The 57,121-nt window shown below is 72.9% G+C and carries 47 protein-coding genes and 1 pseudogene (1 of these 48 running past the window's edge); 16 read left to right on the top strand and 32 right to left on the bottom strand.

Features of this window, described 5'->3' with window-relative positions; all coding sequences use genetic code 11:
* Positions 1-213: 213 nt before the first annotated feature.
* The 6 genes from ABZ693_RS03385 to ABZ693_RS03360 form a co-directional block, all read right to left on the bottom strand.
* A complete protein-coding gene (locus tag ABZ693_RS03385) occupies positions 214-2,121 on the bottom strand; it encodes a GMC oxidoreductase (protein ID WP_359872805.1) in 1,908 nt (635 codons plus the stop codon).
* 113 nt (positions 2,122-2,234) lie between these two features.
* Positions 2,235-3,896 carry a succinic semialdehyde dehydrogenase gene (locus ABZ693_RS03380; protein ID WP_359872803.1) on the bottom strand — a complete coding sequence of 554 codons (1,662 nt, stop codon included), beginning with the start codon at positions 3,894-3,896 and terminating at the stop codon, positions 2,235-2,237.
* A 103-nt stretch (positions 3,897-3,999) separates the two neighbouring features.
* Positions 4,000-5,778 (bottom strand): serine/threonine-protein kinase, encoded by a 1,779-nt coding sequence (locus ABZ693_RS03375; protein ID WP_359872801.1) that lies wholly within the window; start codon positions 5,776-5,778, stop codon positions 4,000-4,002.
* A 110-nt stretch (positions 5,779-5,888) separates the two neighbouring features.
* Complete coding sequence (locus tag ABZ693_RS03370; protein WP_359872800.1) at positions 5,889-9,161, bottom strand: serine/threonine kinase C-terminal domain-containing protein; 3,273 nt, start codon at positions 9,159-9,161, stop codon at positions 5,889-5,891.
* 83 nt (positions 9,162-9,244) lie between these two features.
* Complete coding sequence (locus tag ABZ693_RS03365) at positions 9,245-11,137, bottom strand: serine/threonine-protein kinase (protein WP_435842333.1); 1,893 nt, start codon at positions 11,135-11,137, stop codon at positions 9,245-9,247.
* 806 nt (positions 11,138-11,943) lie between these two features.
* On the bottom strand, positions 11,944-13,650 hold the full coding sequence (locus ABZ693_RS03360) for a glycerol-3-phosphate dehydrogenase/oxidase (protein WP_359872796.1): 1,707 nt from the start codon (positions 13,648-13,650) through the stop codon (positions 11,944-11,946).
* Between the two features lie 363 nt (positions 13,651-14,013).
* On the opposite strand from ABZ693_RS03360, the gene ABZ693_RS03355 reads away from it, so the two are divergent.
* The gene (locus ABZ693_RS03355) at positions 14,014-15,267 is read left to right on the top strand and encodes a nucleotide sugar dehydrogenase (protein ID WP_359872794.1); all 1,254 of its coding nucleotides are present in this window, start codon (positions 14,014-14,016) and stop codon (positions 15,265-15,267) included.
* Positions 15,268-15,381: 114 nt separating this feature from the next.
* On the top strand, positions 15,382-15,876 hold the full coding sequence (locus ABZ693_RS03350) for a hypothetical protein (protein WP_359872792.1): 495 nt from the start codon (positions 15,382-15,384) through the stop codon (positions 15,874-15,876).
* 743 nt (positions 15,877-16,619) lie between these two features.
* Here the strand turns inward: ABZ693_RS03350 and ABZ693_RS03345 are convergent.
* From ABZ693_RS03345 to ABZ693_RS03330, 4 genes are all read right to left on the bottom strand, one after another.
* Entirely contained in the window at positions 16,620-17,744 is a 1,125-nt protein-coding gene (locus ABZ693_RS03345) for a GuaB3 family IMP dehydrogenase-related protein (protein ID WP_359872790.1), read from the bottom strand.
* 108 nt (positions 17,745-17,852) lie between these two features.
* Positions 17,853-19,355 (bottom strand): IMP dehydrogenase, encoded by a 1,503-nt coding sequence (gene guaB, locus ABZ693_RS03340; protein WP_359872788.1) that lies wholly within the window; start codon positions 19,353-19,355, stop codon positions 17,853-17,855.
* Positions 19,356-19,537: 182 nt separating this feature from the next.
* The gene (locus ABZ693_RS03335; RefSeq protein ID WP_359872786.1) at positions 19,538-20,149 is read right to left on the bottom strand and encodes a sigma-70 family RNA polymerase sigma factor; all 612 of its coding nucleotides are present in this window, start codon (positions 20,147-20,149) and stop codon (positions 19,538-19,540) included.
* Between the two features lie 255 nt (positions 20,150-20,404).
* Complete coding sequence (locus tag ABZ693_RS03330) at positions 20,405-21,016, bottom strand: response regulator transcription factor (protein WP_003948568.1); 612 nt, start codon at positions 21,014-21,016, stop codon at positions 20,405-20,407.
* Positions 21,017-21,499: 483 nt separating this feature from the next.
* Between ABZ693_RS03330 and ABZ693_RS03325 the strand changes: the two genes are divergently transcribed.
* Complete coding sequence (locus tag ABZ693_RS03325) at positions 21,500-21,868, top strand: WhiB family transcriptional regulator (protein ID WP_359872784.1); 369 nt, start codon at positions 21,500-21,502, stop codon at positions 21,866-21,868.
* A gap of 510 nt (positions 21,869-22,378) precedes the next feature.
* Here ABZ693_RS03325 and ABZ693_RS03320 read toward each other — a convergent pair.
* Complete coding sequence (locus tag ABZ693_RS03320; RefSeq protein WP_359872782.1) at positions 22,379-23,302, bottom strand: LysR family transcriptional regulator; 924 nt, start codon at positions 23,300-23,302, stop codon at positions 22,379-22,381.
* Between the two features lie 90 nt (positions 23,303-23,392).
* Here ABZ693_RS03320 and ABZ693_RS03315 point away from each other — a divergent pair, with 90 nt between their 5' ends.
* Both ABZ693_RS03315 and ABZ693_RS03310 read left to right on the top strand, forming a co-directional pair.
* Entirely contained in the window at positions 23,393-24,118 is a 726-nt protein-coding gene (locus ABZ693_RS03315; protein WP_359872780.1) for an MOSC domain-containing protein, read from the top strand.
* A 130-nt stretch (positions 24,119-24,248) separates the two neighbouring features.
* Positions 24,249-25,022 (top strand): SDR family NAD(P)-dependent oxidoreductase, encoded by a 774-nt coding sequence (locus ABZ693_RS03310; protein WP_359872778.1) that lies wholly within the window; start codon positions 24,249-24,251, stop codon positions 25,020-25,022.
* 73 nt (positions 25,023-25,095) lie between these two features.
* On the opposite strand, the gene ABZ693_RS03305 is transcribed toward ABZ693_RS03310, so the two are convergent.
* Positions 25,096-26,643, bottom strand: a complete 1,548-nt coding sequence (locus ABZ693_RS03305) for a right-handed parallel beta-helix repeat-containing protein (RefSeq protein ID WP_359872776.1) — start codon at positions 26,641-26,643, stop codon at positions 25,096-25,098.
* Positions 26,640-28,454, bottom strand: a complete 1,815-nt coding sequence (locus ABZ693_RS03300; RefSeq protein WP_359872774.1) for a DUF2264 domain-containing protein — start codon at positions 28,452-28,454, stop codon at positions 26,640-26,642. Before ABZ693_RS03300 ends, ABZ693_RS03305 begins: the two co-directional genes overlap by 4 nt.
* Before the next feature lie 352 nt (positions 28,455-28,806).
* Here ABZ693_RS03300 and ABZ693_RS03295 point away from each other — a divergent pair, with 352 nt between their 5' ends.
* The 6 genes from ABZ693_RS03295 to ABZ693_RS03270 all read left to right on the top strand — a co-directional run bounded on the left by ABZ693_RS03295 (position 28,807) and on the right by ABZ693_RS03270 (position 34,933).
* Positions 28,807-29,925, top strand: a complete 1,119-nt coding sequence (locus ABZ693_RS03295) for a substrate-binding domain-containing protein (RefSeq protein ID WP_359872772.1) — start codon at positions 28,807-28,809, stop codon at positions 29,923-29,925.
* Between the two features lie 73 nt (positions 29,926-29,998).
* Positions 29,999-31,342 carry an ABC transporter substrate-binding protein gene (locus tag ABZ693_RS03290; protein WP_435842328.1) on the top strand — a complete coding sequence of 448 codons (1,344 nt, stop codon included), beginning with the start codon at positions 29,999-30,001 and terminating at the stop codon, positions 31,340-31,342.
* Between the two features lie 4 nt (positions 31,343-31,346).
* Positions 31,347-32,237: a carbohydrate ABC transporter permease gene (locus ABZ693_RS03285; protein WP_359872768.1), complete on the top strand. Its 891-nt coding sequence runs from the start codon at positions 31,347-31,349 to the stop codon at positions 32,235-32,237.
* Complete coding sequence (locus ABZ693_RS03280; protein ID WP_359872766.1) at positions 32,234-33,115, top strand: carbohydrate ABC transporter permease; 882 nt, start codon at positions 32,234-32,236, stop codon at positions 33,113-33,115. Before ABZ693_RS03285 ends, ABZ693_RS03280 begins: the two co-directional genes overlap by 4 nt.
* Before the next feature lie 17 nt (positions 33,116-33,132).
* Complete coding sequence (locus ABZ693_RS03275; protein WP_359872764.1) at positions 33,133-34,152, top strand: hydroxyacid dehydrogenase; 1,020 nt, start codon at positions 33,133-33,135, stop codon at positions 34,150-34,152.
* A gap of 82 nt (positions 34,153-34,234) precedes the next feature.
* Positions 34,235-34,933 (top strand): ester cyclase, encoded by a 699-nt coding sequence (locus ABZ693_RS03270; RefSeq protein ID WP_359872762.1) that lies wholly within the window; start codon positions 34,235-34,237, stop codon positions 34,931-34,933.
* 156 nt (positions 34,934-35,089) lie between these two features.
* Here ABZ693_RS03270 and groL read toward each other — a convergent pair whose 3' ends face one another.
* The 4 genes from groL to ABZ693_RS03250 all read right to left on the bottom strand — a co-directional run bounded on the left by groL (position 35,090) and on the right by ABZ693_RS03250 (position 38,706).
* Complete coding sequence (gene groL, locus ABZ693_RS03265) at positions 35,090-36,718, bottom strand: chaperonin GroEL (protein ID WP_359872760.1); 1,629 nt, start codon at positions 36,716-36,718, stop codon at positions 35,090-35,092.
* Positions 36,719-36,835: 117 nt separating this feature from the next.
* Positions 36,836-37,144 (bottom strand): co-chaperone GroES, encoded by a 309-nt coding sequence (gene groES, locus ABZ693_RS03260; protein ID WP_066995800.1) that lies wholly within the window; start codon positions 37,142-37,144, stop codon positions 36,836-36,838.
* 174 nt (positions 37,145-37,318) lie between these two features.
* Positions 37,319-37,732 (bottom strand): hypothetical protein, encoded by a 414-nt coding sequence (locus ABZ693_RS03255; protein WP_359872757.1) that lies wholly within the window; start codon positions 37,730-37,732, stop codon positions 37,319-37,321.
* Positions 37,729-38,706: a polysaccharide deacetylase family protein gene (locus ABZ693_RS03250; RefSeq protein WP_359872755.1), complete on the bottom strand. Its 978-nt coding sequence runs from the start codon at positions 38,704-38,706 to the stop codon at positions 37,729-37,731. Before ABZ693_RS03250 ends, ABZ693_RS03255 begins: the two co-directional genes overlap by 4 nt.
* A 101-nt stretch (positions 38,707-38,807) precedes the next feature.
* Between ABZ693_RS03250 and ABZ693_RS03245 the strand changes: the two genes are divergently transcribed.
* From ABZ693_RS03245 to ABZ693_RS03235, 3 genes are read left to right on the top strand one after another with little or no spacing between them, the layout of a single operon-like run.
* On the top strand, positions 38,808-39,992 hold the full coding sequence (locus ABZ693_RS03245) for a class I SAM-dependent methyltransferase (protein WP_359872753.1): 1,185 nt from the start codon (positions 38,808-38,810) through the stop codon (positions 39,990-39,992).
* Between the two features lie 39 nt (positions 39,993-40,031).
* The gene (locus ABZ693_RS03240; protein WP_359872751.1) at positions 40,032-40,679 is read left to right on the top strand and encodes a hypothetical protein; all 648 of its coding nucleotides are present in this window, start codon (positions 40,032-40,034) and stop codon (positions 40,677-40,679) included.
* The gene (locus ABZ693_RS03235) at positions 40,672-42,195 is read left to right on the top strand and encodes a PQQ-binding-like beta-propeller repeat protein (protein ID WP_359872749.1); all 1,524 of its coding nucleotides are present in this window, start codon (positions 40,672-40,674) and stop codon (positions 42,193-42,195) included. Before ABZ693_RS03240 ends, ABZ693_RS03235 begins: the two co-directional genes overlap by 8 nt.
* On the opposite strand, the pseudogene ABZ693_RS03230 reads toward ABZ693_RS03235, so the two are convergent.
* The 7 genes and pseudogenes from ABZ693_RS03230 to tsaB all read right to left on the bottom strand — a co-directional run bounded on the left by ABZ693_RS03230 (position 42,189) and on the right by tsaB (position 47,502).
* Positions 42,189-43,462: pseudogene (locus ABZ693_RS03230) on the bottom strand (RNA polymerase sigma factor). The gene ABZ693_RS03235 and the pseudogene ABZ693_RS03230 sit on opposite strands and share 7 nt — an antisense overlap.
* Positions 43,463-43,566: 104 nt before the next feature.
* Positions 43,567-43,938: a YciI family protein gene (locus tag ABZ693_RS03225; RefSeq protein WP_359872747.1), complete on the bottom strand. Its 372-nt coding sequence runs from the start codon at positions 43,936-43,938 to the stop codon at positions 43,567-43,569.
* Between the two features lie 116 nt (positions 43,939-44,054).
* The gene (locus tag ABZ693_RS03220; protein WP_359872745.1) at positions 44,055-44,903 is read right to left on the bottom strand and encodes a polysaccharide deacetylase family protein; all 849 of its coding nucleotides are present in this window, start codon (positions 44,901-44,903) and stop codon (positions 44,055-44,057) included.
* 40 nt (positions 44,904-44,943) lie between these two features.
* The gene (locus ABZ693_RS03215; protein ID WP_359872915.1) at positions 44,944-45,216 is read right to left on the bottom strand and encodes a hypothetical protein; all 273 of its coding nucleotides are present in this window, start codon (positions 45,214-45,216) and stop codon (positions 44,944-44,946) included.
* A 5-nt stretch (positions 45,217-45,221) separates the two neighbouring features.
* Positions 45,222-46,331 carry a tRNA (adenosine(37)-N6)-threonylcarbamoyltransferase complex transferase subunit TsaD gene (gene tsaD, locus ABZ693_RS03210; protein WP_359872743.1) on the bottom strand — a complete coding sequence of 370 codons (1,110 nt, stop codon included), beginning with the start codon at positions 46,329-46,331 and terminating at the stop codon, positions 45,222-45,224.
* Entirely contained in the window at positions 46,331-46,795 is a 465-nt protein-coding gene (gene rimI / locus ABZ693_RS03205) for a ribosomal protein S18-alanine N-acetyltransferase (RefSeq protein ID WP_359872913.1), read from the bottom strand. Before rimI ends, tsaD begins: the two co-directional genes overlap by 1 nt.
* A 50-nt stretch (positions 46,796-46,845) precedes the next feature.
* Entirely contained in the window at positions 46,846-47,502 is a 657-nt protein-coding gene (gene tsaB, locus ABZ693_RS03200) for a tRNA (adenosine(37)-N6)-threonylcarbamoyltransferase complex dimerization subunit type 1 TsaB (RefSeq protein WP_359872741.1), read from the bottom strand.
* A 140-nt stretch (positions 47,503-47,642) separates the two neighbouring features.
* Between tsaB and ABZ693_RS03195 the strand changes: the two genes are divergently transcribed.
* Entirely contained in the window at positions 47,643-48,188 is a 546-nt protein-coding gene (locus ABZ693_RS03195) for a L,D-transpeptidase (RefSeq protein WP_359872911.1), read from the top strand.
* A 30-nt stretch (positions 48,189-48,218) separates the two neighbouring features.
* On the opposite strand, the gene ABZ693_RS03190 is transcribed toward ABZ693_RS03195, so the two are convergent.
* Positions 48,219-49,151, bottom strand: coding sequence for an alpha/beta fold hydrolase (locus ABZ693_RS03190; RefSeq protein WP_359872739.1), 933 nt, complete (start codon positions 49,149-49,151; stop codon positions 48,219-48,221).
* Between the two features lie 148 nt (positions 49,152-49,299).
* Here ABZ693_RS03190 and ABZ693_RS03185 point away from each other — a divergent pair, with 148 nt between their 5' ends.
* Positions 49,300-49,935 carry a TetR/AcrR family transcriptional regulator gene (locus ABZ693_RS03185; protein ID WP_359872737.1) on the top strand — a complete coding sequence of 212 codons (636 nt, stop codon included), beginning with the start codon at positions 49,300-49,302 and terminating at the stop codon, positions 49,933-49,935.
* A 102-nt stretch (positions 49,936-50,037) separates the two neighbouring features.
* On the opposite strand, the gene ABZ693_RS03180 is transcribed toward ABZ693_RS03185, so the two are convergent.
* The 7 genes from ABZ693_RS03180 to glmS all read right to left on the bottom strand — a co-directional run.
* Positions 50,038-50,289 (bottom strand): hypothetical protein, encoded by a 252-nt coding sequence (locus ABZ693_RS03180; RefSeq protein ID WP_359872735.1) that lies wholly within the window; start codon positions 50,287-50,289, stop codon positions 50,038-50,040.
* Between the two features lie 150 nt (positions 50,290-50,439).
* Entirely contained in the window at positions 50,440-50,958 is a 519-nt protein-coding gene (tsaE, locus tag ABZ693_RS03175) for a tRNA (adenosine(37)-N6)-threonylcarbamoyltransferase complex ATPase subunit type 1 TsaE (protein WP_359872733.1), read from the bottom strand.
* 10 nt (positions 50,959-50,968) lie between these two features.
* Positions 50,969-52,099, bottom strand: a complete 1,131-nt coding sequence (locus ABZ693_RS03170; RefSeq protein WP_359872731.1) for an alpha/beta fold hydrolase — start codon at positions 52,097-52,099, stop codon at positions 50,969-50,971.
* A gap of 15 nt (positions 52,100-52,114) precedes the next feature.
* On the bottom strand, positions 52,115-53,263 hold the full coding sequence (alr, locus tag ABZ693_RS03165) for an alanine racemase (RefSeq protein ID WP_359872729.1): 1,149 nt from the start codon (positions 53,261-53,263) through the stop codon (positions 52,115-52,117).
* Positions 53,264-53,595: 332 nt separating this feature from the next.
* Positions 53,596-55,056: an NAD(P)H-hydrate dehydratase gene (locus tag ABZ693_RS03160; protein ID WP_359872727.1), complete on the bottom strand. Its 1,461-nt coding sequence runs from the start codon at positions 55,054-55,056 to the stop codon at positions 53,596-53,598.
* A gap of 3 nt (positions 55,057-55,059) precedes the next feature.
* Positions 55,060-55,428, bottom strand: a complete 369-nt coding sequence (locus ABZ693_RS03155) for a holo-ACP synthase (RefSeq protein ID WP_359872725.1) — start codon at positions 55,426-55,428, stop codon at positions 55,060-55,062.
* Positions 55,429-55,436: 8 nt separating this feature from the next.
* A protein-coding gene (glmS, locus tag ABZ693_RS03150) for a glutamine--fructose-6-phosphate transaminase (isomerizing) (protein ID WP_359872723.1) crosses the window boundary here: on the bottom strand, positions 55,437-57,121 show its 3' portion. Its footprint extends 163 nt past the window's final position; 1,685 of the gene's 1,848 nt are visible here — the last part of the coding sequence; its start codon lies beyond the right edge, outside the window; it ends in the stop codon at positions 55,437-55,439.

Below are 57,121 nucleotides of genomic sequence, written 5' to 3'. Positions count from 1 at the left end.
CCGCGTACCCGCGCGCCCCACTCTCCCGCCTACGTGACGCGCGTCACATAAGGATTCCGTGAGTGCGCTACAACCAATCCCCCAGGTCACCGGTCATCTATGCAGCACCACCCGGAAACCGGAGAGGCGCTGCACTCGGAGGGGGGTGCAGCGCCTCTTCTCTGTTTCCGGAATCCGTCCTGGTCGGGCCGGGTGCCGGCGTCGGCCGCGAGCTCAGTCCGCGGCCTTCGGGGTCTTCTTCACGGCCTTCGGCTTCTTCGGCGGTACGGACGGGATGCCCAGGAACGGCAGCCGCAGCGCGCCGAAGGCGTCGGCCGGCACCGCGGCGGACGCCGGCTCGACCGGGGCGAGCCGCACGTACGCCTCGCCCTGCCGGGGGCGCGGGTCCTTCTCGCCCTTGTTGGGCCAGAACGACATCGCCCGCTCCGCCTGCGCCGTGATCGTCAGCGACGGGTTGACGCCCAGGTTGGCGGAGACCGCGGCGCCGTCCACGACGGAGATGCCCGGGTGGCCGTAGAGCCGGTGGTACGGGTCGATGACGCCGGACTCCGCGTCCGCGCCGATCGGGCAGCCGCCCAGGAAGTGGGCGGTGAGCGGGGTGCCCATGAGTTCGCCGATGTTGGAGCCGGGGAAGCCGTTGATCTCCTCGGCGATCAGGGTGGCGGCCTGAGTGGCCTCACGGATCTGCGTCGGGTTGGGCGCGCCGTGCCCCTGCCGGGCGGTGAGCAGGCCCTTTCCGAGCCCGCCGGCCTTGCGGTAGGTGGTCAGCGAGTTGTCCAGGGACTGCATGACCAGGCCGATGATGGTGCGCTCCGACCACTTCCGGTTGGAGAGCGAGCGGATCGCGAGCGAGGGGTGACGGGCCAGGCTGAGCAGCCAGTTGCGGACCCGGTGGGCGCCGTAGGGCACCTGGAGGACGGTGAGGCCGCCCATCGAGTTGGAGCCCTTGCCGTACCGCACCGGCTCGATGTGGGTGGTCTCGTTCGGGTGAACCGACGAGGTGATGGCGACGCCGCGGGTGAAGTCGGCCCGCTGTCCGCCGTGCCGCGCGCGGTAGCGCCGGTCGGTGGTCTGGGCGCCGACCAGGCCCTCGGAGTTGGTCCGGGTCAGCTCGCCGAGGCGGTGCGAGATCCGGGGCAGCAGGCCGGTGTCCTTCATCCGGTGCAGCAGGGTCTGGGTGCCGTACGTGCCGGCGGCGATCACCACCCGGCGGGTGGTGAAGGTGCGGCCGGCGCCCTTCTTCCGGTTGTCGGTGGGCAGGGTCTTGACCGCGTAGCCGCCGCGCGAGTCCTCGGTGACGGCGACGACGGTGGTCATCGGATGGACCACCGCGCCCGCCTTCTCGGCGAGGTGGAGGTAGTTCTCGTTGAGGGTGTTCTTGGCGCCGTGGCGGCAGCCGGTCATGCACTCGCCGCACTCGATGCAGGCCCGGCGGGAGGGGCCGGCGCCGCCGAAGAACGGGTCGGCCACCTCGGCGCCCGGCTTCGCCTTCGCCGTACCGGAGCCGGACCCCGTACCGGAGCCGGAACCCGTACCCGTGCCCTCGGCTCCGTCCTCGGCGTCGTCCGCGACCGCGTCCTTGCCGTCGCCGAAGAAGACGCCGACCGGCGCCATGTGGAAGGTGTCGCCGATGCCCATCGCCTGGGCGGCCGCCTTGAGGTGGACGTCCGAGGGGGTCATCGTCGGGTTGAGCCGGACACCCAGCATCCGCTTGGCCTGGTCGTAGTACGGCGCGAGTTCGGCGCGCCAGTCGGTGATGTCCTTCCACTGCGGGTCGTCGAAGAACGGGGCGAGCGGCTCGTAGAGGGTGTTGGCGTAGTTGAGCGAACCGCCGCCCACGCCCGCGCCGGCCAGCACCATCACGTTGCCGAGCAGGTGGATGCGCTGGATGCCGTACAGACCGAGGGCGGGGGCCCACAGGAAGTTCTTCAGGTCCCACGAGTTCTTCGGCAGCTCGGACCGCGCGAAGCGGCGGCCGGCCTCCAGGACGCCGACCCGGTATCCCTTCTCGGTCAGCCGCAGGGCCGTGACCGAGCCGCCGAAGCCGGAGCCGACCACGACGACGTCGTAGTCGTACGAACCGTCCTCGTCCTGATTTCGGGCAGGGGGTACCGCGGTCATGGCTCTCCTCGTGCGAAAAGGGGCGGAACGGGCGGAACGGGCCGGTCCGGCCGGGCGGCCCGGCGAGCGGACCGCGGGCCGGCGGTCAGCGGCGGGCGGCCGGCGGTCAGCGGTCAGCGCAGGCGGAACGCCTTCATCACCTTCAGGGACGTACTCATGAACGCGGCGTACTTCTCGTCGTCCATCCCGAAGGACGGGCCGAGCGGCAGCAGCCGCTGCTGGGCGACGGTCTGCGCCTCGGTGTACTTGAGGATGCCCTCGGAGCCGTGGCGCCGGCCGAGGCCGGATTCCTTCATGCCTCCCATGGGCGACTGCACGCTGCCGTACGCGGGCGCGTACCCCTCGTTGATGTTGACGGTGCCGGTGCGCAGGCGGGCGGCGAGGGCGTGGCCGCGGCGTGAGTCGGTGGTCCAGACGGAGGAGTTCAGGCCGTACGGGGTGCCGTTGGCCAGCTCGACGACCGCGTCCTCGTCCGTGAACCGGTAGATCGAGACGACCGGGCCGAAGGTCTCCTCGGCGCAGACGGCCATCGGGGCCTCGACGCCGTCGAGGATGGTCGGCTCGAAGAAGTACGGGCCGATGTCGGGCCGGGCGACGCCGCCCGCGACCAGGGTGGCGCCCTTGGCGACGGCCTCCTCGACGTGCCGGGTGACGGTCTCCAGCTGCCGGTCGCCGACCAGGCAGCCCATGTCGGCGCCGTACGCGAGGGAGTTGCCGAGCCGCATGGCCTTCGTGCGGGCGGCGAAGCGGGCGACGAACGCGTCCGCGACCGACTCGTGCACGTACAGCCGCTCGATGGAGATGCACAGCTGGCCGGCGGAGGAGAAGCAGGCGCGGACGGCGCCGGCGGCGGCCTTCTCGATGTCGGCGTCGCGCAGCACGATCATGGCGTTCTTGCCACCGAGTTCGAGGCTGACGCCGACGAGCCGGTCCGCGGCGCCCCGGGCGACCTCGCGGCCGGTGCGGGTGGAGCCGGTGAAGGAGACGTAATCGGCGTGGCGGACGACCTCGGGGCCGACGACCGGGCCCTCGCCGAGCACGACCTGGAAGACCTCGGCGGGAAGACCGGCCTCGATCAGCAGGTCACGGGCCCACAGGGCGGTCAGGGCGGTCTCGGTGTCCGGCTTCATGACGACGGCGTTGCCGGCGACGAAGGCGGGCAGGGCGTCGCCGACCGACAGCTCCAGGGGGTAGTTCCACGGCGCGATCTGGCCGACGACACCGCGCGGCTGGCGCAGCTCGGTGACCTTGGTGAGGGTCGGGACGACGCCGGTGTGGCGCTTGGGGCGCAGGTACGCGGGGGCCTTGCGGCCGTAGTGGCGGGCGGCGACGGTGACCGCCTGGATCTCCTCGTGGGCGTGCAGGCGGGCCTTGCCCGTCTCCAGCTGGATGAGGTCGAGGATCTCGGCCTGGCGGCTGAGGATCAGGTCGTGGAAGCGCAGCAGCACCCCCGCGCGCGTACGGACGGGGGTGGCGGCCCAGGCGACCTGGGCGGCACGGGCTCGGGCATATGCCTCGGCGACGTCCTCGGGCGTGGACTCGGGCAGGTCCGCCAGCTTGTCCCCGGTGAAGGGGGTGTGGTTGGCGGTACGGCCGGAGCCGACGACCCCGCGGGTGAGCCGGGCGACCAGCTCGGGGGTCACCACGTCGGCGGCCTCGCGGGCACCGGCGGGCGCGGGCGCGACAGGGTTGGTGCCCGCGGCGCGATCGGCGCCCGAGGGGGTGGTGGCTGCCGTGGAGGTGCCGGGAAGTGCCTGAGCCTGCGAGTCCGTCATGGGGCCGAGCGTAAGCCGCGTTCGCGGCTTTGGGTACCCGTGAGTAACGCGTTTTCACCGGGTGCCCACATCGCGCCAGCGATCACTGGCATATCGGCCCTGATCAGGGGCTTACGGCAGCCCCCGGGGCCCTCCAGGACTTCTTCACGATCTCGAACCGCTCCCGCATCCGATCCCGGTCCGCTTCCGGCGCGGACAGGTAGATCGCGTACTCGCTCCCGTCGTTCCCGAGGAACACCTGGTCGATCGCACGGCGCGGACCGGGGTGGTTGGTCCGCTCCGTCCAGGTGAACTCCCACAGGCAGGAGTCGTCCTTGTCGCGGAAGATGTTCCGGTCCAGTCGCACCCGCGTGTAGTCGGGCAGCCGGCCGCTCAGGGTGGTCTCGACGTCCTGCATGTGCAGATACGGGTTCTCGAAGTCGGGCGACGGGTCGATGCTGACGCGGATGTGGTGGCGGCCGTTGTCGGGCGTGTAGTCGACCTGGCCGCCCTTGACCTGCCGGGTCCAGCCGTCGGGGACCAGGATGCTGAAGCCGAGGGGGTCCTTGACCCGGCGCCAGCCGACCGGGACGCCGCCGGAGGTCTTGCCGTCGTCCGTGCTCGGATCGGCGCTCGGATCACCGGTCGGATCACCGCTCGGGCCGGTGCTCGGGCCGGTGCCGGGGTTCGCGGCGCCGGTCGCGCTGGAGGTGGCGCCGCCGCCCTGGTCGTCCTGGCCATCCGTGCCGAGGAGACCACCCAGGTGCGTCATGGTCGCGAAGACCGCGCCGCCCGCGAGCAGGCCCGCGGCCAGGGCCGCGAGGACGGCGGGGCGCCAGCGGCCGCGGTGCGGGGCGGAGGCGGGCGCCGGGGCAGGCACGGGGGCGCTCGGTGACGGCATGGCAGGGGCGGGAGCCGGGGCCGGGACCGGAGAGGGTACGGAGACGGGGGCGGGCCGCGGCTCGGCGTACGGCTCCGGCAGCGGCGTCGTCGCGGCCGGCGCGGCGGCGGCCCGCTCCTCCGCCGTCATCCGGCGCGTCGGCACGTACGCCTGCGCGGCGAGCGGAGGCCGCCCCTCCATGGCGTCGAGCAGCATCCGCTCGATCTCGTCGGCACGCGGCCTCTGCTCCGGGTCCTTGCGCAGCAGCGCGATGACGACCGGGGCGAGCGCGCCCGCCTTCCCGGGGTACGGCGGCTCGTCGGTCACCACGGCCTGCATGGTGCTGATCGGCGAACTCCGGCGGAACGGCGACGTGCCCTCCACCGCCGTGTACAGCGTCGCACCGAGCGACCACAGGTCGGACGCGGGACCGGGATCGGCGCCCTGTACCCGTTCCGGCGCCAGATAGTCGATGGATCCGACGAGTTCACCGGTCCGGGTGATCGAGGTGTCGCCCTCGACCTGGGCGATGCCGAAGTCGGTGATCAGGACCCGTCCGTCGTGCGCGAGCAGCACGTTGCCGGGCTTCACGTCCCGGTGCAGCACTCCGGCGGCGTGCGCCGCGCGCAGGGCGCCGACGACGTGCAGGCCGATCCGGGCGGCCTCGCGCGCGTCGACGGTGCCGCGTTCCTTGACGGCGTCGGCGAGCGAGGGCCCGTCCACGTACTGCATGACGATCCACGGGCGGTCGTCGTGCTGGAGCACGTCGTGCACGGTGACCACGCCCGGGTGGCTGATCCGGGCCGCCGCCCGCGCCTCGGTCTGGGTGCGGGTGTGCAGCACCTGCCGGTCGCTCTCGGTCACGTACCGACCGGCCGTCAGTTCCTTGACGGCCACGACCCGGTGCAGGACCTCGTCGTGCGCCCGCCAGACCCGGCCCATGCCGCCCCGGCCGATGGCCTCGCCCAAGCGGTAGCGCCCGGCGAGCAGAAGTCCGGCTCCGGTGCTCTCAGAGTGTTCCACTTGCCCCCGCCCGTTCGGTTCCGAGGCAAGCGTACGGATCAGTGCGCCGGGCACGGAACCTCGGGGCCGCATCAGCGACAACTCTGTGACCGGCGCGCGGATTTCGCGGGTCAGCGGGTGACGCGGTAGCTCTTGACCGCCTGGTCGTGGACGGCGGCGATCCGGTCCCGTTCGTTCGACGGTCCGATCACCTGGACGACGTGATAGCGGCCGCCCTCGATCAGCGCCAGGTTCCGTCCGACCACCTCGTGTCCGGTGCTGTCGATCCAGCTGAACGTGCCCTCCGCCATGACCTTCTGGCCGATGTCGACGCGCCGCAGACCGTACTGGTCGGACCAGGACGACTCGCGCCAGCGGGTCAGTTCGCGTTCCGTGTCGCGCTGGTAGCGCAGGGGGTCGTCGCCGTTGGCGCTGACGGTGTCGCGGCCGGGGACCACGATCATCGTGAAGGCGCCGTCGGTGAAGCGCACTTGCCCGGCGTCGTTGATCGGGCTGCGCCGCCAGCCGCTCGGGACGCCGACCTGGAAGCCCTCGGGGTCCTTGCGCAGGACGTACCCGGAGGCGAGCGCCGGGTCGGAGGTACCGGGAGCGGGCGGGGTGGTGGCCGGCGGCTTGGACGCGGGCGCGGAGGACGGCGGGGCCGGGTTCTTCGCCGGGGGCGCGGAGGCGGGGGCGCTGCCGCGCGCGGCCTGGTCGCCCTGGCCCGGGTCGCCCGCCTTGGGCAGGAACAGCACCGCGTACGCGACCGCCCCGCCGAGCAGCAGCACGAGCAGGACCAGCAGCACCCGGCCGAGCGAACGCGGGGATCCCTCCGTACGCCCGGGCGTACGGGGCGGGCGCGGGGTGCGTGGGGCGCGCTGCGGTATCTCCTCGTACGACTCTTCGGGCATCGCGTCATATGCCGCTCCGTACGACGGTGGTGCGTCGTGTGGCGGTCTGTCATATGCCCTGTCGTCGTGGAGCAGATCGTCCAGCGAGCCGACCGGTGCCGGATCGGCGTACGGGTCGGCATACGCGTCGGAGTACGGCTCGGGCGACGGCTCACGGACCGGTTCACGGTACGCGTCGGGGTACCCGACGGGCTCGTGGACGGCGGTGTCGTACCCGTCCCGCTCAAAGCGAGCGGCGTCGGTCGGAGCGGAGACGTACCCGGCGGACTCGTGGACGTCCGTCTCGTGGACGTCGGCCTGGCGGAAGTCGGCGTCGAGCAGGGCGGTCTCGTCCGGGACGTCGTTCTTCGCGTGCCGGTGCCGCCCGTTCTTCGCGCTCTTTGCGCTCTTCGCGTTCTTCGTGTCGCCGCCCCGGCCCGACCACCAACGCCGGCGCCGCACCAGTTCGCCGCGCTTGCGGACGAGGGGCAGCCGGGCCGCGTCGGCCGGTCCCTGCGGGACGGCACCGGTCGCGGCGTCCGGCTCGGGCGCCGACCGGACGAGGGACCGCAGCCAGCCGCTCAGTTCCTCGACATCGGGCCGCTCGGTGGGGTCCTGGCGCAGCAGCGACTCCACGACGGGGCGCAGCGGACCGCACTCCTCGGCGAAGGCGGGCGGCTCCGCGCAGACCAGCTGGACCAGGTCGGCGGCGTTGTCCTCGGGGTACGGGGCGTGCCCCTGGACGGCCCGGTAGAGCAGCGCGCCCAGCGCCCACAGGTCGGTGGCGGGACCGATGGGCGGGGCGAGCCGCCAGTGCTCGTGCACGGGGCCGGCCTGCTCGGGCGCCCAGCGCTCGGTGACGGGGCCGACGACGGCCATCCGGGTCTGCCGGGCCCGCTCGGCGGCGAGCCGGGTCACCGGGCCCCGGTAGGCGTCGGCGGCGGGCAGGCTCTCGATGCCGGGCGCGGGCCGCGGCTGCGGGGCCGCGGCCGTGTACCCGGCCGGAAGCGCGGGCGGCAGCGGGCCCGGGCCGCCGCCTGCCGGCACGGCACGCCCGCCGTCGCGGGAGGCGTGCGGCCCGTCGCTCCAGTTTCCGATGAGGTACGCGCGCGGGGGCGGAGGCGGCGTCCGGTCCCCGCCGAGGCCGCCCGCGTCGTCGCCGTCGTCGTCGCCGTCCTCGTCCATCTGCGACCACCATTGAGGCCCGGACGGCCCCGGGGCCGACGGCATCGACGGGGGCGGGGACGGAGGTGCCGGGGTGCCGGGACGCTGGACCGGGAGGGAGCCGGTCTCGCCGATCCGGACCGCGGCACGGGCCCCCGCCCGGTACGCGGCGATGGCCCCGGCCCGGGCCGCCCGCACCTCGGCGGTGGCCGGCACCCCGGTCGGGGGCACGACCCGCGCGGGCGGCAGCTCCTGCCGTGCCCCGGCGCGCCCCGCCCCGTACGGCGTACCTCCGTGCGGCCCGTACCCGGTCCCGCTCGCGGCCCCGGGCGCCTCCGGCTCCCCCGGCTCGTCCGTCGGCGCGTGCGGCTCCTGCGGCCGGTCCGGTCCAAAGTCCTCGGGCTCGTACGGCTCCAGCGCGTACGGGCCGGCCGTGGCGGGCTCGCCGTCCTCGACGTGCTCGGCGTACACGCCGTACGTGTCCTGCGTGTCATATGCGTTGTCGTACGCGGTCGGCTCGACGTGCTCCGCGTACGCGGAGTGCTCATCCCGCCCGACCTGCTCGACCTGCTCGACCTGCTCGGTCCGCTCGTCCCGCTCGGCGTACGGGTCGACCTCGTCCGGCAGCGCGTACGCGTCGTCCCCGTCGCCCTCCACGTACACGACGTCCTCGGGCGGCCCCGCGTACGGGAACTCGTCCGGCGGCGGCACCGACGCGTACCCGCACAGGGCCTCCTCGGCGGCGCCCGCGGCGAGGCCGGTCAGGACGACCCGGCCGTCCTCGCAGACGAGGACGGTGCGGGAGGTGACGTTCCGGTGGGTCCAGCCGAACGCGTGGAGCGCGCGTAAAGCGGTGAGGAGATCGGCCCCGATCTCGGCCGCGCGATAGGGGCTGAGCGGACCCATGGCGAGGAGTTCGGCGAGCGGGGTGGCGGCGACGAACTCGCTGACGATCCACAGCGATCCCGCCTCGGCGAACACGTCGAAGACCTGCTCGAGGCGCGGATGGTCGGGTATGCGCGCGGCGGCCTGGGCCGCCTCGACGGCGCGGCGCACGGCCGGATCGGCAGGTCTGCGGGACGCCCGCCGGGCACCGGACCCGGCGTACGGCCCTCCGTCCGCGCCCGATTCGGAGTCGCCGGACTCCGCCTGCTCGACGACCTCGGCGTCGACGACCTCCGGCAGCGGCACCTGACGGACGCGCACTTCCTGGCCGCTGTAGGTGTCGAAGGCACGCGTCTCGACGAGGTCGAAGGCATACGCGTACGGATCGGTGTGCCCGTCCGGATCGGGCGGCGGCAACGGCAGGCGGTAACGGTCCGCGAGCACTCTTCCCGCGTAGTCGTCCACGACGCCTCCCCACGCGCCCGCCGGCCCCCGTGCCCCGCCGCACGGGTCGGACGGGGCTGTTCACGACACGATACGTCCGCGCGTCAGTCCTTGGGGCTGAACGTCGCGAACGCGGTCTCCCGCAGCGTCTTGCATTCCGGCTCGTCCCACGCGTCGGCGGGGCAGCTGACCATGATCGAGTAGCCGTGGCCGGCGTCGACCTTGAAGCCCCGGTTGAGCACCCGGACGCGCTGGCCGCCCTGGACGCGCTCGAACTCCCAGTCGGCGACGGTCGGGTACCCCTTGTACGAGACGGGGCGGATGCCCAGGTGCTTGTAGCCGTTGCTGGTGGCGGCGACCGCGGCGCGGGCGGCGTTCCAGGCGGCGGCCGCGTCGTCCCTCGGGCTGTCGTTGAAGTCGACCTGCACGCGCGGGAAGGACCCGGAGGAGGCGTTGAAGATGCCGCCCGAGTTCCGGCCTGCGATCGCGGTGAGCCGGAAGGACTTCGGCATCGCCATCGTGAAGTGGAACCGGCTGTTGGTGACCTGCTGATACCCGTCGGGCAGGGCGGCGGAGTCGTCGCCGCCCTTGCCGCCGGAGTCCTTCCCGCCGCCGTCGTCCTTGCCCCCGCCGTCGGGGGTGCCGGAGGCCGGGGTGCCACCCTGGCCGGCGCCGTCCGCGGACGGCTTGCCGCCGCCCTGCTGCTCCGGGGCGCTCGGCGTCGTGTCGGTGCCCTGGCCGTCGGCCCCGCCGGAGGCGTTGCCGGCGGTGGCGGTGGTGCCGCCGGAGTTCCCGCCCTTGCCCTGCTCGGCGCCGTCGTCGCCGCCGCCGAGGGCGACGTACAGGATCGTGCCGAGCAGCGCCGCGACCACGACCGCGGCGATGATCACCAGGGTGCGGCGTGGGACGACATCGGTGAGCGACGCCTTGGCGGGCGCGGCCGCGGACCGCCCCGCGGCGGGCATGGCGGCCGGCGGGGGCGTGGGGGCGGCGGCCGCGTTCCGTACGGACTTCAGCGCGCCGCGCAGCCGGTCGGCCGACGGGTCGGCGGGGGCCTTCTCGCGCGCGGGCTTCCGGGAACCGGAGCCGGCCGGAGCCGCCGCCGGACGCTCGGGGAACTGCGGCAGCGGGATCATCCGGGTCGCCTCGGCGGGCGGCTCAAGCGCCACGTCCGGCGCGTCGAGCACCGCGCACAGCAGGGCCCGGGCGCCGGCGTCGTCGAGCCGCTCGGCGGGGTCCTTGGCGAGCAGACCGTAGATGACCTTGGTGAGCTCCGGGCCCGCGTTCTTCGGCGGGTCGACGGGCTCGGTCATCACGGCGGTGAGCGTGGCGATGGCGGAGCCCTTGTCGTAGGGCGGGCTGCCCTCGACGGCCGCGTAGATCAGTCCGCCGAGCGACCACAGGTCGGCGGCCGGGCCGGGCTTGTGGCCGCGGGCGCGCTCGGGCGAGATGTACGAGGGGGCGCCGACGAGCATGCCGGTGGAGGTGATCGAGGGGTCGCCCTCGACCTGGGCGATGCCGAAGTCGGTGAGGACGACGCGGCCGTCGTCGTCGATGAGCACGTTGGACGGCTTCACGTCGCGGTGCAGGATGCCCTCGCGGTGCGCGGAGCGCAGCACGTCGAGGATGGCGAGGCCGACCTCGGCCGCGCGCCGCGGGGTGAGCGTGCCGTCCTCGCGGATGGCCTCGGCGAGGGACTTGCCCCCGATGAGCTCCATGACGATCCACGGGCGGTCGTCCTCGTCGACGACGTCGTAGACGGTCACGGCGCCGTTGTTGCGCACCCGGGCGATGGCCTTGGCCTCGCGGAGGGTGCGGGTGATGAGGCGGCGCTTCTCGTCGTCGTCGATGCTGGTGGGGAAGCGCAGTTCCTTGACGGCGACGGTACGGCCGAGCGTCTCGTCGACGGCGCGCCACACGGTGCCCATGCCGCCGCGGCCGAGGACCGCGCCGAGCCGGTAGCGCCCGGCGAGCAGCCGGCCCTCGGCGGACGTCACGTCAGCGTCCTTGCCTCGGCGTTCCGTTCCGGTCGCGTCGGCACCGAAGCCGGCGGCCGGCGCGGCCCCGTCGGTCGACCCGTCGGCGGCGGCCTTGCCACGCGCCCCGGGCTTGGCCTTGTTCTCTGCCTTGTTCTCGGCCTTGACCTCGGTCTTCGCCTTGGCTTCGGGCGTGCCGTCCGTCTTGGCCCCGGCCTCGGGCGCGCGCGTGGCGGTGCCGCTCTCAGCGGCCTTGGCGGCCTCACTCTTGGCCCACGAGGTGCCGCCGGCGGTGCCGCCGGGCTCCGACGCCTTCGTACGCCCGGAGCCTGACGGCGCGTCGGCCGCGCCCGCCTTGACCGTGCGCTTCGCGTCGGCGCGCAGCGCCCGGGTGTCCGGGTCGGTGGCGGTCGCCGTCTTCTTCGCGTCCTTGCCGGCGGTCTCGCCCGCGGCCTTGTCCGTCGCCGTGTCCGCCGTCTTCTCCGCAGCCTCGTCCGTCGCCGCGTCCGTGGCCTTCTCCGCGCGCGGGGCATCTGCCCCCGGCGCGGCCTTCGGCCCGGTCGCGTCCTTGTTCCGTTCCACCGCGCGCGCCTCCGGGACCGCGCCCCGGTCGCCGGTGCCGGCGTCCGCGGCGGCGTCCCGCCGGGGGTCCTGCCCCGTGTTCCGCGACTGCTCCGCCTCCGACATGCGTCCCCTCTGCGATCCTGTTTCCCGCCCGCGTCCCGCAGCTCCCGCGCTCGCGGCAACCCGCCCTGGAAGAGAGCCCATTGTCCCTCACTCCAGGACCCCTGACTCCCCCGGGTCCGCACTCCGGGATGCCCACCTGCTCAGATCGGCACGATGTCCGGTGCTCCGAGGCGGGCCGCGTCGGCCGTCAGGTCGTCGGGCTGGCGCTGTGATTCGCGTTCGGCCTCGACGCGCTTCTCGTAGTGTTCGACCTCTTTGTCCACCTGTCCGGCGTCCCAGCCGAGGACCGGCGCCATGAGTTCCGCGCACGCACGGGCGCTGCGGGTGCCCCGGTCGAAGGTCTCGATGGAGATGCGGGTACGCCGGGTCAGCACGTCGTCGAGATGCCGGGCGCCCTCGTGGGAGGCGGAGTACACGATCTCGGCCTTCAGGTAGTCCTCGGCGGCCGGGAGGGGCTTGCCGAGGGCGGGGTCGGCGGCGACGAGGTCGAGGATCTCCTCCGTCAGGGAGCCGTAGCGGTTGAGGAGATGCTCGATCCGGGCCACGTGCAGTCCGGCGCGGGCGGCGATGCCCGCGCGCGCGTTCCACCGCGCCCGGTAGCCCTCGGCGCCGAGCAGCGGGGTGACCTCGGTGACACAGGCGGCGACCCGCTTGTCGAGACCGTGCACCGCCTCGTCGACCGCGTCCTTCGCCATCACGCGGTACGTCGTGTACTTGCCGCCCGCGACGACGACCAGGCCGGGTACGGGGTGGGCGACGGTGTGCTCGCGGGACAGCTTGCTGGTGGCGTCGGACTCGCCCGCGAGGAGCGGCCGCAGTCCGGCGTAGACGCCCTCGACGTCGTCGCGGGTCAGCGGGGTGTGGAGCACGCTGTTCACGTGTTCCAGGAGGTAGTCGATGTCGGCGCTGGACGCGGCCGGATGGGCCTTGTCGAGGTCCCAGTCGGTGTCGGTGGTGCCGATGATCCAGTGCCGCCCCCAGGGGATGACGAACAGGACGGACTTCTCCGTGCGCAGGATGAGTCCGGCGGTGGAGTGGACGCGGTCCTTGGGCACGACCAGGTGGATGCCCTTGGAGGCGCGCACGTGGAACTGCCCGCGCTCGCCGATCAGCGCCTGGGTGTCGTCCGTCCACACGCCCGTCGCGTTGACGATCTGGCGGGCCCGGATGTCGTACGCGCCGCCGGTCTCGACGTCCTGGACGCGGGCACCGACCACCCGCTCGCCCTCGCGCAGGAAGCCGGTGACCCGGGCCCGGTTGGCGACCTCGGCGCCGTAGCTCGCGGCGGTGCGGATGAGGGTGGCGACGAAGCGGGCGTCGTCCATCTGGGCGTCGTAGTACTGCAGGGCGCCGACCAGGGCGTCCTTCTTGAGGCAGGGCGCGACACTCAGGGCCCGCCGTCGGCTGAGGTGGCGGTGGACGGGCAGGCCGCGGCCACGGCCGGAGGAGACGGACATCGCGTCGTACAGGGCGACGCCGGAGCCCGCGTACAGCCGCTCCCAGCCCTTGTGCTGGAGCGGGTAGAGGAACGGCACGGGCTTGACCAGATGCGGGGCGAGCCGTTCGAGGAGCAGGCCGCGCTCCTTCAGGGCCTCGCGGACGAGCGCGAAGTCCAGCATCTCGAGGTACCGCAGCCCGCCGTGGACGAGCTTGCTCGACCGGCTGGAGGTGCCGGACGCCCAGTCGCGGGCCTCGACCAGGGCGGTCGACAGCCCTCTCGTGACGGCGTCGAGGGCGATGCCCGCGCCGACGACCCCGCCCCCGACGACGAGAATGTCCAGTTCGCGCTCGGTCATGGCCGCCAGCGCCGCGGCGCGCTCGGCGGGTCCCAGTGTCGCTGTCCTCACGATTGCCGCCTCCCGTCGTCCCCCGCCTGTCGGCGAGGCCGGCGGCGGCCGAGCCGCCGCACCGCCGCGCCACCGTGTCGTCTTCACCGCCGGATCGCCGTATCGCCGCACCGCCCTATCGCCGTATCGCTGGATCGCCGCATCGCTGTGCGAATCCGGCCCACAGACTCGATTCTGGCCCGGCGCCCCGACTTCAGCCACCGCCTCGACCCAGCCTGTGGATAACACTCGGCGACGTTCACCCTTGCAATGCCGCATATCGGTCATATTTACGCTTAGTCTGACATCGCGTCGGCTCCCTTCGGTCCACAGGGGTTGCGCGTCGCGTCCCCTCCGGCTACTGGGAAGGACGGCCCATCCCCCATGCCCGCTGATCTCGCCGTCATCGGCCTCGGCCACCACGGCCTCCCCCTCGCCCAGGCAGCCACCACGGCCGGCGTCGACACCGTCGGCTACGACACCGACCCCCGCGCCGTCACCGAACTCGCCGCCGGCCGCTCCCCCGTCGACGGCTCCCTCACCGCCGCCGAGATCCGCCGGATGCTCTCCACCGGCTTCCGGCCCACCACCGACCCCGCCGAGCTGGGCCGGGTCCGCACCGCCGTGATCTGCGCCCCCACCCCGCCCGGCCCGGACGGCGCCCTCGACCTCACCGCCGTCACCGACGCCGCCCGCGCGCTCGCCGCCCGGCTCCGCCCGCACACCACCGTGCTCCTGGAGTCCCCCGTACCGCCCGGCACCACCGAGGGCCCGCTGCGCGACATCCTGGAGACCGGCTCACGACTGCGCGCGGGGCGCGACTTCCACCTCGCGTACTCCCCCGGCCGCCTCGACCCCGGCAGCCGCACCCACGGACGCACCCGGGGCCTCGCCGCCATCCCCAAGGTGATCGGCGGCCTGACGCCCGCGTGCACCGAGTCCGCCGCCGCCTTCTACGGCCGGCTCACGGACAAGGTCGTCCGCGCCCGCGGCCCGCGCGAGGCGGAGACCGTCAAGCTCCTGGAGACCAATTTCCGGCACGTCAACATCGCCCTCGTCAACGAGATGGCCGTGCTCTGCCACGAGCTGGGCGTCGACCTCTGGGACGTCATCCGCTGCGCCGAGACCAAGCCCTTCGGCTTCCAGGCGTTCCGCCCGGGCCCCGGCGTCGGCGGCCACGGCGTCCCCGTGGACACCGTCGACGGCCACCGCCCGCTGCGCCTGGTCGAACTCGCCGGCCAGATCAACGAGCGCATGCCGGCCTATGCCGTCCAGCGCGCCGCCACACTTCTCAACGAACACGGCAAGTCCGCCCGCGGGGCCAGGATCCTGCTGCTCGGGATCACCTACAAGCCCGATCTCGCCGACCGCCAGGGCTCACCGGCCGAGGAGATCGCCCGCCGCCTGATGGACCTGGGCGCGGCGGTCAGCTACCACGATCCGTACACCCTCGACTGGCGCGTCCGCGAACGCCCGGTCCCGCGCGCCGACTCCCTCTACGAGGCCGCCGCCCACGCCGACCTGACGATCCTGCTCCAGCACCACCGCACGTACGACCTCCAGGGCCTGTCCGTGAAGGCCCAGCTCCTCCTGGACACCCGCGGCGCCACCCCGATGGGCGCGGCCCACCGGCTCTGACCCCGCGTACCGCCGAAAGCCGCGGTGCGTTGTCGGTGGACGCTGCTAGCCTCCGGACGCTCGCACGCTCGTGCGACATCCGTGCGACACACCGTCCCTGGGGGGATCCCGCTCATGAGCCAGTCCGTTCCGCCGCCCGGCAACCCGTTCGCGCAGGGTGCCGCCGGGCCGGCCCCGATGCCGCCGGCCCCGCCCGTCCCGCCGGCGCCCTCCCGCGTCGGCCTCGGCCTCGTCGCGGCCGTCGTCGCCGCGCTCGTCGCGGGCGGCGTCTACGGCGGCGTCGCCGGCGCCATCGAGCGCGAGATCGGCTGGGCCGCGGTGGGTGTCGGCTTCCTGGTCGGCTTCGCCGCGGGCAAGGCCGGCGGCCGCAACCCCGTTCTGCCCGTGGTCAGCGCCGTCCTCTCGCTGGGCGCCGTCTACGTCGGCCAGCTCGTCGCTCTCGCGATCATCGGCGGCAAGGAGCTCGGCGTCTCGGCGACCACACTGTTCGTCGACCACTTCGACGTCCTCACGCAGGCGTGGAAGGAAGACCTGGACCCGCTGACGTTCCTGTTCTTCGCCCTCGCCGCGTTCGCCGCGTTCAGCGGCTCGAAGAAGGCCGCCGCGTAGGACCGACCGGCCCCGGCGCGCCAGCGGCCCGAGGGGGCGCGCGACGACGCCCGTGCTCCACAGGACACCTGCCGACCCGGGCCACCTCCGGTACGGTACGAAGTGACGGGGCCTACCGCAGTTGGTCGTTATGCATGGGCTCCTGGATGGATCGCGGGTGTCCGCCCCTACCGTGTTTGGGGGCGGCCGCTCACCGCCCGAAAAAGGTGGAGCCCACCGCAGTTGGTCGCTGCGCATGGGCTCCTGAATGGATCACGGGTGTCCGCCCCTACTGCATATGGGGGCGGCCGCTCACCATCCGAAAAGCCGCAAGATCCACCTCCTCCGGTACTTCACCGTCCACAGACGGATCCGGTCCCAGCGAGTGGGCTTGCGGTGGCGTCCCATGGGCACGCCCCCTTCCGCGCTATCGCCCAGTGACCCGGTGAGCGATCCGTCGGATATCGGGCCGGGCCCCGAGGGCGAGGTCCGGATGTCATATCCAGTGGAAGGGGGCGGCCCCGCACAGCTGGGGCGCCCGGAACCGACGCTACCGCCCGGAATCCACGCCTCCACCCGTATTCGCCCCGAAAACAACCGCGCGCCCCCTTGTCACACCACGCGCCCCGTCACGCACTACAGACATTCCGCGCGTCATACCGTGCGCCGTGACACGCGAGAGCCCCGTACCGCCATCCTTCGGCGGTACGGGGCTCTCGTACGTCGTGCGTCGCGCTCCCCGCGTCGTGGGGCGCGCTCGCGGGTCAGCGCTTGTGCTGCGAGTCCGCGACCGTGACCTCGACGCGCTGGAACTCCTTGAGCTCGCTGTAGCCGGTCGTGGCCATCGCGCGGCGCAGGGCGCCGAAGAAGTTCATCGAGCCGTCCGGGGTGTGCGACGGGCCGGTGAGGATCTCCTCGGTGGTGCCGACGATGCCGAGGTCGACCAGCTTGCCGCGCGGCACGTCCTCGTGGACGGCCTCCATGCCCCAGTGGTGGCCCTTGCCGGGCGCGTCGGTGGCGCGGGCCAGCGGGGAGCCGATCATGACCGAGTCGGCACCGCAGGCGATGGCCTTGGGCAGGTCGCCGGACCAGCCCACGCCGCCGTCGGCGATCACGTGCACGTAGCGGCCGCCGGACTCGTCCATGTAGTCGCGGCGGGCGGCGGCCACGTCCGCGACGGCGGTGGCCATCGGGACCTGGATGCCGAGCACGTTGCGCGTGGTGTGCGCCGCGCCGCCGCCGAAGCCGACGAGGACGCCGGCCGCGCCGGTGCGCATGAGGTGCAGGGCCGCGGTGTACGTGGCGCAGCCGCCGACGATGACCGGCACGTCGAGCTCGTAGATGAACTGCTTCAGGTTCAGCGGCTCTGCGGCGCCGGAGACGTGCTCGGCGGAGACGGTCGTGCCGCGGATGACGAAGATGTCCACGCCCGCGTCGACGACGGCCTTCGAGAACTGCGCGGTGCGCTGCGGGGAGAGCGCGGCGGCGGTGACCACACCCGCGTCGCGCACCTCCTTGATGCGCTGCCCGATCAGGTCCTCCTGGATCGGCGCGGCGTAGATCTCCTGCAGACGGCGGGTCGCGGTGGCCTCGTCGAGGCCGGCGATCTCGTCGAGCAGCGGCTGCGGGTCCTCGTAGCGGGTCCACAGGCCCTCGAGGTTCAGCACACCGAGGCCGCCCAGCTCGCCGATGCGGATGGCGGTCTGCGGCGAGACGACCGAGTCCATGGGGGCGGCCAGGAACGGCAGCTCGAAGCGGTAGGCGTCGATCTGCCAGGCGATCGAGACCTCCTTCGGGTCCCGGGTGCGCCGACTGGGTACGACGGCGATGTCGTCGAACGCGTACGCCCTGCGGCCGCGCTTTCCGCGCCCGATCTCGATCTCAGTCACGTGTGTGTGGCCTTTCCCTCTGTGTCTGCGCCTACCAGTATCCCCGAACCACGCAGAAGGGGCGGTTCCGGCCTCTGCCGGAGCCGCCCCCTGCCGCGTGGCGCGCGGTTACCGCTTGTTGCTGTAGTTCGGCGCCTCGACCGTCATCTGGATGTCGTGCGGGTGGCTCTCCTTGAGGCCCGCCGAGGTGATCCGGACGAACCGGCCCCGCTCCTGGACCTCGGGGACGGTGCGGCCGCCGACGTAGAACATCGACTGGCGCAGACCGCCGACCAGCTGGTGCACGACCGAGGCGAGCGGGCCGCGGTAGGGCACCTGGCCCTCGATGCCCTCGGGGATCAGCTGCTCGTCGGAGGCGACGCCCTCCTGGAAGTAGCGGTCCTTGGAGAAGGACTTGCGGTCGCCGCGGGTCTGCATGGCGCCCAGCGAGCCCATGCCGCGGTACGACTTGAACTGCTTGCCGTTGATGAAGAGCAGCTCGCCCGGGGACTCCTCGCAGCCCGCGAGCAGCGAGCCGAGCATCACGGTGTCGGCGCCCGCGACGAGCGCCTTGGCGATGTCGCCGGAGTACTGCAGGCCGCCGTCGCCGATGACCGGGACACCGGCCGCCTTGGCGGCGAGGGAGGCCTCGTAGATGGCCGTGACCTGCGGGACGCCGACACCGGCGACCACACGGGTGGTGCAGATGGAGCCCGGGCCGACACCGACCTTGATGCCGTCGGCACCGGCGTCGACGAGCGACTGGGCGCCGTCGCGGGTGGCGACGTTGCCGCCGATGACGTCCACCGAGGCGTTCGACTTGATCTTGGCGATCATGTCGCCGACCAAGCGGGAGTGGCCGTGCGCGGTGTCGACGACGATGAAGTCGACGCCCGCCTCGATCAGGGCCTGGGCGCGCTCGTACGAGTCGCCGGCGACGCCGACGGCGGCACCGACGAGGAGGCGGCCGCTCGAGTCCTTGGCGGCGTTCGGGTACTTCTCGGCCTTGACGAAGTCCTTGACCGTGATGAGGCCCTTGAGCAGACCGGCCTCGTCGACCAGCGGCAGCTTCTCGATCTTGTGGCGGCGCAGCAGCTCCATGGCGTCCACGCCGGAGATGCCGACCTTGCCGGTGACCAACGGCATCGGGGTCATGACCTCGCGCACCTGGCGGCTGCGGTCCGACTCGAAGGCCATGTCACGGTTGGTGACGATGCCGAGCAGCTTGCCGGCCGGGTCGGTGACCGGGACACCGCTGATGCGGAACTTCGCACAGATCGCGTCGGCCTCGGCGAGCGTGGCGTCGGGGTGCACGGTGATCGGGTCGGTGACCATGCCGGACTCGGAGCGCTTGACCAGGTCGACCTGGTTGGCCTGGTCGGCGATGGAGAGGTTGCGGTGCAGGACGCCGACGCCGCCCTGGCGGGCCATGGCGATGGCCATCCGGGACTCGGTGACCTTGTCCATCGCCGCGGACAGCAGCGGGACGTTCACCTTGACGTTCTTCGAGATGTACGAGGCGGTGTCGATCTGGTCGGGAGACATGTCCGAGACGCCCGGCAGCAGCAGCACATCGTCGTAGGTCAGCCCGAGTGTCGCGAATTTCTCGGGCACTCCGTCGATGTTGGTCATGACACCTTCCCCAAACGCCTTGATCGGTGCGGATGTCCATGCTAACGGCCTAGGGCCGCGTCTCATTCCACGAACAAGATCACCAAGGACATTTGTACGAATCTATGTACGCGCAAGGAGCGTCGAGGTGCCGACGCTCCTTGAGTCTCGCGGTTCTTACAGTGTGACAAGTGTCGCGGGCACTACAGATGCGAGTGCTCCGCCAGGGCCCGCAGCCGGCTGAGCGCACGGTGCTGGGCCACCCGGACCGCGCCCGGGGACATCCCGAGCATCCGTCCGGTCTCCTCCGCGGTCAGCCCGACGGCCACCCGCAGCACCAGCAGCTCGCGCTGGTTCTCCGGGAGGTTGGCCAGCAGCTTCTTCGCCCACTCGGCGTCGTCGCTGAGCAGCGCCCGCTCCTCCGGCCCGAGCGAGTCGTCGGGCCGCTCCGGCATCTCGTCGGAGGGCACCGCCGTCGATCCAGGGTGCCGCATCGCGGCCCGCTGGAGGTCGGCGACCTTGTGCCCGGCGATGGCGAAGACGAAGGCCTCGAACGGCCTGCCCGTGTCCTTGTAGCGCGGCAGCGCCATCAGGACGGCGACGCAGACCTCCTGGGCGAGGTCCTCCACGAAGTGACGCGCGTCACCGGGAAGCCGGTTCAGTCGCGTACGGCAATAGCGCAGGGCGAGCGGGTGCACACGCGCGAGGAGATCGTGCGTGGCTTGCTCGTCGCCCTCGACGGCACGACGAACGAGGGCACCGATCTCCCCCTGCCCGGCGGGCACGGGTGTCCCCGCGGTCTCGTCGTCGCGCATCGCTCCATGGTGCCTCGGTGCCTGCCCGTTCGCGGTACCGCGCCCGTAGTTGTGCACCGAAGCGTTATGAGCAGGTGCGCCGGGACTCATCTCCTGCGCCCTCCCCTTCCGCTCGTTTTCCACCGGCTCGCTTGGCTCACTCGTCTCGTCCCCGAGGAACTCCACGCCTTCAAGGATGCGGCATCCCACAGGTAAGTGACACAAGCCCACCCCGTCCGCCGCTCGGCGGACGGGGACACGGCCGGTGGCCGCGGGTCAGCGGACCAGGCCCCAGCGGAATCCGAGCGCGACGGCGTGCGCGCGGTCCGAGGCGCCCAGCTTCTTGAAGAGACGGCGGGCGTGCGTCTTGACCGTGTCCTCGGACAGGAAGAGCTCCCGGCCGATCTCGGCGTTGGACCGCCCGTGGCTCATGCCCTCCAGGACCTGGATCTCCCGGGCCGTGAGGGTGGGCGCCGCGCCCATCTCGGCCGACCGGAGCCGGCGCGGGGCGAGCCGCCAGGTCGGGTCGGCGAGCGCCTGGGTGACGGTGGCCCGCAGCTCGGCGCGCGAGGCGTCCTTGTGCAGATAGCCACGGGCACCGGCGGCCACGGCGAGCGCGACACCGTCGAGGTCCTCGGCCACGGTGAGCATGATGATGCGGGCGCCGGGGTCCGCGGAGAGCAGCCGACGGACGGTCTCCACGCCGCCCAGGCCGGGCATCCGCACGTCCATCAGGATGAGGTCCGAGCGGTCCGCACCCCAGCGGCGGAGGACTTCCTCGCCGTTGGCCGCGGTGGTCACCCGCTCGACGCCGGGCACGGTCGCGACCGCGCGGCGGAGCGCCTCTCGGGCAAGCGGGGAGTCGTCGCAGACGAGGACGGATGTCATGGCCGACCGCCGCTCTCGCAGCTGATGCGCGTCACCTTGAGCCTCCAGGGCTGGTACGTATCGTCACCTGTGCGGTTGACGCCCTCGGACACCTGCCCGAGCGCTTGTTCCTTCAACCGCCTCCGCACTCTCAACGACGGTCACTCGAAAGAGTTACGGGTCGGACGGCCGCCTTCGGCACTCTACGTGAGGGTCCGCACACGGAGGAGAGCGCCGCAGGTCACCTGTCCTTCAGCCGAAGCTATGCCCCGTTTAGCGGGTTTTCTTCCCTTTTTGCGGTGTCTGTGGCTAGATTCGCAATGAGTCATATTTACATCTACTCAGTCAGTAGTTGTACGGTCGGGTTCGGTCCCGCGAGAGCGGGCAGCCGCGAACCCAGGGGAGCGAAAGCACACCGGCCGGCCATCGACCACCCACTGATCAGCCATCCATCCGCCCACCTCACCCGTATCCGTTCGACACGGTCTTAAGGGGACTAGCGCAATGGCAGATTTCTCCCGCCTTCCCGGACCCAACGCCGATCTGTGGGACTGGCAGCTCCTCGCGGCTTGCCGCGGAGTCGACAGTTCCCTGTTCTTCCACCCCGAGGGAGAGCGCGGCGCGGCACGGAGTGCGCGCGAGAACTCGGCGAAAGAGGTCTGTATGCGGTGCCCGGTACGCGCGGAGTGCGCGGCACACGCGCTCGCCGTACGGGAGCCCTACGGCGTCTGGGGCGGCCTCACCGAGGACGAGCGCGAAGAACTCATGGGCCGGGCGCGCAACCGCCTGGTCACGACCACGACGGCCCCGGCGGCCGGGACGGACGCGGGCGTGACGCGCGCGGCACCGTCGGCCGGCGTGGCGCACGCCTGAAGGAACGTTTCTTCGGCATCATGACCTGAGATCCGCCCACCCGGTGCCGCCGCTCCGGGGCCCGCACCCGTCACCGTGCGCCGCCCCACCCGTGCGGCCGAACCCGGTCACCCGCCCGGCCCTGGTCCGCCGCGGGCCGCTCACTCCGACGGCCCGCACGCCCTCACGCGAACGGCCCCGGGGCGCGCGGCCCCGAGCCCTCGGGCGCTCCGCCGGGCGAGGGCGGAGCTCACCCGGACGGCCGGTGGACGGATCACCCGGACGCCCGCCCGGACACCTCACCCGAACGGCCCCGCCCGGCGCGCCGCACACCGCTCCCGGAGGCCCGGCGCCGCTCTCGCGCGTACGTGTCGCGCGCCGTGTTTTTGCCGCGCCGGCCGGGCCGGACCGCGCGCCCCGGCCCGGCCGCCATCGGCCGGACAGCCGCTTACGCACGCGAAGCCATGAGCCCCGCCGCTCTCGGACGCCCTCCGCGCGCGAGGCCGCGAGCCCGCCGCTTCCGGACTGCCGCTACGCGCGCGTGGCCACGCCCGAGGTCGCCGCGGCCCGGGCGGCGGCACGGGTGAGTTCGTCGAGGGTGGCGGCGACGGCGGGGACCTGCTCCAGGTCCGGCAGGGTCAGGGCGACGATCTCGCGCTCCACGGCCGGCTCGACCGTCACGGCGACGGCGCCGCGCGGCCGTACCGACTCGATGGCGAGCTGCGGCAGGACGGCCACGCCCAGGCCCGCGCCCACGAGGCCCATCACGGCCGGGTAGTCGTCGGTGGCGAAGTCGATGCGCGGGGTGAAGCCGGCCTCGCGGCAGACGTCGACCAGCTGGCGGCGGCAGCGCGGGCAGCCCGCGATCCAGGGGTCCTCGGCGAGTTCGCCGATCGTGACGCGTTCCGCGCCGGCCAGCCGGTGGTCCTCGGGGACGAGCCCGACGAGCCGGTCGGCGAGCAGCGGGCGGACCACCAGGTCGTCCCAGGTGTCCGGGCCGACCCCGTAGCGGAAGGCGAGGGCCACGTCGCAGTCGCCCTCGCGCAGCATCTCGACCGAGCGCGGCGGCTCGGCCTCCACGAGGGAGACCCGGGTGCCGGGGTGGGCGGCGCGCAGGGCGGCGAGGGCGGCGGGGACGAGCGCGGAGCTGCCGCTGGGGAAGGAGACGAGCCGGACCCGGCCGGCCCGCAGGCCCGCGATGGCGGCGACCTCCTCCTCGGCGGCGGTCAGTCCGGCGAGGATGCCGGAGGCGTGCCGCACCAGGGCCTCGCCGGCCTGGGTGAGCCGCATCTCGCGGCCGGCGCGGACCAGCAGCGGGGTGCCGGCGGAGGCTTCGAGCGCCTTCATCTGCTGGCTCACCGCGGGCTGGGTGCAGCCCAGTTCGCGCGCGGCGGCGGAGAAGGAACCGGTGGCGGCGACGGCGCGCAGGACGCGGAGGTGGCGGGCCTCGATCATGCTTCGAGCATAAGCGAGGCTTGGGTCATGGAACGAATATCGCAGGTCAACTTTGAGACATGGATCCATCCGGCTGATTAGGGTGCCCCCATGGAACTGCTGAGTGTGAACGTGGGGCGACCGAAGGTCGTGGACTACACCAACGCCTCCTCGGGGACCACGGGGATCGACAAGCGGCCGGTGAGCGGGCCCGTACGGGTCGAGGCGCCGGGGCCGGCCGGGACGGGGGCGAGCGGGGTCGCCGGGGACACGGTGTGCGACCTCCGCTTCCACGGGGGCTACGACCGCGCGGTCTACGCCTTCGCGCGCGAGGACCTCGACACCTGGGAGCGCGAGCTGGGCCGTACCTTCGCCCCGGGCGCGTTCGGCGAGAACCTCACCACGCGCGGGCTCGACGTGAACAACGCCCTGATCGGCGAGCGCTGGCGGATCGGCGAGGACCTGGTGCTGGAGGTGACCGGCGGCCGCATCCCGTGCCGCACCTTCGCCGGATTCCTCGAGGAGAACGGCTGGGTGCGCCGGTTCAACGCGTCGGGGGCGGGGCCGGGCGCGCTGCTGCGGGTGATCACGCCGGGCGAGATCCGGGCGGGCGACCCGATGGAGATCGTCCACCGGCCGGACCACGGCATCACGGTCGCGCGGCTGCACCACGCGGCGACGGCCGACCGTTCGCTGCTGCCGGACATGCTGGTGGCCGCGGACTGGATGGAGGCGGGGCTGCTCGGACTGGCCCGTAGGTACGCGGAGAAGTACGGTCCGGACGCGGCGCGGTCCACGGGCGACGACGGGGAGAGCAACGCCGCCGAGTCGGCCTAAGCAGGGCTCGCATTCCGGCATATGACGGGGTGTCGTCGGCCTGGCCACCGGCCCGGCGACCCCCTCCGTGCAGGCGGGCGGAACGTTTCCCCGGTCCGTTGTTCCCACCGCGCGGGCTAACGTGCCGCGTATGACGACTGCACTGATTACGGGCGCGACCGCGGGCATCGGCGCCGCCTTCGCGCGGCGGCTGGCCGCCGACGGGCACGACGTGGTCCTGGTGGCCCGCAATGTGAAGCGACTGCGTGAGCAGGCCACCGAGTTGCACGACCGGCACGGCATCGAGGCCGAGGTGCTGGCGGCGGATCTGGCCGAGGAGGAGGGGATCGCGGCCGTCGAGGCGCGGCTCTCCGACGCCCGGCGCCCGGTCGATCTCCTGGTGAACAACGCCGGGTTCGGCAACAAGGGCCGTTTCCTCGAAGTGTCCATGGCCGACGAACTGACGATGCTGAAGGTGCACTGCGAGGCGGTGCTGCGGCTGACCTCGGCGGCGGCCGGGTCGATGCGGTCGCGAGGCCGGGGCGGGGTGGTGAACGTCGCCTCGGTGGCCGCGTTCGTGCCGCGCGGCACGTACGGGGCGTCGAAGGCGTGGGTCGTGCAGTTCACCCAGGGCGCGGCGCGGGATCTCGCGAGCAGCGGGGTGCGGCTGATGGCGCTGTGCCCCGGGTTCGTGCGGACGGAGTTCCACGAGCGCGCGGGGATGGGGACGGACAACATCCCGGGCTGGATGTGGCTGGACGCGGACAAGCTGGTGACCGCGGCGCTGGCCGATCTGGCCCGGGGCCGGACGCTGTCCGTCCCGGATCCCCGTTACAAGGCGCTGATGGGTGTGGTGAAGCTGGCCCCGCGCGGACTGCTCGGCGGGGTGTCCTCGAAGGCGGGGCGCAAGTACGGCCCCCGGTAGGAACGGTGTGGAGGAATCCCCGGGATCCCTGAGCTCCCTGAGCTCCCTGAGCTCCCTGAGATCCCTGAGGGGATTACTTCAGGCCCACTCCGGCATATGCCCCGATGTTGGGGGTGGCCGTCGCCGACACCGCGTTCCCGAACCAGTCCCTGCCGCCGTTGTCCGCGATCAGCGTGCCGGCGGACAGGGCCGGGGAGCCGGCGCCGAGCCGGAGGTCGGGGCGGAGCAGCGGATCGGCCTCGACGCCGCCGGGGTTGGGGCGGGTCATGGCGATGCCGTGGAAGAGGTTGTGAGAGAAGGCGAGCCCGGGGGTCGGGTTCTTGAATCCGTAGCCGCCCGCCGCGCCTTCGTTGACGAATATGTTGTTGCTGACGGCGATCTCGTGCCGGGTGGTGGCGGGGCTGCCGGCGTCGTCCTGGACGAGGTAGGCCGGTGTGGTGGTGCGGTTCACGAAGGTGTTGTTGTAGATCTTCGTGTCGATGATCGGGCCCCAGCAGTTCTGGATCAGCCGGGCGCCGTCGTCGACGCTGACGTTGTAGCGGGCCACGGTGCCGAGGGTCCGCGCGCCGCTGTAGGGGCAGATCAGCAGGAAGCCGCCCTTGTTGTCGTGGCTGTTGTTGTACTGGAAGACGGTGTTGCGCGACGCGCCGTCGGCGTCGAAGGACATGCCGTCCTTGGTGTTGCCGCCGCCGGAGACCTCGTTGTACTCGATGGTCGTGTCGTCGGTGTTGAAGGTCCAGATGCCGGCGTTGGCGGAGGGCGAGCGGAGCTGGAAGCCGTCGATGCGGTTGTGGTCGACGCGGGCGCCGCTGGTGGTGTCGAGCTTGATGCCGTCACCGGCGATCGAGGTCAGCGTGTTGTGGTGGACGCGGACGCCGCGGCTGGGGGTCCACGCGCCGGGGTAGGCGACGGGGTCCTGCTGGTTACCGACCAGATCCCGCTTGGAGAAGCGGGACTTGAAATAAATGCCCTCGCGGTCCACGTCCCGGATGTCGTTGTGGTGGATCTCCAGGCCCTCGTACCAGCTGGGCACGTCGGTGCCCTCGACGGCGATGTGGACGGCGCTGGACCCGGTGAGGGTCTTGTAGTCGCCGCCGCGCACGTCGTGGATGGACAGGTGGTCGAGGGTGATGCCGCGGGCCGCGCCGTAGTCGGCGAGGCGCAGGCGGACGCCGTTGCGTTCGCTGCCGGGGGCGGCGGCGTTGGTGATCTCCAGCCGGGTGAGCCGGACGTACCGCGTGTTGGCGAGCAGGACGGCGTCGTGCGCGCCGGCGCCGTCGACGACGGCCCGGCCCGCGGCGTCGCCGTAGTCGGCGATGGTGAAGGGGTACGCGGCCGAGCCGGCGCCCTGCGGCGCGAGGGTGCCGGTGCAGGTGGTGCCGCGCTTGAGCAGCAGCCGGTCGCCGGGCCCGTAGGGGTGGGCGTTGGCCTGGGCGAGGGTGTTCCAGGGGTGCCGGACGCTGCCGTCGCCGCCCGCCGGGGCGGAGCAGTCGACGTGGTGGCGGTCGCCGGGCTTGGGCGCGGCCTGTGCCGCCGGGGCGAGGGCGGTGGCGAGCAGCGGCAGGGCGAGGGCGGCGGCCGTCGCGAGGGCGGTACGGGTACGGGTACGGCTCGGGGTCACTGATCCTCCGAATCGGGGGCTTCGAGAGACATGCGTGCGGTGGTGCCGTTCAGCCAGGTCACGACGACCGTGTGGGCGTCGGTGACCCGGACGTCTGCGAGTGCGGCCACGGGGGCCGGTCCGGGTTCGCCCGTCAGGGACGCGAGGGCCACGAAGAGCGCGGCGGGTCCGCTCGTGGTGCCGTGCAGGGCCGGGGTGCGGGTGGGTCCGGGGCCCTGGAGGGTGGCGCCGGTGGGGAGTTCGGCGGCCTCGGGGGCGTAGCCGTGGACCGGGTGCAGCTGGGAGACGGGGCCGTCGCCGTCGGCCGGGACGGCCCAGCCGGTCTGCCGTACGGGGGTCCCTTCCGGGGCGCCGAGGACGAGGTGGGCGCGGACTTCGGCGCGGCCGTGCGCGAGGGTGCCGGAGTGGACCCGTACGCCGGGCAGCGGGCGGTGCGCGGACAGGGCCTGGTCGGGGCCGGTGCCGAGCGGGGTGGCGGGGCCGCGGGCGGTCGCGGTGCCGTCGGCGCGGAGCAGGGCGAAGTGGTTGTCGGCGGGGTCGGGGACGGTGGTGGGGCCCGTACGGGTGGAGTAGGCGTAGCGGGCGTAGCCGGGGTCGTCGTCCCCGCCGACGTGGTTGCTGCCGTGGTTGTGCATGCGGACGAGTCCGTCGGCGGCGGTGGTCTGGACGAGCAGTCCGGTGGGCCCGAAGGGCCGTACGGTGTCGGCGCGTTCGGCGGGCAGCGGTTCCTCGGGTGCGGTCCAGGCGGGGTGGTCGGCGGGGAGCAGCAGGCCGAGGAAGCCCTTGGACGCCCAGTAGGGGGAGCCGGGGCCGGAGTAGGGCTGGATGACGGGGTCGTACGGGCCGTGCCAGCCGAGTGTGAGCAGTCCGCGCGCGTCGGTGGCGCCGCGGTCGAGGAAGTGGCGCAGGGTCCCGGAGGCGAGGCGGCGGGTGGCGCCGGGGGTGAGCGGGGTGTGTCCGGTGAGGGCGCCGAGCCAGGGGGCCGCGGCGGCGGCGAAGCGGTAGGTGAGGGATCGCCCGTACGGGACGGGGGCGCCGTTCGCGTCGAAGAGGTGGACGTGGTCGTCGAGCTGGGCGCGCAGCCGGGGGCCGTAGCGGTCGAGGAGGGCGCGGTCGCCGGCGAGGTGGGCGTGCAGGACCGGGTAGAAGTGCAGGGCCCAGGAGTTGTAGTGGTCGAAGGCGCGGTTGTCGCCGTCGCTGTACCAGCCGTCGCCGAGGTACCAGGACTCGATCCGGTCGAGGGAGCGGTCGATGGTGGCGGCGGCGCGGTCGGTCTCGATGCCGGCGTCCTGGAGGAAGCCGGCGACGGTGAGGCCGAAGAGCCACCAGTTGTTGTCGACCGGGGACGGGTCGAGGGCGGGCAGCAGCCAGTCGGCGACGCGGGCGCGGACGGCGTCGTCGAGGTGGTCCCACAGCCGGCGGCGGGTGAGGCGCAGGGCGAGGGCGACGGAGGCGGATTCGACGATCGCCTGGCGGGTGCCGGGCAGCAGCGGCCAGTCGTCGGGGCCGTCGCCGCCGGGGCGCGCGGTGCCGGCGGCGAGGCCGGTGGCGTAGCGGTCGAGGTGGTGGTGCGGGTCGTCGCCGTGGGCGGCGCGCAGCGCGGCGAGCAGGAAGGTGCGGGCGTAGCCCTCCAGGCCGTCGGAGCGGGGGCCGGACCAGCTGGGGCGGGCGCCGGGGAGGTCGACGAGGGCGCCGCCGGGTGAGGCGTACGGGCGGACGGCGGCGAGCAGTCGGTCGGCCGTGTCCTCCCAGTGGGCGCGGGTCCAGCCGGTGTACGGGCTGAGCTCACGGTTCTCGGGCGGCGTGGGCATGATGCTCCCTGGGATTCTGGGACTCCCGGGACTCCTGGGGCTCTGGAGGCGCTGAGGGTTCCCGGGAATCCGCGGGGCTGCTGGGACTCGGGAGCCTCTAGGGGCCTGCGAGCTCCGGAACTCCGGGGGATTCCAGGGGATTTCAGGGTTTCCTGAGACTTTCAGGAGGATCCTGGGGATCCAGGTGGATTCCGTGGGGTGGACGACGGCGTCGCCGGGAATCCTGATCACGCTTCGATCGAACGTCAAGAGATCTGGAGCGAATGATCGAAACTCCACCGTTCGATCATTTCCGTCACCACCTTGATCTAAGGTCGGGACACCACCACCACCGCTAGGGGGAAACCGCACCGTGCGCGAGAGTGCTGCCGAACGACACGCCCGACTTCTGAGCCTGGTGCGCCAGCGCGGCACGGCCCGTGTCTCCGACCTGGCCGGGCTGCTCGGGGTCTCCCCCGTCACCGCCCGGCGGGACGTCGAGGCACTGGCCGCCCAGGGCCGGCTCGACCGGGTGCACGGCCAGGTCTCCTGGCCCCGCGCGCAGGCCGCCGGGGCCCCCGGATCGGCCCCGGCCGGCCCCGGCGGCCTGGTGCTCGGCCTGCTCGCGCCCTCCGCCACGTACTACTTCGCCGAGGTCATCCGGGGCGCGCACGAGGCCGCCGCGCGGGCCGGCGCCCGGCTCATCCTGCGGATCTCCGACTACCGCCCGGAGGAGGACCGGGCCCGCACCGAGGGGCTGCTCGCGGCGGGCGCCGAGGGCCTGCTCGTCGCGCCCGCCTGGCAGGGCCCGGAGGACCGCGAGACGTACGGCGACTGGCTGGCCGAACTCCCGGTGCCGGCCGTGCTCCTGGAGCGCCGGGCCGCGCCGGGCAGTCCGCTCGACGGCCTGGACCGGGTGGCCTCGGACCACGCGCACGGGGTGCTGCTCGCCGTCCGCCATCTACTCGGGCTCGGCCACGCGACCCCGCTCCTGGTGGCCCGCGGGGACAGCCCGACGGCGCTCGCGGTGCGCGCCGGGTACGCCGAGGCGCTGACCACGCTGGGCCTCACCGCGCCCCGCCCGGTGATCGACTCCGTACCGGCCGAGATCGATCCGAACGGTTTCGAGCGGGCGGTCCGGGCGCTGCACGAGGTGGTCGTCTCGGGGCAGGCGAGCGCGGCCCTGGTGCACAACGACGTGGACGCCATCCAGATCGTGCAGCGGCTGGCCGAACTCGGCGTCCGGGTACCGGAGGACCTGGCTCTGATCGCGTACGACGACGAGGTCGCCGCGCTCGCCGACACCCCGCTCACGGCGGTCGCCCCGCCGAAGCGCCAGGTGGGCCGGCACGCCACCGAACTCCTGGTGGAGCGGCTGACGGAGGGCGCCGGGGACGAGGCCGGCGAGGAGGCCGCGCGGCGACATCTGAGCCTGCTGCCGCGGCTGCGGGTGCGGTCCTCGTGCGGGGCCCCGCCCGCGAACACGATCTGATCTTTTTTCGATCAATCAATCTTTCGCTCTTGACTTCGCTCACAAACCGGCCAAAGATCACGCCCAACCGCCCATGCCGTGTCACAGGAGCCGCGACGTGATCCCCAGTTGGACCAGAACCACCCGTGTCATAGCCGGTACCGCCACCGCCCTCGCCGTCCTGACGGCCTGTGGCGGCAGCGGTGACTCCGATGCCTCGTCGTCATCCTCGTCCGGCCCGGTGAACATCACCTTCTGGGGCTGGGCCAAGGGCTCCAAGGAGGTGGTCGACGCGTTCAACTCCTCCCAGAAGAAGATCCGGGTGAAGTACGAGGAGATCCCCTCCGGCACCGCCGGCGGCTACGCCAAGATCTCCAACGCGGTCAAGGCGGGCAACGCCCCCGACCTCGTCTCCATCGAGTACGCCTCGCTCCCCGAGTTCGTCTCGTCCGGCGCCCTCGCCGACATCGGCGACCAGTTCACCGAGCAGGACCGCGCCAAGCTGCTGCCGCAGGCCGTCGAGCTCACCACCCTCGGCGGCAAGAGCTGGGCCGTCCCCTTCGACGCCTCGCCGCAGGCCTTCTACTACCGCAAGGACCTGTTCGAGAAGTACAAGGTCGAGGTCCCCAAGACCTGGGACGACTTCAAGGCCGCCGCCGAGAAGGTGAAGAAGGCCGACGCCAAGGCCCGCATCGCCACCTTCTTCCCGGACGACCCGACCACCTTCGAGGCCATGGCCTGGCAGGCCGGCGCCCAGTGGTTCAAGGCCGAGAACGAGACCTGGAAGGTGAACACCACCGACCCGGCCACCACCAAGGTCGCCACCTACTGGCAGGGCCTGATCGACGCCGATCTCGTCCACAAGAACGCCTCCTTCAGCCCCGAGTGGACCGGCTCCCTGAAGAACGGCACCACGATCGGCTACCTCGGCGCCTCGTGGGGCGCGGGCGTGCTCAAGGGCACCCTGCCCGAGCAGAGCGGCAAGTGGGCCGTCGCGCCCATGCCGAACTGGGGCACCCCCGCCAGCGGCATGCTCGGCGGCACCTCCTTCGCCGTCACCAAGGACAGCAAGCAGAAGGCCGCCGCGGTCGAGTTCGCCGAGTGGATGTCCACCACCGAGGCCGGCGTGAAGGCCCGCATCGCCTCCGGCACCTCCAGCGCCTTCCCGGCCGCGACCGCCCTGCGCCCGGTCGCCAAGTCGGCCTTCGACGCGAGCTACTACGGCGGCGAGGACATCTACGCCCTGTTCGAGCAGGCCAGCGCCTCCATCGGCAAGAACTGGGCCTGGGGCCCGTCCACCGGCACCACCAACACCACCATCAAGGACGAGTTCGGCAAGATCGCCAAGGGCGGTCCGACCATCGCGGACGCCGTCAAGGCCGGTCACGACGCCACCGTCGCCGAGCTGACCAAGCGCGGCCTGAAGGTCGAGGGCTGACCCGGTGAAGGCCCGCACCCGCGCGGCGGCGACCCTGCTGACCCCGTTCTTCGTACTGTTCACCGCGGTGATGGTGGTGCCGATCGGCTACGCCGTCTGGCTCAGCCTCTTCAGCGAGAAGCAGTCGGGGCTCGGCTTCGGCGGCACCGAGACCGTCTTCAGCGGACTCGACAACTACACCGCCGCACTGGGTGACCGGGCCTTCCTCGAAGGCTTCGGCGTGCTGCTCGGATACTGCCTGTTCTACATTCCGCTGCTGCTCGCCGGAGCCCTCGGCCTCGCCCTGCTGCTCGACTCCGCGCTCGCCCGCGCCCGCCGCTTCTTCCAGCTCGCGCTGTTCCTGCCGCACGCCGTGCCCGGCATCATCGCCGCGCTGATCTGGGTGTACCTCTACACGCCGCAGCTCAGCCCGGTCGTCTCCGCCATGGAGGCGGGCGGCATCGGCTTCGACTTCTTCTCCCCCGAGGGCTCCCTGCCCTCCGTGGTCAACATCGCGCTGTGGGAGTGGCTCGGCTACAACATGGTGATCTTCTACGCCGCGCTGCAGGCCATCGACCGGTCCGTGCTCGAAGCCGCGACCGTCGACGGCGCCGGCGCCTGGCGGATCGCCCTGTCCATCAAACTCCCGCTGATCAAGTCGTCCCTGGTGATGGTCGGCCTGTTCACGGTCATCGGCTCGCTCCAGCTGTTCACCGAGCCGCTGATCCTCAACAAGGGCACCGGCTCCGCCGTGACCTCGACCTGGACGCCCAACATGTACGCGTACACCGCCGCGTTCGACCGCAACGACTACGGCCTCGCCGCGGCCGCGTCCGTCCTGCTCGCGCTGACGGCCGCGCTGCTCTCCTTCGCCGTGACCCGGCTGACCGGCCGCCGGAAGGAGAAGACGGCATGACCACCAGCACCCGTACGACCGGCGGCGGCAAGCCCCGCTCCCGCAACGTCTGGCTGTCGAAGACCGCCGTCAACGGCGCCCTCGTCCTCGCCGTCGTCTACATGCTCTTCCCGCTCGTCTGGCTGCTCACCGCCGCCACCAAGGACGCCGGCGGACTCCTCGCCGGAAACGCCTTCTCCTTCGAGGGCTTCGACCTCGGCGGCAACCTCGGCCGGCTCGCCGAGTACAACGACGGCGTCTACTTCCACTGGTACCTGAACAGCCTGCTGTACGCGGGCCTCGGTGCCCTCGTCTGCTCGCTCGTCAGCGTCGCCGCCGGCTACGCCTTCGACAAGTACGACTTCCCGGGCAAGGAGAAGCTGTTCGGCGTCGTCCTGCTCGGCGTACTCGTCCCGACGACCGCGCTCGCGCTGCCCATGTACCTGCTCGCCAGCAAAGTGGGCATCGTCAACACCTTCTGGGCGGTCTTCATCCCCGTCCTCGTCAACCCCTTCGGCGTCTACCTCTCCCGCGTGTTCAGCTCCGGCTACGTCCCCGGCGAGGCCCTCGAAGCCGCCCGCATCGACGGCGCGGGCGAACTGCGCATCTTCTGGTCCATCGGCCTGCGCATGCTCATGCCCGGCTTCGTGACCGTCTTCCTGTTCCAGTTCACCGCGATCTGGAACAACTTCTTCCTCCCCCTGGTGATGCTGTCGGACCAGAAGCTCTTCCCGCTGAGCCTCGGTCTGTACGCGTGGAACAGCAACGCCCACGCCGAGCCCGGCTTCTACCCGCTCGTCGTCACCGGATCCCTGCTCGCCGTCGTCCCCCTCGTCGTCGCCTTCGTTTCCCTGCAGCGCCACTGGAAGGCCGGTCTCACCGCCGGCAGCGTCAAGTGAAGACCACAGGTCCCAGGATGCCTCCGATCACTGACACCCGCCCCGCACTCCTCCTCTCCATGGGCTCCGGCATCGCCGAACGCCTGCTCACCGACGCCCACCGCGACCGGCTGGCCGCGCTCACCCGTACCGACCCTCATCTGGTCGCCTACGACCTGGACTCCCCCGGTCCGGCGGTCGCGGCCGCCCTCGCCGAGGCCGAGATCCTCCTCACCTGCTGGGGCGCCACCCCGCTCACCGCCGAGGTGCTCGACCGCGCGCCCCGCCTCAAGGCCGTCGTGCACGCCGCCGGCTCCATCAAGCACCACATCACCGAGGCCTGTTGGGAGCGCGGCATCACGGTCACCTCGGCCGCCGCCGCCAACGCGCTGCCGGTCGCCGAGTACACGGTCGCCGCGATCCTGTTCGCCGGGAAGCGGGTGCTGCGCTCGGCCCAGCAGTACGCCGCGCTGCGCACCGACCAGCCCTGGGTCGAGGAGTCCGCGGGCTGGGGCAACTACCGCCGTACGGTCGGCATCGTCGGCGCCTCCCGCATCGGCCGCCGGGTCCTCGACCTGCTGCGCCCCTTCGACCTGGAGGTGCTGCTGCACGACCCGTACGTGACGACGCCGCCGCCCGGCGTGGAGCTGGTGGGCCTCGACGAACTGTGCGCGCGCAGCTCGATCGTCTCCGTCCACGCGCCCCAACTGCCCGCCACGTACCGCATGATCGGCGCCGCCCAGCTCGCCTCGATGCCGGACGGCGCGACCCTGGTCAACACCTCGCGCGGCTCGCTCGTCGACGAGGACGCGCTGCTCCCCCATCTGACCTCGGGCCGGCTGCACGCCGTCCTCGACGTCACCGACCCCGAACTCCCGGCCGCCGACTCGCCGCTCTACACCCTGCCCAACGTGCTGCTCACCCCGCACGTCGCCGGTTCGCTCGGCAACGAGCTCCACCGCATGGCCGACCAGGCCCTGGAGGAGATCGCGCGGTACGGGCGCGGGGAGCCGTTCCTGGAAGAGGTACGGGCGGACGATCTGACGCGTTCCGCCTGATCGGGCACGCTCCGTCCGCCGAACGGCCGCCACCCGCCTCCCGACCTAGACTGGAATGGTCCCATCCGGGTCGGGAGGCGCCATGACCTTCGTACAAATCATCGACTGCAAGACCAGTCGGATCGACGAGCTGAACCGGCTCATGGACCAGTGGGTCGAGCAGACCCAGGGCAAACGCACCGCCACCCACAGCACCGTCGGCCGGGACCGCTCGGACGCCTCCCATGTCGTGGAGATCGTCGAATTCCCGTCGTACGACGTGGCCATGCGCAACTCGCAGCTGCCGGAGACCGACCGGATCTTCCGCGAGATGATCGCGCTCTGCGACGAGATGCCGTCGTTCACGGACCTGGACGTCGTACGGGACGAGGGGCTGTACAAGGCCCAGTCCCGGCGGCTGCTCGACATGCTGGCCCACGAACCCGAGCTGGCGCTGCTCGACGCGGTGCTGACCGAGAACTACCACGATCACGATCCCGCCAACGAGCAGGACGCCATCGGCATGGACGCGTTCAGGCGCGTCGTGGAGATGTGGCGGAGCGGGTTCGACTTCGCGTTCACCGTGGACGACCAGCTCGCCGAGGGCGACCGGGTGTGCACCCGCTGGACCTGGCGGGCGAGCCACAGCGGCGACTTCATGGGGCTCCAGCCGACCGGGATCGACGTGACGATGACCGGGATGTGCGTCCACCGCTTCCAGGACGACGGGAAGATCGCCGAGGGCTGGTGGCAGTACGACCGGCTCAGCCTGATGGCTCAGCTCGGCGCCGTCGAAGCCTGAGCGTGCCCTGAGCAAGGCCTGACGGAAGTCCTGCGCGCGTCACGGGAACGAGCGTCACGGGAACGAGCGTCACGAAAAAGGGCGAGGCCCGGTGCTCCCGCGACGGGAGCACCGGGCCTCGCACCACACACGCTCAGGCGCGGCGCGCCTCAGGCGTCAGTGGGAGTGGCCGTGACCGTGGCCGTGACCGGCCTCCGCCGGCTCCTCTTCCTTCTTCTCCACCACGAGGGTCTCGGTGGTGAGCAGCAGGGAGGCGATCGAGGCGGCGTTCTCCAGGGCGGAGCGCGTCACCTTGACCGGGTCGATGACGCCGGCCTTGACCAGGTCGCCGTACTCGCCGGTGGCGGCGTTGAAGCCGTTGCCCTTCTCCAGCTCCGCCACCTTCGAGGTGATGACGTAGCCCTCGAGGCCGGCGTTCTCGGCGATCCAGCGCAGCGGCTCGACGGCGGCGCGGCGGACGACGGAGACACCGGTGGCCTCGTCGCCCTCCTTGCCCAGGTTGCCCTCGAGGACCTTGGCGGCGTGGACGAGCGCGGAGCCACCACCGGAGACGATGCCCTCCTCGACCGCGGCGCGGGTCGCGGAGATGGCGTCCTCCAGACGGTGCTTCTTCTCCTTCAGCTCCACCTCGGTGGCGGCGCCGACCTTGATCACGCACACGCCGCCGGCCAGCTTCGCGAGGCGCTCCTGGAGCTTCTCGCGGTCCCAGTCGGAGTCGGTGTTCTCGATCTCGGCCTTGATCTGCGCGACGCGGCCCGCGACGTCACCGGACTGGCCGGCGCCCTCGACGATGGTCGTGTCGTCCTTGGAGACGGTCACGCGGCGGGCGGAGCCCAGCACGTCCAGACCGGCCTGGTCGAGCTTGAGGCCGACCTCCTCGGAGATGACGGTGGCGCCGGTGAGGACGGCCATGTCCTGCAGCATCGCCTTGCGGCGGTCGCCGAAGCCGGGGGCCTTCACGGCGACGGCGTTGAAGGTGCCGCGGATCTTGTTGACGACGAGGGTGGAGAGGGCCTCGCCCTCGACGTCCTCGGCGATGATCAGCAGCGGCTTCGAGGCGCCGGCCTGGATGATCTTCTCAAGCAGCGGCAGGAGGTCCTGGATGGAGGAGATCTTGCCCTGGTTGATCAGGATGTACGGCTCGTCGAGGACGGCCTCCATACGCTCCTGGTCGGTGACCATGTACGGGGACAGGTAGCCCTTGTCGAAGGCCATGCCCTCGGTGAAGTCCAGCTCCAGGCCGAAGGTGTTCGACTCCTCGACGGTGATGACACCGTCCTTGCCGACCTTGTCCATGGCCTCGGCGATGAGCTCGCCGACCTGCTGGTCCTGCGCGGAGAGCGCGGCGACGGCGGCGATGTCGGCCTTGTCGTCGATCGGGCGCGCGGTCGCGAGCAGCTCGTCGGAGACGGCCTTGACGGCGGCGTCGATGCCCTTCTTCAGGGAGGACGGGGAGGCGCCGGCGGCGACGTTGCGCAGACCCTCGCGCACCAGGGCCTGGGCGAGCACGGTGGCGGTGGTGGTGCCGTCACCCGCGACGTCGTTGGTCTTGGTCGCCACCTCCTTCACCAGCTGGGCGCCGAGGTTCTCGTACGGGTCCTCGATCTCGACCTCGCGGGCGATCGTGACACCGTCGTTGGTGATGGTGGGGGCGCCGAACTTCTTGTCGATGACGACGTTGCGGCCCTTGGGGCCGATCGTCACCTTCACCGTGTCGGCCAGCTTGTTGACGCCGCGCTCAAGGGCGCGACGGGCGTCCTCGTCGAACTTCAGGATCTTCGCCATGGGAGCGGTTCAGCCCTCTCGAAAAATCGTTGAAAGAAACTGCGCCCCCGGCCGCCCGCGGAAAACCAGGGGGTCGGGGGCGCAGCTCAAAGCATCTTCTTCAGGTGCCTTGGTGACTTACTTCTCGATGATCGCGAGCACGTCGCGAGCCGAGAGGACGAGGTACTCGTCGCCGTTGTACTTCACCTCGGTGCCGCCGTACTTGCTGTAGAGCACGACATCGCCGACCTTGACGTCGAGCGGCAGGCGCTCACCGTTCTCGAAGCGGCCCGGGCCCACGGCGAGGACGGCGCCCTCCTGGGGCTTCTCCTTCGCGGTGTCCGGGATGACCAGGCCAGAGGCGGTGGTCTGCTCGGCGTCGAGCGGCTGGACCACAATGCGGTCCTCGAGCGGCTTGATGGCAACCTTGGAGCTGGTGGTCGTCACGATCCGACCTCCCCCTTCAGAGTTCTCACGGGGTTGACTGTCTGAGGTGGCGACCAGGTGGATCCGTCGTCGCGGGTGCCGGACCTGCCCGTCGCTGTGTTGGCACTCTCCGGTGGGGAGTGCCAGAGCCGAGACTATGACCGCGATTAGCACTCGGTCAAGCGGAGTGCCAATTCACGACCCCGTGGCGTGATCGGGAGCCGCCGGCGGCAGGGTGGACGGCGACGGTGCGGCGGTACGCGCCGGGTGAACGCCCGGGCGGGGGGCGTGGTTCCGTACGGGATCCGGATCCGGCGCGGAGTTCCGTACGGGGTCCCCTCCGGGCTTCCGTACGCGCGCGGTGGGCGCGGCGGAACCGGCGGGCCCCGCCGAACCCGCGGGGCCGGGGCGCGGGTGGGCGCGCCGGTGCGCGCGCGGGCGGGACGAGTGGTGCGGGTGGTGCGGGTGGCGCGGGTGCGGGGTGACCTTCTCGGCCGCCTTGCGGCCGAGCCGTTCGATGGGGTCGATCGAGGAGGCGCACGCCGGGAGTACGGCGAGCAGCGCGCCGGCCAGGGCCAGGGCGGCGGTGAGCCGGCGCGCCCGGGTCACACGTAGTCCTCGAGCTTCGCCACCGCGTACCCCTTGTCGGTGAGCACCTTCATCACCTTGCGGATCATGTCCGGCATGGTGCCCGGCCAGTCCCCCTTCCCCCGGAAGTGGGTGAGGATGATGTCACCGGGGTGCAGGTCCTCGTCCCACTCGCGCCACTCCATGTGGTCCGGGAAGGCCTCGGCGGCCCATAGCGGGACGGCCTTGACGCCGCAGGACTTGGCGGCGCGCAGACTGTCGTCGTTGTAGTTGCCGTAGGGCGGGCGGAAGAGTTCGGGCCGCTTGCCGAACCGTTTCTGGATGAGGTCCTGCATGTCGCAGATCTCGCGCCGCTGGTCCTCGTAGTCGAGGCCGGGCAGGTAGGGGTGGGTCAGCGTGTGGTTGTTCAGCGTCACCCCTTCGGACTGCATCTTCTTGAAGTAGCCGTAGTCGGTCTTCACCAGGTAGTCGCTGAGGAAGGCGCTGTACGGGATCTTCAGCTCGCTCATCATGCGCAGCAGGTCGGGGTCCTTCTCGGAGCCGTCGTCGATCGTCAGGAAGACGACCCGCTGGTCGGTGGGAACGGTGGTGAAGACCGGCGGCCGGTCCTCGCCGTCGGTCTCGAAGCCCTTGCGCGTGGTGATCCGCGGCTTGACGGACGGGGGCTCGGGCGCGTCGATGGGGGGCTTGTCCAGGCCCCACTTCCTGGCCGCGGCGACCCGGGCGGCGCGCTGCGCGCGGACGCGCTCGGTGTACGAGCCGAGCGCGCCCGCCGCGTCCGGGGCACCGGGGGCGCCCTGGGCGTGCGGCTGACCGGGGGCGGGCCTGGCGGGGGCCTTCGGGGGGGCTGCTCCGTCGGGGGCGGCGCAGGCGGAGCCGAGCGCGCCGACGAGCAGGGCGGCGCCGACGACACGGGCGGGTCTCGTGCTGCGGAAGGGGCCTCCGACCGCGAAGCGGAATGAGCCCTTCTGTTCCTTTTGTCGTACAAGCTGCATGGCGCCGCATCCTGTCAGGGCCCCGCCCGTCCACCGCCCCGACACCACCGGCACCCCCCGCACCATCCCCCGGGCGGCCCACACGGCGAACGGCCGGGAGAATGGGAGGGGTGACCGACCTCGCCGCCTTCGCCGCCCTGCGCTCCCCCGAGGGCCAGACCCTGCTCGACGTCCTGCGCGACCACGACCCCGCCCAGGAACTGGCGCTCGCCTCCCGGCTGCGCCGCGACCACCCCGCCGAGCTGGTCTCGGCCGCCCTCGGCCAGGCCCGGCTGCGGCAGCGGGCGGTCGCGAAGTTCGGCGCCGAGGACGCGTACCGGATGTACTTCACGCCCAACGGCGTCGAGCAGTCCACCCGCGCCGCCGTCGCCGCCCACCGCGCGGCCCGCTTCAAGGCGCTCGGCGTCACCAGCGTCGCCGACCTCTGCTCCGGCATCGGCGGCGACGCGCTCGCGTTCGCCCGAGCCGGGATCTCCGTGCTCGCCGTCGACCGCGACCCGCTGACCGCCGAGACCGCCCGCGCCAACGCGGCGGCGCTCGGCCTCGGCCACCTGATCGAGGTGCGCTGCGCGGACGTCACCGAGATCGACACCACCCCGTACGACGCGGTCTTCGTCGACCCGGCGCGGCGCGGCGGCCGGGGCAGGATCTTCGACCCGGAGGCGTACTCGCCGCCGCTGTCCTGGGCGGTCGGAGCGGCCCGCGCGGCCCGTTTCGCGGCGCTGAAGGTCGCCCCGGGCATCCCGCACGAGGCGGTGCCGGAGGAGGCCGAGGCGGAGTGGATCTCGGACGGCGGGGACGTGAAGGAGGCGGTGCTGTGGTTCGGCACCGAGCCCGGCGCGCGCCGCGCGACCCTGCTGCCCGGCGGCGCCGCGCTGACCGGCGGCACCCTGCCCGACCCGGCGGTCCGGCCGGTGGGCCGCTACCTCTACGAGCCCGACGGCGCCGTCATCCGCGCGCATCTGGTGGCCGAGGTCGCCGAGGCGCTGGGCGGCGGGCTGATCGACGAGACGATCGCGTACGTCACGGCCGACACGCTCACCCCGACCCCGTACGCCGCCGCGTACGAGATCACCGACGAACTCCCCTTCAACCTCAAGAAGTTGAAGGCCCTGCTGCGGGAGCGCGAGGTGGGCGTGCTCACCGTGAAGAAGCGCGGCTCGGCGGTCGAACCGGAGGAGATCCGCCGCAAGGTGAAGCCGAAGGGCCCCCACTCCGCGACGGTACTGCTCACTCGGGTCGCGGGAGCCCCGACGATGCTGATCGGCCGTCCGGCGGGGCGGTGACGCGCCTACCCTGAGCCACCGGACCCGAGGGGGGAGTTCATGGCACTGCATCCGGAAGGGATGTTCACCAGCGGGGCGCTCGCGCACCTCGTCCACCTCGCCGGCGGATCCGAGCCGCTGGAGTGGGAGGTCCTGCGCCTCGGACGGTGCCTGCGCCGGGAGCACTGGGAGGCGACCTGGCGGGAATCCCCGCAGTCGCTCGCCTCCCGGCTCGACTACCTGGCCGTCGCATACGACGAGGAGTTCTTCGCGACCTGCCCCGAGGAGACCCGTCGCGCCTGGCGGACGGCCGCCGGGGAGCGACACCTTCCCGCGTTCATGACCGACCTGGCGACGCTGCTGCGGCTCGCCGACCGCCAGGGCGACGCCTCGTACGCGGAGGTGCCGCTCGCCGCCTGGGAAGTGCGGGCCCGGTTCCCGCTGCTGCTCCACCTGGACGGCTGGGCGTACGACGGGGAGTACGCCTCGCACGAGGAGAGCCTGCTCGCCTTCGCCGACGCGGAACATCCCCACTGTTCCTGGGAGTTGATCCCTCTCCTCACCCAGGCACTGGAGGCGCGAACGCTGTGCGCCGAGTCGGCCGACTTCGCCGCCTCCTTCCGGGACCTCGCGCCGGAGGCGACCCCGAGCGCCCTGGACGCCATCGGCCGTGTCCTTCTCGCCCACCTGACGGAGCATCATGCCTGAGCGCCCGCACCCGTACACCGCGGTCCACGATGAGCCCTTCCCCGAACTGCTCGGGAACATCGACCAGGTGACCGTCAGCGCCGACGGGCAGTGGATCGCCGCCAGTTCGGTGTGGCACCGACTGAGCCGGGTGGTCGTCTACCGCGCCGCGGACCTCTCCCGCGCGCACCTTCTGACGTTCGACGTGGAGGCGGAGCCGATCGCCTTCCATCCCACGATCCCGCTGCTCGCCATCGGCCTCGACAACGGCGACGCGTACCAGCGCGCGGGTGGTCTCACCCTCTTCGAGGCCGACTCCGGCCACCGCGTCGACTTCGCCGACCCGGGGCGGGGCGTCGAGCTGGTCCGCTGGGCGGACGACCGCACCCTCGAACTCACCTTCCTCAGCGTGGACCTGGACAACGGGTGCGAGTTCCTCACGTCCCGTGCCCGCGCCGTACGCGACGACTGGCGCGACCTCGTCCCCGACGCCCTCGACCTGACCGCCGTCGACGGCCCCCCGCTCGACCCGGACACCCCGGTCGGATACCCCGACACGCCCGTCCGGCCCGTGCTCCAGGCGCTCGCCGCCCGGGCCGGCCGGAGCTGCACCGGCAGGGGCGGGGTCGGTGTCGTCGCCGGGCTGAGCGACGGCCGGGTGCTCGCCACCCGCCACCACGTCGCGCTGGAGAGCCGGGCTCCCGACGGCTCACCGCAGTGGAGCGTTCCCGCGCCCTCGCCGAGCGGCGGTACCCGGATCCTGGTCTCCCCCGACGAGCGGACGGCTCGGGTCGTCGCACCCGACTTCCGCGACGGGAGCGACCTCCTGCTCGTCGACCTCGCCGACGGAACGGTCCTCGACCGCTCCTCGCTGCCGTTCCCGGCCGGCCTCTGCGCCCGCACCGACGGGGTATGGGCGATCGGGCACGCGTCCGGCCAGGGCAAGGGAGCCGACTCCCCCGAACCGCCGGCCACCCGGGTCTTCGCCGCCGACGGCACCCCGCTCCGCACGGTCCGTCACGAGCCCGCCGACGACGATCCCGTAGGGGCCGATCCCGTGGGTGACGATGCCGTCGCCGACGAGCCCGCAGGGGACGCGTTCCTTCCTCTCGATGTCCGCCGCTGCCCCGAACTGCTGTTCCTGCGACGGCGCGGGGACGTGGTCGCGCTCGACCCCCGCTCGGCCACCGAGCGGGTGCTCTTCACCGCCGACGAACCCCTGGGCGGCACGGTGTACGTCTCCGACACCGAGGGCCCCGCCCTCCTGCACGGACGGCGGGAGGTGGTCCGCCGGTCCTTCCCCGCCGGGGAAGTCGTCTGGCGCCGGGACCTGGGCGCGGCGGCCACCGCCCTCGACGCGCGGGACGGCGTCCTGCACGCCCTGTGCGAGGACGGCACCCTCGTCTCGCTCGCCACGGCGGACGGCGCCCTGCTCGACCGGCGCGCCCTGCCCCCGTACCGGGCTCTCTCGTTGCACGCGGCCCCCGACGGCACGGTTCTCGTCGGCACCGTGGCCGGGCAGATCCTGCGCTACTGATCCGGCCCGGACTCGCCGGCCCCTTCGAGGCCCCGTGCCCGGTCGAGGAGCAGGTCGCGCTCGCGCGCGTTGCGGGTGAGTTCCGCCGCCCGTGTGAACTCCGCGCGGGCCTCCGCCGTCCGGCCGAGGCGGGCCAGCAGGTCGCCGCGGACGCTCGGGAGCAGGTGGTAGCGGTCGAGGCCGGGGGCGGTGGCCAGCGCGTCGACGAGGGCGAGGCCCGCCGCTGGGCCCTCGGCGCGGGAGACGGCGACGGCCCGGTTGAGTTCGACGACCGGCGAGGGCGCGACGGCCGCGAGCCGGCCGTAGAGCGCGGCGATGGTGGCCCAGTCGGTGTCCTCGTACCGCGCCGCCCGCGCGTGACAGGCGGCGACGGCGGCCTGGAGGGCGTACGGTCCGCTCGCGCCGCCCGCCGCGACGGCCCGCTCCAGGGCGGCGAGGCCGCGCCGCATCAGCAGCCGGTTCCACCGCCGCCGGTCCTGGTCGGCGAGCAGGACCGGCTCGCCGCCGGGCCCGGTCCGGGCCGCCGTCCGCGAGGCCTGGATCTCCAGGAGCGCGGCCAGGACGTGGGTCTCGCCCTCGCCGGGCATCAGCGCGGCGAGCCGCCGGGCCAGCCGGAGCGCGTCCTCGCACAGTCCGGGGCGCAGCAGGTCGTCGCCCGCGGTCGCCGCGTACCCCTCGTTGAAGATCAGGTAGACGACCTCCAGGACCGAACCGAGCCGGGCCGCCCGGTCCGCCCCGTACGGCACCTCGAAGGGCACCCCGGCGCGGGCGAGCGCGCGCTTGGCCCGGACGATCCTCCCCCAAACCTTCGGCATGGGGGTGCCCCCAGCGCCACGGTCGGCTCCGGCACCAGGAACGCGCGGGCGATCTCGTCGGTGCGCAGCCCGCCGACGAGCCGCAGCGTCAGGGCGGTGCGGGCCTCGGCGGACAGCACCGGATGGCAGGCGGTGAAGATCAGCCGCAGTACGTCGTCGTCGATGTCGCCGGGGCCCGAGGGCTCGGGGTCGTACGACTCCCCGTCGCCGAGCGCGGACGCCGGATCGCGGCCCGCCTCGGCGAGCTTGCGCGCGTACGTCTCGCGCCGCCGCACCAGGTCGACCGCGCGGTGCTTCGCCGTGGCGGTCAGCCAGGCGGCCGGCCGGTCGGGGACGCCGTCGCGCGGCCACTGCTCCAGGGCCGCGAGCATGGCGTCCTGGGCGATCTCCTCGGCGATGCCGAGGTCCCGGACGATCCGCGCGACGGTCGCGACGATCCGCGCGGATTCCATCCGGAAGACCGTCTCCAGCGTCCCCCGCACCCGCTCACCCTCGGTCCGTGCCGTCACGTCTCACATGACAGCACGGACCACCGACATCCGGCCGTCGGCGCCGCTCAGGCGTCCGGCTGCGGCATGTCCTCGACCTCGCGGACCTCCAGGCCCACGGTCCAGTGCTTCGGGTGGACCTCCAGGAAGCGCTTGGACCATTCCAGCGCCTCGGCCTTGTCCTTGCACTGCATCAGCGCGTAGCCGCCGACGACCTCCTTGGTCTCGGTGAAGGGGCCGTCCGTGTAGCTGACCTTGCCGTCCGACCAGGTCAGCCGGGTCGACTCGGCGGTCGGGTGCAGACCGGCGGTGTCCAGCATGACCCCCGCCTTGGTGATCTCCTCGAAGAGCGCGCCCATCCGCTCCTGGAAGCCGGGGTCGGCGTCCTCCATGTCGATGGTGTTCTCCTGGATGCGGACCAGGGACAGATAGCGGGGCATGATGCCTCCTCGGCGTGCGGTGGCGGGGCCGTTCCCCGCCTTCCACTCATACGTCGAACGGGAACCGCCCGCATCGACACCGCCGCGGAACTCTTCTCACTTCCGTCCCGCGTGGGTCAGAGGTAGTCCTCCAGACGGGCCACCGTGAAGCCCTGCTCCTGGATGTGGCGCAGCAGGTTGGCGGTCATCTGGGTCATGGTGCGGCCCTTGAGCTCGGAGGGGCCGCGGAAGTGGGCCAGGATGATGTCGCCGGGGTGCAGCTTCCGGTCCGGGCGCTGGTACTGCATGTCCTTGATCTGCATCGACTCGCGCCACAGCACGAGCGCGTCGACCCCGCAGCCCGCCGCGGCGGCGCGGGTGGCCTCGTTCCAGTTGCCGTAGGGCGGACGGAAGAGCCGGGGCCGCTTGCCGTACTCGGCGGCCAGCTTGTCCTGCTGGCCGCAGATCTCCGCGCGCTGCGCCTCCTGGCCGAGGGTGCGCAGGTTGGGGTGGGTGAGGGTGTGGTTGGCGAGGCCGTGGCCCTGGGCGACGAGCGGGGTGAAGTAGCCGCGGTCGGCGCGTATCGCGCTGTCGGTGAGGAACATGGTCACCGGCACCTTGAGGTCGCGCATCATCGCGACGAACTCGGGGTCCTTCTCGGCGCCGTCGTCGATCGTGATGAAGACGATCTTCTCGGTGGTGGGGATGTCGCTCACGACGGGGACGGGCCCGCCGGCCGGGCGGGTCACCGGCTTCTTCGCGGGCGGGGCGGGCGGGGCCGCGAGGGGCTTGAGGCCCCACTTCGCGTACGCGGCGGCGCGCGCCGCCTCGGCGTCGGCCGTGGGGTCCTTGTGCGGAGCGGCGGACGGGGCGGGGGCGGCGGTGGACGCGGGCGGGGTGGCATCGGCGTCGGCGGTCGTACAGCCGGCCGTCGCGAACAGAGCCACGGCGGTCAGCGCCGCCCACAGCGCGAGCTTCGTCTTCACGCGCTGTGGGATGCCGAAACCTATAGAACGGTTGCTCGCATCACGTACATGTGACCGATTCGAAGCGCCAGCGGTGCACCGGACGGGTGATCAGACCCGCGTCCGGATCCGGCAGCTCGGGCAGCTCCGCGCCCAGCCCCTCCGCCGTCTCCCACCAGGTCATGACCAGGACCCGGTCCCGCGGGGCGCGGAAGGTCTCACGGCGCAGCGGCGCGGCGGGGCCCGGCAGGACCTGGGCCCGCGCCCACTCCAGCAGCTCGGCGCCGCGCCCCTCGGCCGCGCGCGCCTCCCACATCAGGGTGACCGTCGCCATGGAGGTCACGAGTACAGGTTGTCCTTGCTGACCTCGTGCACGTGGTCGTGGTCGTGGACGTGCGCGTGGGCGCCCGGAACGTGCGACTCCGTCACCGGAAGCGAGGAGTCCGCCGACAGCTCCAGGTCGGAGGCGGCCCGCCCGCGGGCGACCATCTCCGCGCCGAGCGCCGCGACCATGGCGCCGTTGTCGGTGCACAGGCCCGGCCGGGGCACCCGCAGCCGGATCCCGGCCCGCGAGCAGCGCTCCTCGGCGAGCGCCCGCAGCCGCGAGTTGGCGGCCACGCCGCCGCCGATCATCAGATGGTCGACGCCCTCGTCCTTGCAGGCCCGCACGGCCTTGCGGGTGAGCACGTCGACGACCGCCTCCTGGAAGGACGCGGCGACGTCCCGTACGGGCACCTCCTCGCCCGCGTTCCGCTTGGCCTCGATCCAGCGGGCCACGGCGGTCTTCAGGCCGGAGAAGGAGAAGTCGTACGCGGGGTCCTTGGCGCCGGACAGGCCGCGCGGGAACGCGATCGCCTTCGGGTCGCCCTCCTTCGCGAGCCGGTCGATGACCGGGCCGCCGGGGAAGCCGAGGTCGAGCACGCGGGCGATCTTGTCGAAGGCCTCGCCCGCCGCGTCGTCGATGGTGGCGCCCATCGGCCGGACATCGGAGGTGATGTCGCTGGAGAGCAGCAGCGAGGAGTGCCCGCCGGAGACGAGCAGCGCCATGGTCGGCTCGGGCAGCCGGCCGTGCTCCAGCTGGTCGACGCAGATGTGCGAGGCGAGGTGGTTGACGCCGTAGAGCGGCTTGCCCAGCGCGTACGCGTACGCCTTGGCCGCCGAGACGCCGACGAGCAGCGCGCCCGCGAGGCCGGGCCCGGCGGTCACCGAGATGCCGTCGAGGTCGCGGGCGGAGACGCCGGCCGTTTTCAGCGCGCGTTCGATGGTCGGGACCATCGCCTCCAGGTGGGCGCGGGAGGCGATCTCGGGCACGACGCCGCCGAAGCGGGCGTGCGTGTCGACGCTGGAGGCGACGGCGTCGGCCAGGAGGGTGGTGCCGTGCACGATGCCGACGCCGGTCTCGTCGCACGAGGTCTCGATGCCGAGTACCAGGGGTTCGTCAGCAGCCATCAGATATCGGTCCCAGTTCCTTGAACGATCAGTCGCATCACGAGCGCGTCGACGTTGCCCGGCTGGTAGTAGCCGCGCCGGAACCCGAGGGGCTCGAAGCCGAAGCGCTCGTAGAGCTTCTGAGCCCGGGTGTTGTCCACCCGTACCTCGAGCAGGACCTCGTCGCACTCGAAGGCGGTGGCGGCCCGGATGAGGTCGGTGAGCAGCCGGGCGCCGAGGCCGGTGCCCCACTGGTCGCGGGCGACGGCGATCGTCTGCACGTCGCCGAGTCCGCCGGCCGCGGCGAGACCCGCGTAGCCGACGAGCCGCCCGTCGGCCGGGTCCTCGGCGACGACGTAGTGACGGGTCGCGCGCGGGCCGCGGGCGTGCGCCAGCTCGGACCAGAACATGCCCTCGGACCAGGCGTCCTCGGGGAACAGATCGGCTTCGAGGGCGAGCACCGGGGCCAGGTCCCACCAGCGCATCTCGCGCAGGACGGCCGCGGACCGCCCCGTGGTCCCCTTGGTCACGTCGGTCACTTGGGGGTGACCACCTTGTAGTTCTTGGGCACCTGCGCGTCGGGCCGGCGCAGGTACATCGGCCGCGGGTCGAGGAAGCCCTCGCCCCCGGCGGCCAGCTTCTCGGCCGCGAGGGCGGCGAGCGCGGCGGCCGACTGGTGCTCGGGGCCGCGGGCCTCGGGGAACGCCTCGGGGTAGAGCAGAGCGCCGGCGCCGACGACGGGCAGCCCGGCGAGCCGCTCCGCGATGTCGGCGGGCCGGTCGACGGCGGCCTCCGTCACACGCGTACGGGAGTCGTCGTACCGCGCCCAGTAGACCTCCTTGCGCCGCGCGTCGGTGGCGACGGCGAAGGGCTCGTCGAGGCCGGCGGCGTAGGCGAGCCCGTCCAGGGTGCACAGACCGTGCACGGGGACGCCCAGGGCGGAGCCGAACGTGGCGGCCGTGACGAGGCCGACGCGCAGTCCGGTGTACGGGCCGGGGCCGACGCCGACCACCAGTCCGGTCACCGCGTCGAGCTTCAGCCCGGCCCGTGCGAGCACCCGGTCGACGGCGGGCAGCAGCAGCTCCCCGTGGCGGCGGGCGTCGACCCGGGTGTCCTCGGCGACGACGGAGTCCCCGTCGTGGAGGGCGACGGTGACGGCGGGGGTGGCGGTATCCATGGCGAGCAAGAGCACGCGAACAGCCTACGGCGCCGGGCCCCGAGGTGCGGCGCCCCGTCCCCGCAGCACGGCTGCTGCTACGGTCAGGCGTCAGACACCGATACGTACGTACGACAGAAGGTGGGCGAACGGTGGCACGGAGCAGCTCGGGATTCGTGGCCGGGCTCACCGCGATGGCCGTCGCCGCGGTCGCGTTCCTGGCCTATCAGGCATCCGCGTCCGCGCCGGCCCCGGCCCAGCTGGCGGCGGACTCGCGCACTCCGGCCAAGGCCCCCACGGCCGCGGCGACCGACAAGCCGAAGAAGCCGCGCAAGGACCCCATAACGCTGCCGGAGGGCTCGGGCAAGGGCGAGCGTGTCGTCTACAGCCTGGACGAGCGCCGGGTGTGGCTGGTCGACGCGAAGAACAAGATCACCCAGAGCTTCACGGTGATGCCGAGCACGGTGTCGCCGAAGCCCGGCTCGTACGCGGTGACCTCGCGGACCGCGACGGTGCTGGGCTCCGACGGCGTCCAGATCGAGCACGTGGTGCGGTTCGCGGTGGCGAAGGACGTGGCGGTCGGCTTCAGCGCGGCGGTGGACGGCTCGACGCCGAGCCCGGACCCGGCGAAGAAGACCGGCGGCATCCGGATGAAGCGCACGGACGCGGACGCGCTGTGGGCGTTCGCGTCGATCGGCGCGAAGGTCGTCGTCGTCCCCTGAGGCCTCACCCGGAAAGTCCCTCCTCTGCTCCTACGTGTGGGCGGGGGCCGGGGAGTCGATGTCGTCCATGAAGGCGAGCATCCGGGCGTTGACGACGTCGGGGTGGTCGATCTGCGGTCCGTGGCCCGTCGCGGAGACGATCTCGGCGCGGGCACCGGCGACGAGCCGCGGCACGCGTTCCAGCTGCCGCTTCGGGTGCACGAGCAGGCTGTGCTTGCCCATGACGACGTAGAGCGGGGTCCGGATGGACCGCAGCGCGTCCTCGGAGAGCGGCAGGGGCGCGGGGCGGCGGATCCGGTACGCGCGCGCACCGAGCTGGACCCACGTCCGCATCTCGGGGTCGTCGACGACCGGCTGGTCCAGCCAGGCGGCGAGCCGCGGCCGCAGCGCCGTGGGGGCGAAGGTGGCGAACAGGCTGACGAAGACCCAGACGAAGAAGCGCAGCCCCACCTTCTCCAGACCGCCGGGGTCGAGGGCCGTGACGGAGGCGAGCCGGCCGGGGCGCCGGTGGGCCTGGTTGAGCACGAGCCAGCCGCCGTACGAGGACCCGACAAGATGGACGCGGTCGAGGCCGAGCGCGTCGAGGGTCTCGTCCATCCACTGGGCGGCCCGCTCGGGCTGCGACATCGGCTCGCGCTGGACGCTGCGACCCGCGTCACCCGGGGTGTCGAACGCGTAGACGGGCCGGTCGGCGCTGAGCCCCCGGGTGTTGGGGCACCACATGGCGGAGGAGTAGCCGGCGCCGTGGATCAGGACGATCGGGGTACGGGACTCGGCCGCGGGGTCCACCGGGCCGTACCGGTACACGTGCGTGGTGCCGAAGCTCGTCTCGACGTCCGTCTCGGAGCGGACGGGCGCCCCGCGCGCGTAGAGCACGTCGGCGGCGGCGAAGTAGCGGTCGCGGAGCTCGTCGTCGACGTAACGGCCGACGTCACGGCGCACGCGGATCGCGTTCTCGGGCACGGGGCACCTCCGGAAGGACTCTTCGTGATACGACCGTACCACCATACTGATACGGCGGTACCATAAAAGAGTTCCGGGAGCCCGGCCCCCGGCCCCCGGACCACGAACCACGAACACCCACCATCCCGACGGGCGGAGACACCGGCATATGCCGAAACGCGTGGACCATGAGGAACGGCGCACCCAGATCGCCGAGGCGCTCATCCGGGTCGCCGGACGGCGCGGGCTGCACGCCGTCGGCATGCGCGACGTGGCCGCCGAGGCCGGCGTGTCACTCCGGCTGGTGCAGTACTACTTCGAGACCAAGGAGAAGCTGCTCTTCTACGGGCTCCAGCACCTGACCGCCCGCTTCACGGCACGCGCCCGCGCCCGCCTGGCCGCCGCGGGTCCGGAGCCCGGGCCGCGCGCCGCCATCGAGGCGCTGCTGCTGGCCTCCCTGCCGACGGACGGGGAGAGCCGCACCTTCCACCTCGTCTACACCTCGTACTCACTGCTGTCCGTGACCGACGAGGCGCTGGCCGCGCAGCCGTTCATCGACAACCCCGACGCGGCGGAGAACGCGCTGACCGGCCTTCTCGAACAGGCCCGGGAGGCGGGCCTGACCGCTCCCGGCGTCGACGCCCGTACGGAGGCGATCAGCCTGCTCGCGATGGCGGCGGCCATGGGGACCAGCATCCTCGTGGGTCAGCGGAGCCCGGAGTCGGCGACGGCGGTACTGGAGCACCACCTGGACCGGATTTTCACGGCGCCGGCGATGGCGCCGGCGACCGCGGCCCGCGCCTGATCCTCCGCCTACGCACCCGCCCCGGGCTCGTGAAAAAGGGCGCGCCGTCAGAACCGCCCGGACCGCTCAAGCCACCCGGACCACCCGGACCACCCGGACCACTCAGGCGGCCTCGTGACGCACGGTCCCTCTCCCGCCTTGATCCCCGCCCTGATCCCCGTCCTCACCGGCGCTGTCACTCCGGCCGGAGATCCGGGGAATCGCCGCGACATCGGGGTCGTCCGGGATCGCGCGCTCGCGGGGCGGGGTCGACACGGCGTCGGCCGCCGCGCAGGCCGCCAGCAGGTCGCGCATCGAGACCGTGTCCGCACCGCGCCCGGTGCTCGTGGTGCCGTCCCGCTCGGGCGTCGCCATGCATGCCTCCCGTAGGTTAGGTACACCTAACCAGCTCGTGCATCCATGTCATCACGTCGGGGAGCGCACGCGCAACATTTTCCCGACACGTTGTCGGAACGCACCCGCGCGGCCCCGCGAACATCACCCCTGGGCGTCGCGGGCGGTTACTCAGAGCAGCCGCAGGTCCTCGTCCGCCCAGCGTGCGCCGATGCCGTGCAGCATGACCGTGCGCCGGTCGTCGTCCGTGTCGCCGACGACCCGGTGGATGAGGACGTGCAGCCGGTCGTCGGTGAGGTCCTCGACCTTGCCGTCGCCCCACTCCACCACCACGACCGAGTCGGGCAGCGAGACGTCGAGGTCCAGGTCCTCCATCTCGTCGAGGCCGCCGCCGAGCCGGTACGCGTCGACGTGCACGAGTGCCGGGCCGCCGGTCAGCGAGGGGTGGACGCGCGCGATGACGAACGTCGGGGAGGTGACCGCGCCCCGGACCCCCAGGCCCTCGCCGAGCCCGCGGGTCATCGTGGTCTTGCCGGCGCCCAGCTCGCCGGTGAGCATGACGAGGTCGCCGGGGCGCAGCAGCGTGGCGAGCCGGCGGCCCAGCTCCCGCATGAGCTCGGGCGAGTCGACGGCGAGGGTGGCCTGGTTGAGCGGGCCGGCCTGGCCGGCGGGGTCGAGCGAAGTCTCCATGCCAGCCAACTTAACCGTTGTCGCGCCCCGCACCTTCCGGCCGAAGGGCCTCCCCCGCCCGCACGAGCAGGTCGGCGAGCCGGCCGGTGACGACCTCCGGCCGCTCCAGCATCACGAGATGCCCGGCGTCGGGCACGATCACCAGCTCCGCGCCGGGCAGGGCGCTGGCGATGGCCTCGGTGTGCGCGGGGGGCGTGACCACGTCCTGGTCGCCCACGAGGGCGAGCACCGGAAGGTTCCGGAAGGCGGCCAGGGCGGCGGTCTTCTCGTGCTCGGCGAACGCCGGGTAGAACTCGGCGACGACGTCGATCGGGGTCGACTCGATCATCCGCTCGGCGAAACGGGCGACGGCCGGGTCGACGTCCTTCGTCGCGAACGAGTACTTCTTGACCAGGCCGGCGAACAGATCGGTGGCGGCCCGCCGCCCCCGCTCGACCAGTTCGACGCGTGTCCCGAGGGTGCGCAGCACCCCGGGCAGCACCCGGCGCACGGCCTTGACGCCGGCCGCCGGCAGCCCGTAGCTGACCTCGTCGAGCCGCCCCGCCGACGTCCCCACGAAGGCGACGCCCGCGACCCGCTCCCGTACGAGCTCCGGGTAGCGGTCGGCGAGCGCCATGATCGTCATCCCGCCCATGGAGTGCCCGACCAGGACCAGCGGCCCCTCGGGCGCGGCGGCGTCGAGGACGGTCTTCAGGTCGCGGCCCAGCCGGTCGATGGAGACGGGCTCCCCGTCGGGCCCGGCCTGGGAGACGCCGCGCCCCGAACGGCCGTGGCTGCGCTGGTCCCAGTAGACGGCACGGACGCGGCCGCGCAGGGCGGCGCGCTGGAAGTGCCAGGAGTCCTCGTTGAGACAGTAGCCGTGGCAGAAGACGACGGTGGGATCCCCCGCCCCCGCTCCCGCGGGCTCGTCGACTTCGTCGACCTCGTACAGAAGCTCGGTGCCGTCGTCGGCGAACGCGCGGCCCGGAGTACCGCGCAGGGTGCCGTACGGGCCTTCGGCGTCGAGCGCGAGCCGCGCCTTCTCCCGTACGGAGCGGCCTATCGCGAGCCGCTCGATCGCGACCCCGGCCGCCGCGCCCACGGCGAGCACGCCCACCGCGGCCCCGGCCCAGCCGGCCCGCCGCCAGGTGTCGTCGCCCACGACCGACCGCCCCCTCTACTCCCCTACGTACACCCGCGGCACACGCGCGCCGATCCGGGTGACGATCTCGTACGCGATGGTGTCGGCGGCGTCGGCCCAGTCCTGCGCGCTGGGCTCGCCCCGGTCGCCGGGGCCGAACAGCACGGCCTCCGCGCCCGGTTCGACCTCGTCGCCCGACAGATCGACGACGAACTGGTCCATGGCGACCCGCCCCGCCACCGTCCGCACCCGGTCGCCGACCAGGACCGGGCCGCGCTGGGAGGCGTGCCGCGGGATGCCGTCGGCGTAGCCGAGCGGGACGAGGCCGAGGGTGGTCGGGCCGGGGGTGACGTAGTGGTGCCCGTACGACACACCGTGGCCGCCGGGCACCTGCTTCGCCAGCGCGACGCTCGCCTTCAGGGACATCACCGGCCGCAGCCCGAGACCGGCGGAGGTGCCGATCGCGGGGTCGGGCGAGACGCCGTACATCGCGATCCCGGGCCGGACGAGGTCGAAGTGCGCCTCGGGAAGGGTGAGCGTGGCCGGGGAGTTGGCGATGTGCCGCACCTCGGGCCGGATCCCGGCCCGCTCGGCGTGGCCGAGCATCGACCGGAACGTGTCCAGCTGCGCGACGATCGACGGGTGCCCGGGCTCGTCGGCGCAGGCGAAGTGCGACCACAGACCGGTGACCTTCACGAGGCCCTCGGCCTCGGCCTTGAGCGCGGCCGTGACCAGTTCGGGCCAGTCGGCGGGCTGGCAGCCGTTGCGGCCGAGCCCGGTGTCGGCCTTGAGCTGGATCCGCGCCCGCCGCCCGGTCTCCCGCGCGGCGGCGGTGACCTCGGCCAGCGCCCACAGGCCGCTCACCGACATGTCGAGCCCGGCCTCGATGCCCTCGGCCCACGGGTCGCCCGGCGTCCACAGCCAGCACATGATCCGCGGCTCGGTCAGCCCGGCCGCCCGCAGCGCCAGCGCCTCGTGCGGCGTCGCGGTCCCCAGCCAGGTCGCCCCGGCCGCGAGCGCCGCCTCCGCACAGCGCACGGCACCGTGCCCGTACGCGTCCGCCTTCACCACGGCCATCAGCTGGACGTGGGGCGCGACACGGGCGCGCAGCGTACGTACGTTCGCGCGCAGCGCCTCGAGATCGATCTCGGCACGGGCTCGGCAGGGCAGCGGTGTCTGGTTCATCGCGCCCTAGTCTCTCAGGTGCGCAACCCCCCACCCACGTACCGGCCCCACACTCCCCCCATATCCCCACCAATCCCCACACCCCACCACCGGGAAGCGGCCCACAACCCTCACCCCCCCACCCACCTCCCTCTCCCACCCCGCGGGCGAGGGGGCGGACGCGAACCGGACGGGAGCGGGGGCCGGGGAGGGGAATCGACGTTCGAAACGTAAAGCGTGATGTGTGGCGCGGGAACAAGGACCCGAGGTTCTCGTGGGACCAGACCCGCGCCGTAAATCATGCAGTGCAGAACGCGACCCCCTCCCCGGCCCCCGCGCACCCACCACGAACCTCAGCGCACGGCACCCCGGACGTCCGCCCAGGCCCCCGCCACCGCAGCCGCCACCTCCACCGCGGTCACCGGCGCCCCCGCGCCCCCCGCACCGACACCCGCGCCCCGCGCGGCCCGCCGCCCCGCCAACCCGTGCACATACGCGGCCACCGCCCCCGCGTCCACCGCCGACAACCCCGCCGCCAGCAACGACCCGCCCACCCCCGACAGCACGTCCCCGCTCCCCGCCGTCGCCAGCCACGCCGTCCCCGTCGGGTTCACCCGCACGACGCCCGCCCCGCCCGCCGGACACACCAGCGTCGTGGACCCCTTGAGCAGCACGGTCGCCCCGTACCGCGCGGCGAGTTCGCGTACGGCGGTGAGCCGCTCCGCCTCGACTTCCTCCCGGGAGGTGCCGAGCAGTGCGGCCGCCTCCCCGGCGTGGGGGGTGAGGAGGGTGGGTGCCGAACGGGCCGCGAGCGCCGTGGGGGTGAGCCCGCGCAGCCCGTCGGCGTCGACGAGGACGGGGACGTCGGAGGCGAGGACGTCCGCGACGCCGGGTTCGTCGCCGAGGCCGGGCCCGACGACCCAGGCCTGGACGCGCCCGGCCTTGGCGGGCGGCCCGGCGTGGACGAGGGTCTCGGGGTGGGCGGCGATGACGGCGTCGGCGGCGTGGCCGACGTACCGGACGGCTCCGGCGCCGCCGCGCAACGCGCCGGTGACGGCGAGGACGGCGGCGCCGGGGTAGCGGGCGGAGCCGGCGACGATGCCGACGACGCCGCGCCGGTATTTGTCGCTGCCGGCGCCGGGCGCGGGCAGCAGCGCGGCCACGTCGGCGTGTTGCAGGGCTTCGAGGTCGGGGGCGGGGAGGTACGGGCCGAGCCCGATGTCGACGAGCCGGAGGGCGCCGGCGTACGCGCGTGCCGGGTCGACGAGGAGCCCCGGTTTGTACGTGCCGAAGGTGACGGTCGCGTCGGCACGGAGCGCTTCCCCCGCGACTTCGCCGGTGTCGGCGTCGACGCCGCTCGGCAGGTCGACGGCGACGACGACGGCGTCGGAGCCGCGGGCCGCCCGGGCGACGGGGACGGCGTCGGGCCGCAGTCCGCCGCGTCCGCCGATGCCGGTGATGCCGTCGAGGACGAGGTCGGCGGCGGCGAGGACGTCGTACGGGTCTTCGGCGACGTGTCCGCCGGCGGCGCGGAGTGCGGCGAGCCCGCCTTCGTGGGCGCGGGCGCCGAGCAGGACGGCGTGGACCGCGGCGCCGCGCCGGGCGAGCCGGGCGCCGGCGTAGAGGGCGTCGCCGCCGTTGTCGCCGCCGCCGACGAGGAGGACGACCCGGGCCCCATACACCCGGCGCAGGAGCCCCGCGCACGCGGCGGCGAGTCCGGCGGCGGCACGCTGCATGAGGGCGCCGTCGGGGACCCGGGCCATGAGTGCGGCCTCGGCGGCCCGGACGGTCTCGACTCGGTGTGCGCTGCGCATGGCTCAACCCTCGGCGATCACCACCGCCGACGCCACCCCCGCGTCGTGGCTGAGGGACACGTGCCAGTGCCGTACGCCGAGCTCGGCGGCGCGGGCGGCGACGGTGCCGCGGACGCGGAGCCGCGGCTGACCGCTGCTCTCGACGTACACCTCGGCGTCGGTCCAGTGCAGGCCCGCGGGCGCACCCAGGGCTTTGGCCACGGCTTCCTTCGCGGCGAACCGCACCGCGAGGGAGGCGGGCCCGCGCCGCTCGCCGCTGGGGAGCAGGAGCTCCCGTTCGACGAAGAGGCGCTGGACGAGGCCCGGCGTCCGTTCCAGTGACGCGGCGAACCGGTCGATCTCGGCCACGTCGATCCCCACCCCGATGATCATTTCTTCACTCACTCCACTGTCACGGATTTGGCCAGGTTGCGTGGCTGGTCTACCTCGTTGCCCCGGGCCGTGGCCAGTTCGCAGGCGAAGACCTGCAGGGGCACGGTGGCGACCAGCGGCTGAAGCAGCGTAGGCGTGACGGGGATACGGACGAGATGGTCGGCGTACGGGACGACGGCCTCGTCGCCCTCCTCGGCGATGACGATCGTGCGGGCGCCGCGGGCCCGGATCTCCTGGATGTTGGAGACGATCTTGTCGTGCAGGACGGACCGGCCGCGCGGCGAGGGGACGATGACGACGACCGGCAGGTCCTGCTCGACGAGGGCGATCGGCCCGTGCTTGAGCTCGCCGGCGGCGAAGCCCTCGGCGTGCATGTAGGCGAGTTCCTTGAGCTTGAGGGCGCCTTCGAGGGCGACGGGGTGGCCGACGTGCCGGCCGAGGAAGAGGACGGTGTCCTTGTCGGCGAGGGAACGGGCGAGCACGCGGACGGGCTCCATGGTGCCGAGGACGTGCTCCACCTCGTCGCCGATCCGGGCGAGCTCGTGGATGAGGGCCTGGATCTCGTCGCCCCACTGGGTGCCGCGCACCTGCCCGAGGTAGAGGGCCAGCAGGTAGCAGGCGACGAGCTGGGTCAGGAACGCCTTGGTGGACGCGACCGCGACCTCGGGTCCGGCGTGGGTGTAGAGGACGCCGTCGGACTCGCGGGGGATGGTGGAACCGTTGGTGTTGCAGACGGCGAGGACCTTCGCGCCCTGTTCGCGCGCGTGGCGCAGCGCCATGAGGGTGTCCATGGTCTCGCCGGACTGGGAGATCGCGACGACGAGGGTACGGGGGCCGAGGATCGGGTCCCGGTAGCGGAACTCGCTGGCCAGCTCCACCTCGCAGGGGATCCGGGTCCAGTGCTCGATGGCGTACTTGGCGATGAGCCCGGCGTGGAAGGCCGTCCCGCAGGCCACCACGACGATCTTGTCGGCCTCGCGCAGCACGGCGTCGGGGATGCGCAGCTCGTCGAGACGGAGCCGGCCCTCGGTGTCGATCCGGCCGAGAAGGGTGTCGGCGACGGCCTTGGGCTGCTCGGCGATCTCCTTGAGCATGAAGGAGGCGTAGCCACCCTTCTCGGCTGCGGAGGCGTCCCAGTCGATGTGGTACGTCCGGACGTCGGCGGGCGCGCCGTCGAAGTCGGTGACCGTGACGGAGTCGCGGGTCAGCTCGACGACCTGGTCCTGGCCGAGTTCGATGGCGGTGCGGGTGTACGCGATGAAGGCGGACACGTCGGAGGCGAGGAAGTTCTCGCCCTCGCCGACACCGACGACGAGCGGGGAGTTGCGGCGGGCGCCCACCACCACGTCCGGCTGGTCGGCGTGCACGGCGACCAGCGTGAACGCGCCGTCGAGCCGCCGGCACACCAGCCGCATGGCCTCGCCGAGGTCGCCGGCGGAGGAGAACTCCTCGGCGAGCAGATGGGCCACGACCTCGGTGTCGGTCTCGGACACGAGCACATGCCCGCGGTCGGCCAGCTCGGCGCGCAGGGCGGCGAAGTTCTCGATGATGCCGTTGTGGACGACGGCGACGCGGCCCGCGTTGTCGAGGTGCGGATGGGCGTTGGTGTCGGTGGGGGCGCCATGGGTGGCCCACCGGGTGTGCCCGATGCCGGCGGGCCCGCTCGGCAGCGGGCGTTCCGCCAGCTCCTTCT

It is taken from the genome of Streptomyces laurentii (assembly GCF_040635425.1).
Taxonomy (GTDB): domain Bacteria; phylum Actinomycetota; class Actinomycetes; order Streptomycetales; family Streptomycetaceae; genus Streptomyces; species Streptomyces laurentii.
Note: the sequence above shows the minus strand (reverse complement) of the source record. Positions and strands in the feature narration are given on the sequence as shown.

Excerpts from the sequence above, each read along its gene's own strand:
- alr (WP_359872729.1), bottom strand. The coding sequence starts at position 53,263 with ATGAACCAGACACCGCTGCCCTGCCGAGCCCGTGCCGAGATCGATCTC.
- ABZ693_RS03300 (WP_359872774.1), bottom strand. The coding sequence starts at position 28,454 with ATGCCCACGCCGCCCGAGAACCGTGAGCTCAGCCCGTACACCGGCTGG.
- ABZ693_RS03225 (WP_359872747.1), bottom strand. The coding sequence starts at position 43,938 with ATGCCCCGCTATCTGTCCCTGGTCCGCATCCAGGAGAACACCATCGAC.
- ABZ693_RS03320 (WP_359872782.1), bottom strand. The coding sequence starts at position 23,302 with ATGATCGAGGCCCGCCACCTCCGCGTCCTGCGCGCCGTCGCCGCCACC.
- guaB (WP_359872788.1), bottom strand. The coding sequence starts at position 19,355 with ATGACCAACATCGACGGAGTGCCCGAGAAATTCGCGACACTCGGGCTG.
- ABZ693_RS03245 (WP_359872753.1), top strand. The coding sequence starts at position 38,808 with ATGGGAGGGGTGACCGACCTCGCCGCCTTCGCCGCCCTGCGCTCCCCC.
- ABZ693_RS03385 (WP_359872805.1), bottom strand. The coding sequence starts at position 2,121 with ATGACCGCGGTACCCCCTGCCCGAAATCAGGACGAGGACGGTTCGTAC.
- ABZ693_RS03325 (WP_359872784.1), top strand. The coding sequence starts at position 21,500 with ATGGCAGATTTCTCCCGCCTTCCCGGACCCAACGCCGATCTGTGGGAC.
- groL (WP_359872760.1), bottom strand. The coding sequence starts at position 36,718 with ATGGCGAAGATCCTGAAGTTCGACGAGGACGCCCGTCGCGCCCTTGAG.
- ABZ693_RS03350 (WP_359872792.1), top strand. The coding sequence starts at position 15,382 with ATGAGCCAGTCCGTTCCGCCGCCCGGCAACCCGTTCGCGCAGGGTGCC.
- ABZ693_RS03315 (WP_359872780.1), top strand. The coding sequence starts at position 23,393 with ATGGAACTGCTGAGTGTGAACGTGGGGCGACCGAAGGTCGTGGACTAC.
- ABZ693_RS03250 (WP_359872755.1), bottom strand. The coding sequence starts at position 38,706 with ATGCAGCTTGTACGACAAAAGGAACAGAAGGGCTCATTCCGCTTCGCG.
- ABZ693_RS03330 (WP_003948568.1), bottom strand. The coding sequence starts at position 21,016 with ATGACATCCGTCCTCGTCTGCGACGACTCCCCGCTTGCCCGAGAGGCG.
- ABZ693_RS03275 (WP_359872764.1), top strand. The coding sequence starts at position 33,133 with ATGCCTCCGATCACTGACACCCGCCCCGCACTCCTCCTCTCCATGGGC.
- tsaD (WP_359872743.1), bottom strand. The coding sequence starts at position 46,331 with ATGGCTGCTGACGAACCCCTGGTACTCGGCATCGAGACCTCGTGCGAC.
- rimI (WP_359872913.1), bottom strand. The coding sequence starts at position 46,795 with ATGCGCTGGTGGGACCTGGCCCCGGTGCTCGCCCTCGAAGCCGATCTG.
- ABZ693_RS03335 (WP_359872786.1), bottom strand. The coding sequence starts at position 20,149 with ATGCGCGACGACGAGACCGCGGGGACACCCGTGCCCGCCGGGCAGGGG.
- ABZ693_RS03240 (WP_359872751.1), top strand. The coding sequence starts at position 40,032 with ATGGCACTGCATCCGGAAGGGATGTTCACCAGCGGGGCGCTCGCGCAC.
- ABZ693_RS03180 (WP_359872735.1), bottom strand. The coding sequence starts at position 50,289 with ATGGCGACGCCCGAGCGGGACGGCACCACGAGCACCGGGCGCGGTGCG.
- ABZ693_RS03380 (WP_359872803.1), bottom strand. The coding sequence starts at position 3,896 with ATGACGGACTCGCAGGCTCAGGCACTTCCCGGCACCTCCACGGCAGCC.
- ABZ693_RS03270 (WP_359872762.1), top strand. The coding sequence starts at position 34,235 with ATGACCTTCGTACAAATCATCGACTGCAAGACCAGTCGGATCGACGAG.
- ABZ693_RS03290 (WP_435842328.1), top strand. The coding sequence starts at position 29,999 with ATGCCGTGTCACAGGAGCCGCGACGTGATCCCCAGTTGGACCAGAACC.
- ABZ693_RS03215 (WP_359872915.1), bottom strand. The coding sequence starts at position 45,216 with ATGGCGACGGTCACCCTGATGTGGGAGGCGCGCGCGGCCGAGGGGCGC.
- tsaE (WP_359872733.1), bottom strand. The coding sequence starts at position 50,958 with ATGGAGACTTCGCTCGACCCCGCCGGCCAGGCCGGCCCGCTCAACCAG.
- ABZ693_RS03155 (WP_359872725.1), bottom strand. The coding sequence starts at position 55,428 with ATGATCATCGGGGTGGGGATCGACGTGGCCGAGATCGACCGGTTCGCC.
- ABZ693_RS03280 (WP_359872766.1), top strand. The coding sequence starts at position 32,234 with ATGACCACCAGCACCCGTACGACCGGCGGCGGCAAGCCCCGCTCCCGC.
- ABZ693_RS03310 (WP_359872778.1), top strand. The coding sequence starts at position 24,249 with ATGACGACTGCACTGATTACGGGCGCGACCGCGGGCATCGGCGCCGCC.
- ABZ693_RS03235 (WP_359872749.1), top strand. The coding sequence starts at position 40,672 with ATGCCTGAGCGCCCGCACCCGTACACCGCGGTCCACGATGAGCCCTTC.
- ABZ693_RS03355 (WP_359872794.1), top strand. The coding sequence starts at position 14,014 with ATGCCCGCTGATCTCGCCGTCATCGGCCTCGGCCACCACGGCCTCCCC.
- ABZ693_RS03185 (WP_359872737.1), top strand. The coding sequence starts at position 49,300 with ATGCCGAAACGCGTGGACCATGAGGAACGGCGCACCCAGATCGCCGAG.
- ABZ693_RS03160 (WP_359872727.1), bottom strand. The coding sequence starts at position 55,056 with ATGCGCAGCGCACACCGAGTCGAGACCGTCCGGGCCGCCGAGGCCGCA.